Source organism: Streptomyces sp. PL-29 (assembly GCF_058344425.1).
Genome location: NZ_CP136996.1, coordinates 2,428,364 through 2,485,101, shown reverse-complemented (window position 1 = coordinate 2,485,101; position 56,738 = coordinate 2,428,364). Strand labels below are relative to the sequence as shown.

Below are 56,738 nucleotides of genomic sequence, written 5' to 3'. Positions count from 1 at the left end.
GCGCGCCCAGCTCGCCCCGTACGGAACGGCCCAGGGCCGTCACCTCGCCGGCGGCGCGGGCCCGCTCCCGGCAGTGGAACGCCAGCTCGCAGGCGGCCAGGCACTCGGGCGCGTAGGCGGCGTCCACCGCCGACACCGCCTCGGCCAGCTCCTCGGCGGGCCGCTCCGGGTCGAAACTGAGCCCCTCGGGCAGTGCGGCGGCCAGCTCGTCGACCCGGGTCAGCCGGTCCAGCTGGCGGCGGGTCACGGAGCGCTCGCGGCGGATGTCGACGGGAGCGGCGGTGGGCAGGTTGGAGAAGTCCTTCGGGCAGACCAGCAGCACGCTGTGGCCGACCTCGGCACCGGCCAGCTTCCCGGCGATCCGCTCCAGGGCCAGGACGTAGACGGCGGCCTGGCGGGCCGCCGCGCCCACCTTCGCGGTGTCCGCGGCCGCGTCGATCATCGGGAACGACTTGATCTCCACCACGGTCCAGCGGCCGTCGGGGTGCACCACGACGGCGTCCGGCTCCAGGTACGCCGGGGTGCCGGCCACCTCCAGGGCCAGCATCGGGTGGTCCAGCAGGGTCCAGTCCTTCGCCGAGGTGGCCTCGCGCAGGGCCAGGGCGGTCCGGGCGGCGCGGCCCTCGGGCCCGGCGGCCGTCAGGTCGGGGACGAGGGCGCCGGCGCCGGGAGGCTCGGCGGACGCGTCCAGGTGCGCGTGCACCAGCCGCAGCAGCTCGGCCCCGCCGTCCCCCTTGACCTTCGCCTCGAAGGAGTTGCCGCGGATGATGGCGAACTGCGACTGGCCGAAGGCGGCGGGCGAGCCCAGGGCCGTGGCGAGGGCGTTCTTGTCCACGCCGGCGCCGTCGAGCAGGGCGCGTCTGCCGCAGCCGGGGTTGGCGGCGAGGGCCGCGAGCGCCCGGGCGTCGAGCGGGCGGGGTGGTACGGCGGGGCCTCGCAGGCCGGCGAGCCGCTGCCGCAGCGTGGTCGGCTGCGCGGGGCTGCTGGGCGGGTAGGAGCTCACCGCGGAAGTCTCCCATCCGCCACTGACAATCGTGTGCGGAGCCGGGAAAAGGGCCGGTGGGAGAGCAGGTCGGGGGCGTGATGGATGATGGACGGACGAGGAAACGCACCGACCGGGAGATTCTCATGGCCCCCCGCATCCTGCTGGCCCGGCACGGCCAGACGGCGTGGTCCCAGCTCGGCAAGCACACCGGGCGCACGGACGTGCCGCTGCTGGAGGAGGGCAGGCAGGGCGCGAAGCTGCTCGGCGAACGCCTGGCCCGCGACCCGTGGCGGGGCCTGCCCGGCCTGCAGGTGCGCACCAGCCCGCTGGTCCGCGCGAGCGAGAGCTGCGACCTGGCGGGCTTCGGCGCGCGGGCCGAGCCGTGGGACGCGCTGCTGGAGTGGGACTACGGCGACTACGAGGGCATGACGCCGTCGGAGATACAGGCGGTCCGGCCGGGCTGGCTGATCTGGCGCGACGGCGTCCCCGGCGGCGAGTCCGTCGCGGACGTCTCGGCGCGCGCGGACGAGGTCGTGGCGTGGGCGCGCTCGGCGGAGCGGGACGTTCTCGTCTTCGCCCACGGGCACATCCTGCGCACCCTGGCCGCGCGCTGGCTGGGCTTCGACGCCTCCTTCGGCGCCCGGATCCGCCTTGAGCCGACGTCCCTGTCGGTCCTCGGCTGGGCCTACGGCGCGCCCGCGCTGGAACGCTGGAACGACACGGGCCACCTGGACGTCTAGCACCGGCTCCGCGGACCGGGCCGGCCTACGCGGAAGCGTGGCGGGCCAGGAACGCGCCCACGCGGGGGGAGCGTTGGTGGGGGACCAGGGCCGTGGCCGTCCGCGCCAGCATCGAGCGGACCCGCGTCGACTGGACCTCGGCGAGGAGGTCCAGCACCCGGCCGCCCGCCCACGCGGCCTCGTCGGGGGCGTCCGCCCGCGCCAGGTCGCCGGTCAGCTCGGCGGTGTAGAGGGCGACGTTCCGGGCGAAGTGCGGATCCTGGAGGTCGGCCGCCCGCCGCGCGTGCCGCGCCGCGCGGGCGTGTTCCCCGAGTGCCGACCAGCACCGCGCCTCCAGCGACTCCAGTTCCGCCTCACCGAAGAAGGACATCCACTCGGGGTCGGCCTCCGCGGGCCCCCGGGAGAACTCCCGGTGCGCCCGCGCCAGCGACTCCTCGCAGGCCCTGCGGTCGTCGAGTCCCGCCCATCCGCCCGCCTCCCGCAGCGCGAGCAGCGACAGCAGCCGGGGCGAGCCGAGGCCGGACGCGGCCCGCCGGCCCGCCTGGGCCGCCCGTACCGCCTCGCGCGCGCGGCCGGTGTCCCGGGCCAGGAAGGACATGTTGCTGAAGGCGTGCGCCTCCAGGCCCGCGTCCCGCGCCACCCGGGCCGTGGCCAGGGCCTCCGCGTAGTGCGAGCGGGCGTCGTCGAAGCGGCCCGAGTCATGGGCCAGCCAGCCGACCGAGACGGCCAGTTCACCGGCGCCCGCGTGCAGCCTGTCCTCGGTGGACTGCCGCGTCGCCCCGGCGTCGAGGAGGGCGTAGGCGGTGCGCAGCGGCTCGGACGCCTTGCGGTACAGGGCGTCCGCCCCGTGCCGGTCGTCCAACAGTCGGATCCGGCGTACGGCGTCCTCGACGGCGGCGGCCTCGGACTCGCCGGCGCGGGCGGGCGGCCGGCGGGAGTCGCCGAGCAGGGTGATGCCGAGCGTCGCGGCCGCCACGGTCGCGGAGCCGCCCGCCATGAACGCGCGACGCAGCACGTCGCTCTCCTTGGCACTGGAAGGGGAAGGGGAAGGGGAAGGGGAAGGGGGGATGGGGACGGGGACCGGGTGGGGGCCGCGGTGCGCAGAGCGCCCGCGGACGCTCTCGCGGGGGGAGAAGCCCAGGTCGGCCAGGGTCCGGCCGGGGTACATGTGGAGGAAGACCCGCTCGTAGGCGTAGTTGGGACAGCGGATCTCGCCGGACTCGACCCGGCCGATGTAGCGCGCGTCGCAGGAAACCGTTTCTCCGATCTCCTTCGCCGCCCGCCGTACCAGGGCCGCGAACTCGGCAGGGGAGTGCTGCCGCGCAGCCGCCGGAACGTGGAGTTGGGTGAGTGGGGGAACGCCGCCATGGACGTGACCTCTCTGGCAAGGAACGCAGCGCCGGTGCGGTGGCTGGTGCCGTGGGGCCCGGCGCGCTTGAACGTACCGCCAGTGACGGGGTGTTCACACGATGTTTAGCTACAAAACGGATATCTCACCCGTGATCTGCCATGAACTGCCATCCTTTGCAGCGTCTTGGTGCCGCACCCGTTGACGTTCCCGCGCGTTGAACCCATGCGGATGCGGATCGAGGAGGGGTTCCCCTTGGTGGAGGCCGGCATGGAGAGCACTGGAACGAACACCGCGCCCGGGCCTGTGGGGGTCCCGGACCTGGACCTGGTGACCGTGCCCACGCGGCAAGGCCTGGAGGCGGTGGACATCATCCGCCGGTCCGCCGGCCGCTCCGGCCCGGTGGGACCCGTCCTGCACGACGGGTCCGGCAACACCCTCGGCTTCCTCGTCCCGCCCGGCACCGCCGACGCCTGGGACCTGCCGGGCAGCGCCTGTACGCAGTCCGACGGGCGGGGGATGCGTTTCGGCGACGCCGTCTCGCCCACCGCGGGCGCCACGGGCTGGCTGCTCCCGCCGGAGGCGGTCGGGCCGGTCACCGACCCCGAGGTGTTGCGCGCGGCGCTCGGCGAGGCGGCCCGGCTGATCGAGGCCGCGGACAACTGCCGCTGACCCCTCTCGCCGGGCCGCCGCGCACAATGGGGTGGTGGCAGGCAAGGACAGGAACAAGGGCAGGCAGCGGGGGCGCGGCGGCGCCGAGACGGTCGTCGGGCAGGTGGACGGCGGCCGGGCGGAGCTGGAGCCGGACCGGGAGCGCACAGCCGCCTGGACCCTGCTGATCGACGGTGCCCCGCAGTCGCACGTCGATCTGGACGATCCCGGGTACCTGGACTTCTCCTACCAGCGGCGGATCGGCCACCTCATCGACCTCGCCGCGCCCGCCCGCCGGCCGCTGAACGTCGTGCACCTGGGCGGCGGCGCCTTCACCCTCGCCCGCTACACCGCGGCGTCCCGCCCCCGCTCCGCCCAGCAGGTCGTGGAGATCGACTCCGCCCTGGTGGCCTTCGTACGGGAGCACCTGCCACTGGATCCGCAGGCGCGGGTCCGGGTCCGGGCGGTGGACGCCCGGGCCGGCCTGGCGAAGGTGCCGGACGGCTGGGCGGACCTGGTGATCGCGGACGTGTTCAGCGGGGCGCGCACCCCGGCGCATCTGACGAGCGCCGAGTTCCTGGACGACGTACGCCGGGCCCTGGCGCCCACCGGGTGGTACGTGGCGAACCTCGCGGACGGGCCGCCGCTGACCCACCTGCGCGGCCAGATCGCGACGGCGGCGTCCCGGTTCACCGAGCTGGCGCTGGCCGCGGACCCGGTGGTGTGGCGGGGGAAGCGCTTCGGCAACGCCGTGCTGGTGGCTGCCGACCGGGAGCTGCCCGTCGCGGAGTTCACCCGGCGCGTCGCGGGCGACCCGCATCCGGGCCGGGTCGAGTACGGCCGGGCACTGGCGGACTTCGCCGGCGGCGCGGCCCCGGTCGGGGACGCCTCCGCGGTGGCCTCCCCGCAGCCTCCGCCCTCCGTCTTCCGCTAGGGAAGAGGGCAACCCCCTTGTGCGGGCGGGACTCCTGGAAGAGGATCAGGTTCAGTTCCCGTTCCGGATCCAGCTTCAGTTTCCCTTCCCTTCCCTTTCCGCCTCACCTTTCCGCTTCCCCTTCCCCTTCCCCTTCCGGCGGTCGTTCGCACGGCGCGGCCTGTGAACACCATCCGGTCTGTCCTCCATGTGACGCGCTCAGGAAACGGCCGACGATGCCCGATCTCCCCGCTTCATCCGGTGCTCCGACCCCGAGCACGCCCAGTACCGCAAGCTCCGACTACACGCGCAGACTCGCCCGTCTGGAGCGGTCCGGGCTCAAGCGGCTGCTGCCCACGCAGGCCCCCTACCGGTGGCACCTCCAGCGGCTCCGGCTGGGCCGGGTGCTCGACGTCGGCTGCGGGCTGGGGCGCAACCTGCTCAACTGCGGACCCGACAGCGTCGGCGTGGACCACAACCCGCACTCGGTGCGGACCTGCCGTGAGCGCGGGCTGAACGCCTACACCCCGGACGGCCTGGCCGAGGCCCCCGACTGCGGTCCCGGGTCCTTCGACAGCCTGCTGGTCGCGCACGTGCTGGAGCACGTCGAGGAGGGGACGGCGGCGAGCCTGCTGGAGCAGTACCTCCCGCTGGTCAGGCCGGGCGGCTCGGCCGTCATGATCACCCCGCAGGAGGTCGGCTTCCGCTCCGATGCCACCCACATCCGCTGGGTGGGCTTCGAGGAGCTGCGCAGCCACGCCGCGAAGGCCGGGGTGGCGGTCCGACGGACGTACTCCTTCCCCTTCCCCCGCCTGATGGGCAAGGTCTTCCCGTACAACGAGTTCGTGCTGGTGGGTACGGTCCCCGCCTGATCCTCGCAAAGGGCCGGCCCCTGCCGGTCCGGCCCTGCGCGCCGTCCACCGGCGCCCCGGCTCAGGGGTCGACGATCTCCACCATCGGCGGGTGGTCGTGCCAGGTGCAGAAGACCGACACCTCCCGGCCGTCCCGGGTGAAGGTGACCCGGATCCAGAAGTCCTGCTTCCACACCTGCATGCGCCAGCCGGCCGCCGGTGTCGCCGAGACCAGCTCGGCCGAGGAGGCGCCCAGGGAGAAGGTGACCCGGCCGCCGGAGACCGGATAGGCCCGCACCTCCCCCGCGCTCCGGCCGCCCTCCTGCTGCCCTCCGCCCGGGGAGGCCGCGGGCTTCTGCGACGGCTTGTCGGCGGAGGAACCGGCGGACGGCGACGCGGTCGGGCCGGGCGACTGGGACGGCGCGCCGGACGGGGTCCCCGACGGGGACTCCTCGGGCTGTGCCCGCCGGGTCGAGGAGGACAGCGGCTGCCCGGTCAGCGGCACCGCGAGCGGCCGGTCGTAGGCCGTGCCCGACATGACGGTGTGGACGCCCCACCAGCACAGCGTCACCGCCGCCCCGGTCGCGAGCATCCATGCCGCGGCATGCACAAGTCCTCTTCGCATCAGTGCACATACTGCACCACGTGCCACAAGAGCGGCCCGACACCCCGTGCAGTCGTCCGGATGGACTACGGTGCGGCCCATGGCAAGTGTGCTCGTGGTCGAGGACGACCAGTTCGTACGTTCCGCCCTCATCCGACACCTGACCGAGGCCTCGCACACCGTGCGGAGCGTCGGCACGGCCCTGGAGGCGCTGCGCGAGGTCGCCCACCACCGCTTCGACGTGGTCATCCTCGACCTCGGCCTGCCCGACCTGGACGGGTCGGAGGCGCTGAAGATGCTGCGCGGCATCACCGACGTGCCCGTGATCATCGCCACCGCGCGCGACGACGAGGCCGAGATCGTCCGGCTGCTCAACGACGGCGCCGACGACTACCTGACCAAACCCTTCTCCGTCGAACACCTCTCCGCCCGGATGGCCGCGGTCCTGCGCCGGGCGCGGGCCGCCGCCGGGACCGAGCCGCCCTCGCGGGTCCTACGCGTCGGAGGCCTCGCCATCGACCCGCTGCGCCGCCAGGCCGAACTCGACGGGGCGGTACTGGACCTCACCCGCCGGGAGTTCGACCTGCTGGCCTTCCTCGCCGGGCGGCCCGGAGTGGTCGTGGCCCGGCGTGAACTGCTCGCCGAGGTCTGGCAGCAGTCCTACGGGGACGACCAGACCATCGACGTCCACCTGTCCTGGCTGCGCCGCAAACTCGGCGAGACCGCGGCCCGGCCGCGCTACCTGCACACCCTGCGCGGGGTCGGCGTGAAGCTGGAGCCACCGCAGTGATGCCGCGATGAGATGGGCCCTGGTCAAGGTGTGCCTCGCGGTCACCGCGATGGTGGTCGTGGCCTTCGCCGTACCGCTCGGGCTCGTCGTCCAGGAGATGGCGAGCGACCGGGCCTTCTCCAACGCCGAGCGGCAGGCCGCCACCATCGGCCCCACGCTGTCGATCACCACCGACCCGGCGCAGCTGAGCAAGGCCGTGGAGTCCACGCAGATGGGCGCGGCCCGACGGATGGCCGTCCACGTGCCCGCGATCGGCGACAGCCCGCCGGTGAGTATCGGCAAGGGCCGGGCCGGGGAGCGCGCGGTCGCGGAGACCCGGCGGATGGGGCGGGCCACGACGGCCACGGTGCCCGGCGGCGGCTCCGCGCTCCTCCAGCCGACCGCGCTCGGGTCCGGGGACATCGCTGTGGTGGAGGTCTTCGTACCGGAGAGCGAGGTCAGCAATGGCGTCGCCACCGCCTGGCTGGTGCTGGCGGGCGTCGGACTGGCCCTGATCGTGGGTTCGGTCGCGGTCGCCGACCGGCTGGGCGCCCGGCTGGTCCGGCCGGCCGAACGGCTCGCGGACGCCGCGCACCAGCTGGGCGAGGGGCGGCTCGGGACGCGTGTGCCCGAGGCCGGGCCGAAGGAACTGCGCTCCGCCGCCGTCGCGTTCAACGCGATGGCGGACCAGGTGGTGGAGCTCCTCGCCAACGAGCGGGAACTGGCCGCGGACCTGTCGCACCGGCTGCGCACCCCGCTGACGGTGCTCCGGCTCAACACCGCCTCGCTCGGGGACGGTCCGGCCGCGGACCAGACCCGGGCGGCCGTGGAACAGCTGGAGCGCGAGGTCGACACGATCATCCGGACTGCCCGGGAACAGCGCCCGGCCACCGGCCTGGTCGGGGCGGGAGCGGGCTGCGACGCCTCCGAGGTGATCCGCGACCGCATGGGCTTCTGGTCGGCGCTCGCGGAGGACGAGGGCCGCGAGGTGCGGCTCGCCGGGGTGGACCGTGCGGTACGGATCCCCGTGGCCCGGCCCGAACTCGCCGCCGCCCTCGACGCCATGCTCGGCAACGTCTTCCGGCACACCCCCGAGGGCACCCCCTTCGCGGTCGACGTCCACGACGCGGGCGACGCCGTGATCGTGCTCGTCTCGGACGCGGGACCCGGCATCTCCGACCCGGACGCCGCCCTGCGCCGCGGCAACGACGGCGCCCGGGACGGGTCCACCGGCCTCGGGCTGGACATCGTGCGCCGGGTCGCGGAATCGACCGGCGGCGACGTGCGGCTGGGCCGCTCGGTGCTCGGCGGCACCGAGGTCCGCGTGTGGATCGGCCTGGACGGGCGGAGCACGGGCGGCCCGGGCGCGGGGCGGCCCGGCCGCGGCCGACGCGGCAACCGACGTAACCGGGGGCGCGCCACGCCGTGACCGGGGGCGCGCCTAGCAGGCAGGATGTCCTGATCTCGGTACGGTCCGCGGCATGGACACCCTCATCTTCGGCGGGCTCCTCGCCACGCTGGTCGCCATGTACCGGGAGACGTCCCGGATGGTCGTGCTCGGGGCGTGGTGGGCCGTGCTCGTCGCCGTCACCCTGCTGATGGCACACCACATCACCGGCAGCCTGGCCCTGACACTGAGCTGGTGACCATGGCGACGATCGAGACCCTCGTCCCGGAGACCGCGCCCGAGAGCCCGCCGCTGGGCAAGGTCCAGTACTGGTTCGCCTGCCTCTTCGCCGTCGGCTGGACGGGCGTGGTGGGCGCCGGCCTCGTGCACCAGTTCGTGCAGGGGGAGCACCCGTGCCCACTCTGCGTGGTGCAGCGCATGTTCATGTTGCTGGCGGCGCTGGGAGCGGCGTACATCATTCGCACGGCGCTGCACCGCGGCTCGGTGACGGGCCGGCACTACATGACGGGCTGGGGCCTGACCCTGATCGCGCTCGTCGGAGGCTCCGTCGCGGCCTGGCGACAGACGACGCTCCACATCCTGCCGGGCGACAAGGGGTACGGGGGCGAGGTGTTCGGCCTCCACCTGTACGTGTGGGCGCTGATCCTCTTCCAGGCCTCCGCGCTCGTCGTCGGCATCGCCCTGGCGACCGCGCACACGACGGCGGATCGCGGCGTCCCGGCGACCGGGCCGGGCCCGCTGCGCACGGCGGGGCTGTTCGCGCTGTGGTTCCTGGGCGTGGTCATCGCCGTGAACCTGCTGGTCGTCTTCGCGGAGGAGGGCTACCACTGGTTCCTGCCGGACGATCCGAACGGGTACCGGTTCTTCTCCGACCTCGGGATGTCGGACTAGGGCACGACCCGGAAGACCGGAAGGGACGCGCGCCGCGGCGCCCCCCCCCACCGAACGGAAGGAAGCGACAGATGCGCTACGCAGTCCTCGGCACCGGCATCGTCGGCCGCACCGTGGCCGCCCGGCTCGCATCCCTGGGCCACCAGGTGGTCATCGGAACCCGGGACCCCGGGGCGACCCTCGGCCGGGCCGAGTACGCGGACTGGCAGGAGGCACACCCCGGCGTGGGGCTGGCCGGCTTCGCCGAGGCGGCCCGGGACCGCGAGGTGCTGGTCAACGCCACGAGCGGGCGGGGCAGCGTCGCCGCACTGACGGCGGCGGACGCCGCCCGCCCGGCGGGCAGGGTCCTGATCGACATCGCGAATCCGCTGGACTTCTCGGGCGGCTTCCCGCCGGTCCTGGACCCGGTGAACGACGACAGCCTCGGCGAGCTGATCCAACGGACCTTCCCCGGGCTGCGCGTGGTCAAGACGCTGAACACGATGAACTGCCGGATCATGGTGGACCCGGCGCGGGTCGCCGGAGAGCACCACGTCTTCGTCTCCGGCGAGGACGCGGACGCCAAGGCGACGGTGCGCGAGCTGCTCCACTCCTTCGGCTGGCCGGAGGCGAGCGTCCTGGACCTCGGCGGCATCGAGACGGCCCGGGGCACGGAGATGCTGCTGCCGGTCTGGCTCCGGCTGATGGGCGCACTCGGCCACACGGACTTCAACTTCCACATCCAGGGCGCCTGACGGGGCGGCGGGACGAGGCCGGTCCGCCGGCCGGCCGCGCCGGGACCGGCCACCGGGGGGTGCGTCCGGACCGGACACCCCCGGTGGGCCGTGGAACCCGCCGGCTACATGACCCCCTTGCGGGCCAGCCGGGCGTACCAGTGGGCGCTGGAGCGCGGTGTGCGGACCTGGGTGTCGTAGTCGACGTGCACGATGCCGAAGCGCTTGCTGTATCCGTAGGACCACTCGAAGTTGTCCAGCAGCGACCAGAGGAAGTAGCCCTCCACCGGGGCCCCGTCCGACAGCGCGCGGTGGACGGCGGCGAGGTGGGCCTCCAGGTAGGCGATGCGCTGCGGGTCGTCCAGGTCCGGGGCGTAGGCCGCACCGTTCTCCGTGACCATCAACGGCAGGCCGGGTGCCTCGCGGGTGAACCGCATCAGCAGGTCGTAGAGGCCGGTCGGGTCGATCGACCAGCCCATGTCGGTCTGGTCGCCCGGGGGCTGGTGGAAGGCCACCGCGTCCGCGCCGGGCCACGGGGAGTGGGACGCGGCGCCGTGGCCGTCGGCGCGCGGGCCGCCCCCGTCCGGGGCGGCGGACACCACCGCCGGCGTGTAGTAGTTCACGCCGAGGAAGTCCGGCGGTCGGTGGATCAGCGCCTCGTCGCCGGTGCGGACGAACGACCAGTCCGTCAGGGAGGCGGTGTCCGTGAGCAGGTCCTGGGGGTAGGCGCCGTGCAGCAGCGGCCCGGTGAAGATCCGGTTGGCCAGTGCGTCGATGCGGCGGGCGGCGTCCAGATCGGCCGCCGAGCCGGTCAGCGGCCTTACCGCGCTGGGGTTGAGGGCGATGCCGACCCGGGTCCGGCCCGGGAGGGCCGCCGCGGCCATGCCGTGGGCCAGGTTGAGGTGGTGGGCGGCGCGCAGCGAGTCGGCGGCGGAGGTGCGGCCGGGGGCGTGCACTCCGGAGGCGTAGCCGAGGAAGGCGCTGCACCAGGGCTCGTTGAGGGTGGTCCAGAGCTCCACGCGGTCGGCGAGCGCGTCGGAGACCTGCTCCGCGTACCGGGCGAAGGCGTAGGCCGTCTCGCGCTCGGGCCAGCCGCCGGCATCCTCCAGCTCCTGCGGGAGGTCCCAGTGGTAGAGGGTCACGCACGGCCGGATGCCGTGGGTGAGGAGCTCGTCGACGAGCCTGTCGTAGAAGCCGGTGCCGCCGGCCAGGACGCGCGGCCAGGACACCGAGAACCGGTAGGAGCCCAGGCCCAGTTCGGCCATGAGGGCGACGTCCTCGCGCCACAGCCGGTGGTGGTCGACCGCGACGTCGCCGGTGTGGCCGCCGTACACCTTGCCCGGAGTGCGGCAGAAGGTGTCCCAGATGGAGGGCCCGCGCAGTGCGGCCGCGCCCTCGATCTGGAAGGCGGCCGTGGCCGTGCCCCACAAGAACCCGTCGGGGAAGCGGAGCTGCTCCCCGCCCGGATCCGTTGCGTTCGACGTGCGGTCCGTGCGGTCCGTGTGCGCCGGGGTGTCAGTCATCCCTTTACCGCTCCCTGCATGATGCCGCCGACGATCTGGCGGCCGAAGACGAGGAACACCACAAGCAGCGGGAGCGTGCCGAGCAGCGCACCCGCCATGATCACGGACTGATCGGGGATGTATCCCCGGCCGAGTCCGGTCAGGGCCACCTGTACCGTCGGGCTGCCGTTCTGGGTCAGTGCGACGATGGGCCAGAAGAAGTCGTTCCAGGCCATGACGAAGGTCAGCATCCCCAGCACCGCCATGGCCGGGCGGGCCGCGGGGAAGACCACGTGCCACACGACCCGGAGGGAACTGGCACCGTCCGTGCGGGCCGCTTCCACCAGCTCCGTCGGCAGCGCGTGCACCAGGTACTGGCGCATGAAGAACACGCCGAAGGCGCACACCAGGGAGGGCAGGACCACCGCCTGGAGCCGGTCGGTCCACGACAGCTTCGCGATCAGCATGTACAGCGGCACCACGCTCAGCTGCGGCGGGACCAGCATCGTCCCCACCACCAGCGCCATCAGCATCCGGCGTCCGCGGAAGTGCAGCTTGGCGAAGGCGAAGCCCGCCAGGGTGGAGAAGAGGACCGTCCCGATGGTGACGGTGCCCGCCACGATGACCGTGTTCAGCAGGGCGGTGCCCATGTTCGCGTCGGTCCAGGCGATCTGCAGGTTGCGTCCCAGGTTTCCGCCGAACCAGAACGGCGGCGGGGTCTGGGCCAGACGCGTGTTGGTGCGGGAGGCCGCGATCGCCGTCCACACCAGGGGGAAGAGTGAACCGGCGGTGAAGAGGCCGAGCACCCCGTAGGTGAGCCGGCCCGCGCGCAGTGATCTCATCGCGCGTCCCCCCGTCCGCGCAGCAGCCGCGCCGCCCCGGCGATCAGCAGCAGGAGCAGGAACATCGCCCAGGCGATCGCCGAGGCCCGCCCCAGGTGCAGGTTCACCCAGCCCTGCTCGTACAGGTACAGACCGAGCGTCTGGAACTGGTGGTCCGAGCCGCCCGTCGCGCCCGCGCCGCCGTTGAACAGCAGCGGCTCGCCGAACAGCTGGGTCGCCCCGATCGTCGACACCACACCGGTGAACAGGATCGTCGGCCGCAGCGAGGGCACCGTGACGTGCAGGAACTGCTGCCAGCGCGAGGCCCCGTCCAGCGCGGCCGACTCGTACAGCTCGCCCGGCACCGCCTGCATGGCCGCCAGGTAGATCAGCGCGTTGTAGCCGGTCCACCGCCAGATCACGATGGTGGAGACCGCCAACTGCGAGGCGAAGGTGCCGTTCTGCCAGTCCACCGGGCCGACGCCGGCCGCCGAGAGCGCCCAGTTGATCATCCCGTAGTCCCGGCCGAAGAGCAGGACGAAGACGAGCGTGGCCGCCGCCACCGAGGTGGCGTACGGGGTGAGCACGGCGACCCGGAAGAAGGCGGAGCCGCGCAGCCGGTAGTTGAGCAGATGGGCCACGCCCAGCGCGATCGCCAGCTGCGGGACCGTGGAGAGCAGCCCGATGGTGACCGTGTTGCGCAGCGCGTTCCAGAAGAACTCGTCGTCCCACAACCGGGTGAAGTTGCGCAGGCCTACCCACGTCATGCTGTCAGGGTCGGTCAGCTCCACCTGGTGCAGTGCCGCCCAGCCCGTGTAGAGCAGCGGGAACAGCCCGAAGGCGGCGAAGAACAGGAAGAAGGGCGCCACGAAGGCGTACGGGCTCCAGCGCAGGTCCCAGCGGTAGCGGCGCGAGCGCCACACCTGGCCCGGCCTGCCCCGGCCGCCCCCGTCTGCCGCCGCCCGCTCCGGGGCGGCGGCAGACGGGGACAGGACAGCCGTCTCGTCCGTCACCGGCGCCTCACTGGTCCAGGGCGTTGTCGATGGCCTTCACCGCGGCCTCCCAGCCCTCCTGCGCGCTGCGGCCCTTCTGGTCGACCTGGAGCATTCCGATGTCGGCCAGGTTCTGCGCGATGACCAGGTCCTTGGGGCCCACCACCGTCACCGGCACGCCCTGCGCCGCCTTCGAGAAGATCTCACCGATCGGCGCACCGCCGAAGTACTCGTGCCTCGCCCCCGATACCGCCGGCAGCGTGTAGGCGGCGCTCGCGCTCGGGAAGCTGCCCCGCTTCTCGAAGAGCTTCGCCTGCTGTTCCGGCGCCGTCAGCCAGGCCGCCAGCTTGGCCGCCTCCTCGGCGTGCTTGCCGGCCTTCGGGACCACCAGGAAGGAACCGCCCCAGTTGCTGGGCTTCGGCGCCTGCGCCACGTCCCACTTGTCCTTGCCCGACGGGCCCGCCTTGTCCTGGATGTAGCCGAGCATCCACGCCGGGCAGGAGACCGTCGCGAAGGCTCCGTTGGCGAAGCCCTGGTCCCAGCCCGGGGTGAACTGCTGCAGCTTGGCGCTGAGGCCCTCGGTGGCGAAGGACGCCGCCAGGTCGAAGGCTCCGCGGACCGCCGGGTTGGTCTTGTAGACGACCTTGCCCTGGGCGTCGTAGAACCGCTCGGCGCTGCTGCCCGTCACCGCGGCCATGACCCCCGATGCCGAGTCCACGAAGGCCTTGCCGTCGCCCGCCTTCGCCTTGTACGCCTTGCCCGCCTCCAGGTACTTGCCCCAGTCGCCCGCCCACAGCGCGCCGACCGCCTCCCGGTCCGAGGGCAGCCCGGCCGCCTCGAAGAGGTCCTTGCGGTAGCAGATCCCCTGCGGCCCGATGTCGGTGCCGAGACCGACCGTGGCCCCGCCCTTGGCGGCGGGCGCCGTGCCCTGGGCCCACTTCCACGGCAGGTACGCGGCCTTGTCCACACCGGGCACCTTGCCCAGGTCCACCAGTTTGTCGGCCTGGGTGGCGGTGATCTCGGCGATGTTGTTGACCTCGACCGCCTGGATGTCGGCGAGGCCGCTGCCGGTGCCCAGGTGCGTCAGCAGTTGGGGGTAGTAGTTCTCGTTGCGCTCGATGGAGGTCTGCTCGATGCGGACGCCCGGGTTCTGTGCCATGTACGCGTCGTAGAGCCCGGCCTCCTGGAGACCGAAGGCCCCGAAGACTCCCACGGTCAGGGTGGTCCGGCCGGTGCCGCCGGCCGACGGACCCGCCTTCGGGTCCGTCTCGGGATCCTGCGCGCACCCCGCGAGCAGCAGCGCGGCGGCGCCCATCGAGGCGACCGCCGTGACGAGGGTTCTTCGGGCTCGTGCTCGGGACGGGGACTGGGCTCGCATGGTTCCTCCCTGAAGGGTGGGCGACAACGTGGGGGTGTCGTGTGACACAGTGTGGGAGCGCTCCCACAGTAGTCAAGGGGTAGATTCACGACCGGGAGGAAGCCATGAACGGGAACGGGCGCAGCGGGGGACGGCCGACCCTGGAAGAGGTCGCGGTGCGCGCCGGAGTCGGGCGCGGCACCGTGTCCCGGGTGATCAACGGGTCCTCCAGGGTCAGCGAGCAGACCAGGGCCGCCGTCGAGGCGGCCGTGACCGAGCTGGGGTACGTGCCGAACCGCGCGGCCCGCGCCCTCGCGGCCAACCGCAACGACGCGATCGCCCTCGTCATCCCCGAGCCCGAGGCCCGGTTCTTCGCCGAGCCGTACTTCTCCGAAGTGGTCCGCGGGGTCGGGGCGGCCCTCGCGGAGACCGACATCCAGCTCGTCCTCACCCTGGCCGGCAGCGACCGCGAGCGCCGCCGCCTCGCGCAGTACCTCTCCGGACACCGGGTCGACGGCGTGCTGCTGGTCTCCGTCCACGCCGGGGACCCGCTCCCGGAGCTGCTGGTGGAGCTGGGCATCCCGACGGTGATCAGCGGCCGGCGTTCCGCGGCGGAGACGCTGCCCTGTGTGGACTCCGACAACCTGGCGGGAGCCGCCGAGGCCGTGCGCCACCTGCTCGACCGGGGCCGCCGTACGATCGCCACGATCACCGGCCCGCTGGACGTGTACGGAGCCCGCTGCCGGCTCGACGGCTACCGCCAGGCCCTGGCCGCCGCCGGCCGCCCCGTGGACGAGCGGTTGGTGGCGGTCGCCGACTTCACCGAGGAGGGCGGCCGCCGGGCCATGCGCGAGTTGTTGGAGCGCAGCCCCTCGCTCGACGCGGTCTTCGCCTCCTCGGACGTCATGGCGGCGGGCGCCCGGCGGGAACTGCGTGCGGCCGGGCGCCGGATCCCGCACGACGTGGCCCTGGTCGGCTTCGACGACTCGGTGGTGGCCCGGCACATGGATCCGCCGCTGACCAGCGTCCGGCAGCCCATCGAGGAGATGGGCCGGACCATGGCGAGCATGCTGCTGGACCGCGTCTCGGGACGAGGGGGGAGTGCCGTGGCCGCGGGCGGGCCGGCGGTCGTCCTGCCGAACAGGCTGGTGGTGCGGGAGTCGTCCTGACCCTCACCGGGGCGCCTTGGCCCCGGAGTCCCGGAGCCCCGGGACATGCAGAAGGCCCCGGTCCGCTTCCGCGTACCGGGGCCTTCCCGCAGGGTGAGTGACGGGACTTGAACCCGCGGCCACCTGGACCACAACCAGGTGCTCTACCAGCTGAGCTACACCCACCATGTCCGGTCGGAAAACCGACCGGCCGAAGAAAAGGGTACAGGGTCCGGGAGGGTGCTCGCTCCACCCTTGTGCGCCCCCTCTCCGGAAGGGGCCCGGCAGGAACCTATGCGCCCGGCGCCGTGTGCTTGGCGGCGATGCTGCGGGCGGTGTCGGAGTCGGGCCCGGGCTGTGGCACGAAGACCGCCTCGCGGTAGTAGCGCAGCTCGGTGATGGAGTCCCTGATGTCCGCCAGCGCCCGGTGGTTGCCGTTCTTCGGGGGGCTGTTGAAGTACGCCCGCGGGTACCAGCGGCGCGCCAGCTCCTTGACCGAGGACACGTCCACGATCCGGTAGTGCAGGTAGCCCTCCAGCGCGGCCATGTCGCGCAGCAGGAAGCCGCGGTCGGTGCCGACCGAGTTCCCGCAGAGCGGTGCCTTGCGCGGCTCCTTCACGTGCTCCCGCACGTACGCCAGGACCTGCGCCTCGGCGTCCGCGAGGGTGGTGCCACCGGCCAGCTCGTCGAGCAGGCCGGAGGCGGTGTGCATCTCGCGGACCACGTCGGGCATGGTCTCCAGGGCGCGGTCCGGCGGGCGGATCACGATGTCCACGCCCTCGCCGAGCACGTTGAGCTCCGAGTCGGTGACCAGCGCGGCCACCTCGATAAGTGCGTCGTCCGTCAACGAGAGCCCGGTCATCTCGCAGTCGATCCACACCATGCGATCGTTCATGTGTCCCACCTTATGCGGTCCCCCGCGGAGCGGACCGCATATCGCGGAGCGGAGCGGACCGCACATGCGGAAGGTCCCCCATCGGCGGTGACCGATGGGGGACCTTCGCCGTCGTACCCGTCGTGGGGGTTACGCGTGTTCCCGCAGGACCCGGTTCGGGGCGTACAGCTCCGTCACCGTGGAACCCGTCGCGGCCAGGGCAGCCGCCGCCCGGTGGGGCTGCGGGGTGCGCTGGTGCGGCACCGGTCCCGTGGAGATCTCCGCCACCTGCGCGACGTCGGCCTGCGGCCGGCGTGCCCGGTAGGCGGAGCGGTACGCAGCCGGGGAGGACCCCAGCTGCCGCCGGAAGTGCCCGCGCAGGGCGACCGGCGAGCGGAACCCGCAGCGTCCGGCGACCTCGTCGACCGAGTAGTCGGAGGTCTCCAGCAGCCGCTGGGCCTGGAGCACCCGCTGGGTGATCAACCACTGGAGCGGCGCGCTGCCGGTGAGCGAGCGGAACCGCCGGTCGAAGGTGCGCCTGCTCATGTAGGCGCGGGCGGCGAGGGTCTCCACGTCGAACTGCTCGTGGAGGTGTTCCAGTGCCCAGGCGACGACCTCGGCCAGCGGGTCGGCGCCGATCTCCTCCGGAAGCGACCGGTCGAGGTAGCGCTCCTGCCCGCCGGTGCGACGCGGCGGCACGACGAGCCTGCGGGCCAGGGCCCCGGCCGCCTCGCTGCCGTGGTCGGTGCGCACGATGTGCAGGCAGAGGTCGATTCCGGCCGCCGTGCCCGCGGACGTGAGCACGTCGCCGTCGTCGACGAAGAGTTCGCGCGGATCGACGTGCACGGACGGGTAGCGCTTGGCCAGCGTCGGCGCGTACATCCAGTGCGTCGTCGCGGGCCGGCCGTCCAGCAGACCGGCGGCCGCGAGCACGAAGGCCCCGGTGCACAGTCCGACGATCCGGGCCCCTTCCTCGTGCGCCAGACGCAGGGCGTCGAGCGCCTCCGGAGGCGGCGGTGAAGTGATGGAGCGCCAGGCGGGAACGACGACGGTGCCTGCCCGGGCGATCGCCTCCAACCCGTACGGCGCGGTCAGTTCGAGTCCGCCGGTGGTCCTGAGCGGACCGTCCTCACCGGCGCACACGAGCAGTCGGTAGCGTGGAACTCCCGCGTCCTGCCGGTCAATGCCGAACACGGATAGTGGAATGGAACTCTCGAAGATCGGTCCGCCGCTGAAGAGCAGCACCGCGACGATCTCCCTGCGGCGACGCCCCGCGAGCTTCCTGCCGGCGTCCGCGACGACGGCGGTGGAATCCTGGCTCATGGCGCTAAGCCCCCCTTGGGTGTCGCGACTCCTTGGTCTGGTCGCACCTGCACGTTTCCCCTCGGCCTTGCACGTGGATCCCCCGCCGTAAATACATGATCGAATCTACTGCGTCCCGTGGTGTCGGCGTGACAAGTTCAGCACGCAGCGCTATGTCGACTTCTCAACTTGGCGAAAAGCATTCGATCAGGAAGGGTTCCACTCCGCTACCCGGGTGGGAAGCGCACATCAGGGCTGTGGCCAGTACCAGTAGGGCCAAATCGTCCCCTGAGGAATGTCGTCGCTGGTGGTAAGCGCGTCGACGGGACATTCCGGCAAGGAGGGCACCCTGCCGGGAAGTTGGCTGAAAACGTGCGGGTGTGGGTGTGCGAATGAGTCAGTCATGCGGGGACGGCGAGTCGCAGGCCCAGCAGCCCCGGCGGCCCGCGGGCCCGCCGCGCGAGTGCCGTCGGCGGTGCGCCGACGGAGGGTGCTCCTCCGCCCGGACGCGGGCCGCGGTCCGCTCCGAGTGTCGCAGCAGGACCAGGCAGGCGGCCGTGACGACGAGCAGGCCGAGGGTGGCGACCGCCGCCCCGCCGAAGGAGGTTCCGTAGACGACGAGGACCACCGGGACGAGCAGGCAGCTGAAGACCGCCCAGCGCACCACGTCACCCGCGGGGTCGTCATGGGGATGCCCGGAGGACCGCACGGACGGGTGAAGCGGCCGCCGGGGAGGGCCGGCGAGGTGCGGGCCCGGGTCGGGGAAGCGGGCGGACTGGGTCGGCTGAGCTGGCTGGTCGGGGTGAACCGGATGGCCGGACACGGCGTACTCCCTGCGGGCTCTTCCTGGACGGTCGGACGCATGTCCAACGTCGCCCGGAGGGGCTCGGTCACTGCGCGCACGGGTGGCAACGCGCCGTCTCGTCACTGGCTGTAGGGGACAGCGGACATTGCCAAGGCGCGCTCGCTCCGGCATGCTCCCTGGGACGCTCTCCAAGTGCGGCAAGCCCTGGGCAGGACAGGAGTGTCGCCGTACCCTGGTGGGTATGGGCTTGGGAAGATGCTTCCCGGACAGAGCTCCGTCACACTGCGTCGCCGATTTCGCCCCTGTTGCTTCCTCCAAGGACCTCTTCGCCGAGACACCCATGGCCGGTCACGAACTCCCCGAACCCGCGGACCGCAAGCGCAAACGGCTCGCCGACCCCGCGTCGGCCGCCGAGCTGCGTGCGGTGGAACAGACACGCTCCCCCTGCGACCCGGCCTTCCGGCACGGTGTCGTTGTGGGATTCGACGGATCGACGTCGAGCGAGCGTGCGCTCGCCTACGCGATCGGTATGGCCCGCCGCTCCGGATCGGGTCTGATCATCGTCCACGTGGCCAACCGACTGCCCACCACCGTGTGGGCGGGCTGTGAGCCCCCCGTCTTCGTGGACGTGCCGGACCACCGCACCGAGGTGTTGGGGCTGGAGCTGGCCTGCGCCGACTATCTGGCCGAAGTGCCATGGATTCTGGTCGAGCGCGGCGGTGACATCTGCCATGAGCTGGAGGAGGTGGGCCGGGAGTATTCGGCCGACGCCATCGTGGTCGGCTCCACGCACGGGATCGTGGGCCGGATCTTCGGCTCGGTGGCCGGGCGACTCGCCAAGCGCGCACAGCGACCGGTCGTTGTCATTCCGTGACCGCTTGTTAAGTCGATTGTGCGGTTGTGCCCTCGTGTAAAGGGTAGATAAATGCTGCTGGGACGCAGCACACAACTGCAGATCGAAGGGAGCCCGCCGTGGACAATGGTGTCTCTGCGGGAAGCACGGCCTCGACTTCGACCCTGGGGAACATCGCCCTGGGTCTCACCCTTCTCGCATTCGGTATCGGCCACACCGGCGTCATCGACGGCGTGTCCGCTGCCAGCTCCTTGCCGCTCGCGATGTACGTCGGCGGCGCCGCCCTCTTCCTCCTGGGCCTCCTGGAGTACCGCGGTGGCAACGGATTCAACGGCACCGCGTTCGCGGGCCTCGGCGTCTTCTGGTTCACCTGGGCCAAGGCGGCGGGCGGATCCGCCTCCGACGAGGCCGCCGGAACGTTTCTCGTCCTCTTCGCGATGCTCGCGCTGACCCTCACGGTGGCCGCCGCGAGCGGAGTGTTCAGCCAGGGCGTCCACGCCCTCCTGACCCTCTCCCTGGTCCTGCTCGCCGTGGCCTCGTTCATGGACAGCGGCGCTCTGGCCAAGGCGGGCGGCTGGGTCGCCGCCGTCTCCGGGCTGCTGGCCTGGTACGGGGCCACCGCAGCCCTGGCGCACTGGCCGATGGCCTTCGGCAGGGCCGGGCGCAGCGGCGCGGTCGCGGCGGGCTGAGCACGGCGCGCAGGAACGCGCGGGAACGCAGAGGAACGCGCGGGAATCGCAGGGACACACGGGAGCCTCCGTGCGCACAGCGCACGGAGGCTCCCGCATGGATGGTGTCCGGTGGTGGCCCGGGGCCGCTACTCGACGGTGACCGACTTCGCCAGGTTGCGCGGCTTGTCGATGTCCCGGCCCATGGCCAGGGCCGTGTGGTACGCCAGCAGCTGGAGCGGGATGCCCATGAGGATCGGGTCCAGCTCGTCCTCGTTCTTCGGGACCACGATGGTGTGGTCCGCCTTCTCCTGCTCGCGGTGGGCGACTGCGAGGATTCGACCGCTGCGGGCCTTGATCTCCTCCAGCGCCGCGCGGTTCTTCTCCAGCAGGTCGTCGTCCGGGACGATCGCGACCGTCGGCAGCGAGGGCTCGATCAGGGCCAGCGGGCCGTGCTTGAGCTCGGAGGCGGGGTAGGCCTCGGCGTGGATGTAGGAGATCTCCTTCAGCTTGAGGGAGGCCTCCAGGGCCACGGGGTAGCCGCGGACCCGGCCGATGAACATCATCGACTTGGCCTCGGCGAACTCGGCCGCGAGCTTCTTGATGTCCTCTTCGCCGTCGAGGATCTCCTGGATCTGCGCCGGCAGCCTGCGCAGGCCCTCGATGATCCGCTTGCCGTCGGTGACCGAGAGGTCCCGGATGCGGCCGAGGTGCACGGCGAGCAGCGCGAAGGCCACGACCGTGTTGGTGAAGCACTTGGTGGAGACGACGCACACCTCGGGGCCGGCGTGCACGTAGACGCCGCCGTCGGCCTCGCGGGCGATCGCGGAGCCGACCACGTTGACGACGCCCAGGACGCGGGCGCCCTTGCGCTTGAGCTCCTGCACGGCCGCGAGCACGTCGTAGGTCTCACCCGACTGCGAGACCGCGATGTAGAGGGTGTCGGGGTCCACGACCGGGTTGCGGTAGCGGAACTCCGACGCCGGCTCGGCGTCCGCGGGGATGCGGGCCATGCCCTCGATGAGGCCGGCGCCGATCAGGCCCGCGTGGTACGAGGTGCCGCAGCCCAGGATCTTGACCCGGCGGATGCCGCGCGCCTCGCGCGGATCCAGGTTCAGCCCGCCCAGGTGGACTGTGCTGAAGCGGTCGTCGATCCGGCCGCGCAGCACGCGGTCGACCGCGTCGGGCTGCTCGGAGATCTCCTTGTGCATGTAGGTGTCGTGACCGCCCATGTCGTAGGAGGCGGCCTCCCACTCCACGGTCTCCGGGGTGGCGTTCGTCGTCGTTCCGCCCGTGGTGTAGGTGCGGAAGTCGTCGGCCTTGAGGGTGGCCATCTCGCCGTCGTTCAGGGTGACGACCTGGCGGGTGTGGGCGATCAGCGCGGCGACGTCGGAGGCGACGAGCATCTCCTTCTCGCCGATGCCGAGGATGACCGGCGAGCCGTTGCGGGCCACCACGATGCGGTCGGTGAAGTCGGCGTGCATCACGGCGATGCCGTACGTGCCCTCGATCACCTTCAGGGCCTCGCGGACCTTCTCCTCCAGGCTGTCGGCCTGGGAGCGGGCGATCAGGTGGGTGATGACCTCGGTGTCGGTCTCGGAGGCGAAGACGACGCCGTCGGCCTCCAGCTTGGCCCGGAGCTCGGCGGCGTTGTCGACGATGCCGTTGTGGACGACGGCGACCTTGTTCTCCGGGTCGAGGTGCGGGTGGGAGTTGACGTCGCTCGGGGCGCCGTGCGTGGCCCAGCGGGTGTGGGCGATGCCCGTGGTGCCGGCGAAGCGCTTGGGGACCCGGGCCTCCAGATCGCGGACGCGGCCCTTGGCCTTGACCATCTTGAGCGCGCCGGCCTTCGGGCTGTTCACGACGATGCCCGCGGAGTCGTAGCCGCGGTACTCCAGCCGTGCCAGGCCCTCCAGCAGCAGCGGTGCCACGTCACGCTTTCCGATGTAACCGACGATTCCGCACATACGGTCCTGCCCCTCCTGAAGTTCGGTTCCTTGCCCGTCGTCCGCCCGCGGCCGCTCCGGCGGCGGCCGGTCAGCCGTAGACCATGCGGCGCAGCTGCCGGAGCGAGAGCTCCGGGGGCGCCACGGCGCGGTGCGGCAGCTCGGCCGCGATCCGCTCGAAGATCTCCGCGTTCACGGCTCCGCCGGCCTGTAGTTCGCGGTGGCGGCGGCGGACGAAGTCCTCCGTCGTCTCGTCGAAGTAGGCGAGCACGTCGAGGATCACCCGGGCCGCTTCGCCCCGCTGTAGCGAGGTGCTGCGCACCAGGTGTTCGACGAGATCGTCATAGGACGGGCGGCGGTCGAGCACCCGTAGATATTGACGCTTCCGGCCGCCCAACGCAAAGATCCTGCCCGATTCCGGGCAGGATCTCTCTGGTCTGGACCAGTGGAATGGATGCATCCGGTCAGAATCTACGCAAAACCGCCTGCTTCGCTGCGGCGAACTCGTCGGCCGTGAGGACTCCCGTCTGGTGCAGCTCCCCCAGCTCCCGCAGCCGCCGCAGCAGGGCGTCGTGGTCCTCCGCGACGCCGCCGGCCGGCGCGGCGAGCTCCTTCGGCGGGGCGTCCTCGACGGCCCGGTCCTGGACCGGCGCGGCCGGGTGCGGCAGCCGCAGTGCCACCGCCGCGGCGACCAGCGCCATCAGCGGGTCCTTCTTGAAACCGAACAGCTCGACCGTGTACGGGTCGTACTTGGGCGCGGCCGACTGCGCCGCGCCGGCCAGGACGAAGCGGAGCCAGCCGTTCTCCAGTCCCTTCGCCGGAGCCCACTCCACCGTCCGCAGATCCGTGACCCGGAACTCCCGCGGCCCGCCGGAGCGCTTGGCCTCCTCGGTCGTCCAGTTCCACTCCAGCGCGACCCGGTCACCGTCGAAGGTGACGGTCCCGTCACCCGCGCCCACCGCTATCGGCACGGTGGGACCGGGCAGCAGATAGCTCTCCGAGGGGCCCGGATCCACCTGCTCCAGCAGCAGGGCGTTGCGCACCGCGTCCACGAAGTACTCCGCGACCCCCGTCCGCTCCGGCTCCACGCTCAGCCGGAACGGGTCGGAGGACTCCGGCAGGCGCCCGCCCGTCACCTGGGTCAGCGGGTCGGCCCCCTCGCGCAGCCGCAGCCGGATCCGCCCCGCCTTGCGGCCCGGCTCGTAACTGATCCCCGCGAGTGCGCGCAACGGCACCACCACTTCGCCCAGGGTCTGCCGCAGCAACCCCACCCCCTTGTCGCGGCCGGGCACGATGCGCACCGCGTCGCCGTCGAACGTCCAGGTTCCGTCCTTCTGGATGATTTCCGCCATTCGGCGATTCTCCCACCGTGCGCGGCAGGCCAGTTGGCCTATACCTGGGCACATGAGAGTCCTGCGACGCGCGCTCGGCACCCTCCTCGTCCTCGGTGCCGTCTCCTGCACCGCCGCCCACGGCGACGACGCGAACGCCGGTGACGACCCGCCCGCGGCCCCCGCCCCCTTCGAACGGCTCCTGCCGGCACCGGTCTCCGCGCGCGCCGGGGGCCCCGGCTACCCCTTCGGGCCGGGCACGGTCGTGCGTACGGGGCCGGGCGCGGACGAGGAGGTCCGCCGGGTGGGCCGGCTCCTCGCGGAGCAGCTGCGCGGGCCGAGCGGGCTGCCGCTGCCGGTGATCGACGGGGTGCGCGGGAACGGCATCCGGCTCAGGATCGACGCGGAGGCCGAGGGGGTCGGCCGGGAGGGGTACCGGCTGACGTCCGGGCCGACCGGGGTCGACCTCGTGGCGCGGACCCCGGCCGGACTCTTCCGGGCGGGCCAGACCCTGCGCCAGCTGGTGCCGGTGGCCGGGCCCGGGACGGTACCGGGCGGCACCGTCACCGACCGGCCGCGCTTCGCCTACCGGGGGGCCATGGTCGACATCGCACGTCACTTCTTCACCGTGGAACAGGTGAAGCGGTACGTGGACCAGCTCGCCCAGTACAAGATCAATGCACTCCACGTGCACCTCACCGACGACCAGGGGTGGCGCCTGGCGATCGACTCCTGGCCCCGGCTGGCGCAGTACGGGGGCGCCGGCGAGGTCGGCGGCGGGCCCGGCGGCCACTGGACGAAGGCCGAGTACCGCGAGCTGGTGGCGTACGCGGGCGAGCGGTACGTGGACGTGGTCCCCGAGATCGACATGCCCGGGCACACCAACGCGGCGCTGGCCTCCTACGCCGAGCTGAACTGCGACGGGAAGGCACCGCCCCGGTACACCGGGACCAAGGTCGGCTTCAGCTCGCTGTGCGTGGCGCAGGAGCGGACGTACACCTTCGTCGACGAGGTGCTCGGCGAACTGGCGGAGCTCACTCCGGGCCGCTACCTGCACATCGGCGGCGATGAGGCGCACGCCACGCCGGCGGCGGACTACGCGGCCTTCATGGACCGGGCGCAGGAGGTGGTGGGCCGCCACGGCAAGACGGTGGTGGCCTGGCACCAACTGGCCTCGGCACGCCCGGCGGCGGGCGCGGTCCTGCAGTACTGGGGCCACGACAGGACCCCGGCGGCGGACCGGTCGGCGGTGGCGGCGGCCGCGAGGGCCGGGCACCCGCTGATCCTGTCACCGGCCGACCGGGTGTACCTGGACATGAAGTACGGGGCGCAAACGGGGCCGGGGCTGGCCTGGGCGGGCCACGTCCCGGTGGCGCGGTCGTACTCCTGGGACCCGGGGGCCTATCTGGCCGGGGTGCCGGAGTCGGCGGTGCTCGGGGTGGAGGCCCCGCTGTGGACGGAGAACGTCGCGACGCGGGCCGAGTGGGAGCTGATGGCGTTCCCGCGGGTGCTGGGCCTGGCGGAGCTGGGCTGGTCCCCGGCGGCCGCCCTGGACTGGACGGCGTACAGCCGCCGCCTCGCCGCCCAGGCCCCCCGCCTGGACGCCCAGGACATCGGGTACTTCCGGGCCCCGGACGTGCCCTGGACACGGTGACGGGCGGGGCCTCCGCCCGGACGCGGCGAGGACGTGACGGCGAAGAGGGCCGACCGGCCACGCGATTGCGCCGCTACGCCGCCGGCGCGGGGGAGGTGTCGAGGGACCGTATCGGCACCTCCCCCGCCCCGTGTGTCACCGCCGGGCGAAGGCCGCGACGGGGTTCTTGAGGTTGCCGACCAGCTGGAGCGCGGCGGACGGGTCGGAGAGGTCGACCATCTGCGCGTTGTTGCGCAGCTGGAGGCGGTTGAGGCAGGACAGCTGGAACTCCTCCGCGAAGAAGTCGTAGCGCCGGAACTTCTCCGCCAGACCCGGCATGGAGTCCTGGTAGTCGTGGGCGCAGTCGGCAACGGCCTTCCAGAACGTGTCCTCGGTGCAGATGCCCTCCGTGACGAGGATCGAGGACAGGAAGCGGAAGAAGCAGTCGAAGACGTCCGTGAAGATCGACAGCAGCTTCATGTCCTCCGGGACGTCCGCCCGGATCCGCTCGACGGCGGGCGGCAGCACCGCGTCCGCGTCCATGATGACGATCTCCTCGGCGATGTCCTTGAAGATCGCACGCTGCACGACGCCGTCCTTGATGACCAGGATGGTGTTCTCGCCGTGCGGCATGTACGCGAGGTCGTACCGGTAGAAGCAGTGCACCAGCGGCAGCAGGTAGGCGCGCAGGTAGGGCTTCAGCCACTCGGCCGGGGTGAGGCCGGACTCCTCGATCAGGGCGCCGACGAACGAGGCGCCCTCGGCGTCCACGTGGAGGAGCGAGGCCATGGTGGCCAGCCGCTCGCCGTCCCCGAGGGAGTTCACCGGGGACTCGCGCCACAGGGCCGCCAGCATCTTGCGGTACGGCGAGTAGCGGTCGGTGGCGCGCTCGTACTGCAGGTGCCGGTAGCCGATGGCCGCCCGCTCACGGATGATCGAGAAGCCGACGGAGCGCAGGACCTCGTCGGACTCGATCAGCTGGTGCAGCCAGTCGTTGATGGCGGGGGTGGCCTCCATGTAGGCGGCCGACAGGCCCCGCATGAAGCCCATGTTCAGGACGGAGATGGCCGTCTTGACGTAGTGCTTGGTCGGGGTGGTGGTGTTGAAGAAGGTGCGGATCGACTGCTGCGGGAGGTAGGCGTCCTCGCCCTCGCCCAGCAGCACCAGCCGCCTGCTGGCGATCTCCGCGGCGAAGGTGACCGTGGTCTTGTTCCACCACTGCCAGGGGTGGACCGGGAAGAGCAGGTAGTGCGCCGGGTCCAGGTCCAGGGAGCGCAGTTTCGCGGCGAACAGCTCGACCGCCGCGTCGCCCAGCTCGGCGCGCAGGAAGCTGTCGTGCTCCAGGCCGGCGCCCGCGGTGAAGGTGGCGACGTCCTTGTGCGCGGCCGCCCAGATCAGGTGGACGGGGCTCGCGGCCTCCGGGGCGTACGCGTGGTACTCGTGCACGCCGAAGCCGAGCCGGCCGTTGTTGGCGACGAAGCAGGGGTGGCCCTCGGTCATGCCGGTCTCGATGTCCTGGAAGGAGGACTTGGCCAGCACGGCCGCGGCGATCTGCGGCTTCGTGTATTTGAACGCCGCGCCCGCCAGGGTTGAGGAGATCTCCTCCAAGTAGACCGGTAGGACGTCCGCGCTCAACCCCAGGGTCTGCCGGAACTCGATGTGGAAGTCGAGGGCGTCCAGCGGCTGCGGCAGCCCGTCCCGCAGCCGGGTGATGGTGGCCTCGTCGACGGCCCAGTGGTCCAGGACCTGCCGGGCGGCGTCGAAGCGGTACTCCACGGCGCCGTCGTCGGAGACGACCGCGTAGCGGTCGCCGCCGAGGGACACCGGGGTCAGCAGGCGCTCGTGCGCGAACTCGGCGAGGGCCTTGCGGACCAGGGCGCGGTTGGCGCGGTCCCACAGCTCGGGGGAGAGGTGGGAGACGGCGTCGGAGAGGCTCATGCGGACACCTCCCGGGTGATGCCGGTGGCGGCCTCGAACTGCTCGCGGGTGCAGAAGCTCAGCAGCGCCTCCTTCTCCGGCTTGGTGACCCGGCGCTCCGGCACGAAGCCGACGGCCTCGTTCAGGGCGTGCACGGCGGTGTTGGCGACGTCCGGCTCGACGACGACGCGGCGGGTGGCCGGGTCGGCGAAGAGCGCGGCCATGACGGTGGTGATCACCGCGCGGGTGAACCCGTGCAGCGGCCGGTCCGCGGGTGCGACCAGGAAGTGCATGCCGACGTCGCCGGGCCGTGCCTCGTACAGGCCGACCAGCTCCAACCGGCTCGGGTCGTAGGTCTCCATCAGGAAGGCCGGGCGGCCCTCGTGCAGGCCTATGAAGGCCTGGTGGTGCTCGTGCGCAGTGATGCGCACGTACTCGCGCTCCACGTCCGGCAGCGAGGCGTCCTGCATCATCCAGAACGAGGCCTTGGGGTGGGTGACCCAGCCGTGCAGCAGCTCCGCGTCGGCGAAGGGGTCCAGCGGGCGGATCGCGAAGTCCCCGAGGACCGGGTCGGTCCGGGAGTAGAGAGTGTCGGTGGTGCTCATGCGTGGGTGCCTTCCGGGGCGGCGAACTGCTGGAACGCGATGGACTTCTCGACCTTGTAGTACGCGCGGCCGAGCAGCTCACCGACGATGTACGCGTTGCGGTACGCGGCCATGCCCAGGTCGGGGGAGGTCAAGGAGTGGTTGTGGGTGGTGCCGTTCTGGAGGTACACCTCGTGGCCGGTGGTGTCGACGCTGTAGTTGCGGGCGGCGTCGAGGCGGCCGCGGCCGTCGAAGTTGAGGCGGCCTCGAACCGGGTTCAGGAAGTCGGGGGTGCGGTAGGTGTAGCCGGTGGCCAGGACCAGGCCCTCGGTGGCGAGGGAGAAGTCCCGCTCCTGCTCCTCCTGGCGCAGCCCCAGCGTGTAGGCGCCCGTGGTGGTGTCGTACGCGGTGCTGTTCAGCGAGGTGTTCGTCAGCAGGGTCGTCGGCACCGCCCCCGGCATGGTGACCTTCTTCTGGTAGAGCAGGTCGAAGATGGCGTTGACCAGGTCGCCGTCGATGCCCTTGAAGAGGTTCTTCTGCTGGGTCTCCAGCCGGTAGCGGGTGTCCTCCGGGAGGGCGTGGAAATAGTCCACGTACTCGGGGGAGGTCATCTCCAGGGTCAGTTTGGTGTACTCCAGCGGGAAGAAGCGCGGTGATCGCGTGACCCAGTTCAGCTGGTAGCCGTACACGTCGATCTCGGTGAGGAGGTCGTAGTAGATCTCCGCGGCGCTCTGGCCGGAGCCGATCAGGGTGATGGACTTCTTCTTCTGCAGCTCCGCCTTGTTCGGCATGTAGGCGGCGTTGTGCAGGAAGTCGCCGCCGAGGCCGGCGCAGGCCTGCGGGACGTGCGGCGAGGTGCCGGTGCCGAGGACCAGGCGGCGGGCGCGGTGGGTCTCGCCCCGGTCGGTGTGGACCTCGTAGAGGCCGGTGCGCTCGTCGTGGGTGACCTCGGTGACGGAGGTCGAGTACCGGACGTTGTCGAGGCGGTCGGCGGCCCAGCGGCAGTAGTCGTTGTACTCGGTGCGCAGCGGGTAGAAGTTCTCCCGGATGTAGAAGGAGTACAGCCGGTCCTGGTCCTTGAGGTAGTTCAGGAAGGAGAACGGCGACGTCGGGTCGGCGAGGGTGACCAGGTCCGACATGAAGGGCGTCTGCAGGTGCGCGCCGTCCAGGAACATCCCCGCATGCCACTCGAAGTGCGGCTTCGACTCGATGAACAGGCCGCTCAGCTCGTCGATCGGCGCGGTCAGGCAGGCCAGTCCCAGGTTGAAGGGACCGAGGCCGATGCCGATGAAGTCGTACGGCTCAGTGGTGGACGGCAAGGGATTCTCCCAGGAACTGCTCGGCGTGTGCGGCGAGGAGGTCGAGAACGGCTGCGATGTCGGCCGTCGTGGTCTGCGGGTTGAGGAGGGTGAACTTCAGGTACTGCCTCCCGTCCACCTTGGTGCCGGCGACGACGGCCTCGCCGGAGGCGAAGAGCGCCTTGCGGGCGTGGAGCTGGGCCTCGTCGAGGAGTTCCGCGGGAACGCCGTCGCCGGGCAGGAAGCGGAAGACGAGGGTGGAGATCTGCGGCTCGACGACGACCTCGAAGCGCGGGTCGGCCGCGATGACGTCGTAGCCGGCGGCGGCGAGGTCGATGACTTCGTCGAAGAGCGAGCCGACGCCGTCGGCGCCCATGATGCGCAGCGTCATCCAGAGCTTGAGGGCGTCGAACCGGCGCGTGGTCTGGATGGACTTGTCGACCTGGTTCGGGATCCGCTCCTCGGCCATGCGCCGCGGGTTGAGGTAGTCGGCGTGGTACGTGGCGTGCTTGAGGGTGTCGCGGTCGCGGACCAGCATCGCGCTGGAGCTGACGGGCTGGAAGAACGACTTGTGGTAGTCGACCGTGACCGAGTCGGCGTGCTCGATGCCGTCGAGGAGGTGCCGGCGGGTGGGCGAGACCAGCAGTCCGCAGCCGTAGGCGGCGTCCACGTGCATCCACGCGGAGTGCTCGGCGGTCAGGCGGGCGATCTCGGGGAGCGGGTCGATGGACCCGAAGTCGGTGGTGCCGGCGGTGGCGACGACGGCCATGGGGAAGAGGCCTTCGGCGGCACACTCCTCCAGCTCCAGCGCGAGGACGGAGGTGTCCATGCGACGGTTGCGGTCGACGGGCACGGAGATGACGGCCTCGTAGCCCAGGCCGAGCATGGCGGCCGACTTCTGCACGCTGAAGTGGCTGGCTTCGGAGGTGAAGATGCGAAGCTTCGGGAGCAGTTCGGCCTTGGTCAGGCCGATACCGGCTTCCTTGGCGCGCTTCATGACGGTGCGGCAGGCCTCATCGCGGGCCAGCAGCAGGGCGTGGAAGTTGGACTGGCTGCCGCCGGAGGTGAAGATGCCGTCCGCCTTCTCCCCGAGGCCGATGCGGCCGGTGGTCCAGTCGATGAGGCGGCGCTCGATGAGCGTGCCGCCGATGGACTGGTCCCAGGTGTCGAGGGAGGAGTTGACGGCGGCCATCACGGCCTCCGCGACCACCGCGGGGATGACGACCGGGCAGTTGAGGTGTCCCAGGTAGCGCGGGTGGTGGAAGTAGACGGCGTCGCGCAGGTAGACGTCCTCCAGCTCGGCGAGCGCGGCGGAGGAGTCCCCGAGCGGGGTGTCGAGGTCGATCCCGTCGATGACCGGGGCGAGCTCGTCGACGGATATACCGGTGTGCGGCCGTTCGGTGGTGGCGAGTTTGGCGGCGACACGGTCGACGCCCTCGGTGACGGAACGGCGGTAGATGTCCGCGGTCGTCTCGTTCAGCAGATGCCGGCGCATCAACTTTCCTCCGGACAGGGGGGAGAGGGGGAGGGTGGGGCGGGTAATGTTTAGGTTAGCCTAACCTAAGTAGAATGACCAAATGAGGATGGGCCCCGGCCGAAGCCGGAGCCCATCGCGAACTGCCGTGAAAATCCCGGGAGCTGACTACAACTCAGAACCGGGGTCCTCGCTGGGAGCCTTGCCCGCGTACGCCTCCGCGAGGAGCTGCTCCTCGCTCGCGCCGAGCCGCCAGTAGCCGGTGAAGCGCACCGAGCGACGGTCGACGAATCGTTCCTGCACGAAGTGGCGGCGCACCGCGCGAACGGTGCCCGCCTCGCCGGCCAGCCACACGTACGGGGCTTCCACACCCTGCGTCTGCGCCTGTGCCTGTGCCTGTTCCTGCGCCTGTGCCTGCGCGGAGCGGAGCGCGTCCAGCACCCGCCCGGTCCGCTCCCGGTCGTCGCCCCCGCGCACGATCCACGTGATGTCCGCGTCGGCGGGCGCGGCGAGTGCGAGCCGGTCGTCCTCGTGCGGAACCTCGAACCAGGCCCGGACCCGGGTATCGGCCGGCAGCCGTTCCAGGATCCCGGCCGCGGCCGGCAGAGCGGTCTCGTCGGCGTACATCCAGACGGCGCCGGCGTCGGCCGGGGCCTGGAAGCGCACGGACTTGTTCTCGGCGACGGCCGGGCCGATCGCCAGGATCCGGCGGCCGGCGCTCGCCCGCCCGGCCCAGCGGGAGGCGGGGGAGGAGTCCCCGTGCAGCACGAAGTCGATGTCGACCTCGACCGCACCCGTCCCGTCGCGGCGTTGCTCGCGCACGGTGTAGGAGCGCATCACCGGCCGCTCCTCGTCCGGCATGCCGCGCCAGGCGGTGAACCAGGTGTCCTCGTCCGTGGACGGGAGCACGGTGTGCTCCGCGCCGGAGGGCGGCAGGAAGAGCGACAGGCTCTGGTCGAAGCCGCCGGAGCGGAAGTCCGCGAGGGACTCGCCGCCGAAGGTGACCCGCAGGAACGAGTGGCCCAGGCGGCGCGTACGGAGCACTTCGAGCGTGAAGAAGCGGAAGTGCGCCACAGCCGGGGCGCCGGACGCGGTGGCGGTCATGCGGGTGGTCCCCCTGGAAGTCGGTACGGCCTGCAGACGAGTCCAGGGCGTGCCCGCGCGGACCCGCCCTGGGAGCGGGCGCCCGGGGTCACCGGGCGCCGCGCGTGGGTCAGGCGACCTTCTTGGCGTTCTGGAGGGCCTTGGCGAGGTCCTCCAGGATCTGCGCGCACTTGTCGTACGAGTAGATCGGCTCGGTGGTGCGCGGGGCGACCTGGCCGGCCTTCACGGAGGGCAGCTCGGCCCAGGTGGCCTTGGCCTTCAGCTCCTCCGGCTGCAGGGTGCCGGTGCGGTTGTCGAGCAGGATGAGGTCGGCCTTGTACTTGCCGGCGTTCTCCCAGCTCAGGCTCTCGAAGAAGCCGCCCTCGTCCAGCTTGTCCGGGGTGATGAACTCCACGCCCAGGGTCTTGAAGTACTTCAGGTCGGCCGAGGTGTCCGGGGTGGAGGCGTAGAACAGGTCGGCGGAGCCGGAGCCGGCCAGGACCTTGATGCCCGGGTTGGCCTTGGTGGCCTCGCGGACCTTGGCGGCGGCGGCCTCGAAACGGGCCTTGCCGTCGGCGGCGGTCTTGGCGTTCATGTCGGCACCCAGGGACTTGGCGAGGTCCGCCGTGCGCTCCAGGGCCTTGTCCATCGAGACGTCGCCGCCGACGCCGATCGCGGCGTGCGGGGCCAGCTTCAGGATCTTGTCCTTGGAGGCCTCGGGCACGTACCAGTACGAGCCGTCCCAGGTGTTGGTGACGAGCAGGTCGGGCTTGAGGGCCGCGTACTTCTCGACGTTGAACTCGTCGTAGACGTTGCCGAGGATCTCGACCTTGGAGATGTCCATCGAGCCGGCCTGGACGTCGGGCTTGCCGTCGGCGGTCTTGGTCGGGCCGAAGACGCCCTTGACCTGGACGCCGTAGTCGTACAGCGCGGCGGCGGTGCCGGTGAAGGCGACGATGTTCTTCGGCGTGGACGTGGCGCTGACGTCCTTGCCGAGGTCGTCCTTGAAGCTCCAGGCGCCGGAGGACGCGGTGGCGGTGCTGCCCTTGTCGCCGTCGCCCTTCGCCGAGTCGGTGCCGCCGCACGCGGCGAGCGCGGCGACCAGCCCGAGGGCGCCGCCCGCGGCGACGAGGCCGCGACGGGTGAGGGAGTTGCTGCGGGACTTGGGCATAATCGATGTCCGTTTTCGTGCGTACCGGGGCGGCCACCAGCGTGCCGTTCGTGGGGAAGGTTAGCCTAACCTTGGCCGGAAACGGTAAGGGGGCCCTAAGTTTTTTCGGGCCCCCTCGCGCCGCCCGCGCCCGCACGGGCCGTCGAACTAGCCGGCGAAGCCCAACTCGCGTGCAATCAGCATGCGCTGGACCTCGCTGGTGCCCTCGCCGATCTCCAGGATCTTGGAGTCGCGCCACATGCGGGCCACCGGGTACTCGTTCATGAAGCCGTAGCCGCCGTGAATCTGCGTGGCGTCACGGGCGTTGTCCACGGCCACCGTGGAGGAGTACAGCTTCGCGATCGCCGCCTCCTTCTTGAACGGCTCGCCGGACACCAGCCGGGAGGCCGCGTCGCGCCAGCCGATGCGGGCCATGTGGGCGCGCATCTCCATGTCGGCCAGCTTGAACTGGATGGCCTGGTTGTCCCCGATCGCCCTGCCGAAGGCGTGCCGCTCCCTGGCGTACTTCACCGACTCGTCCACACAACCCTGCGCGAGGCCCGTGGCGAGCGCGGAGATGGCGATCCGCCCCTCGTCGAGGATCCGCAGGAACTGGGCGTAGCCGCGGCCCTCCTCGCCCACCAGATTGGCCAGGGGGACCCGTACGCCGTCGAAGGACAGCTCACGGGTGTCCGAGGAGTTCCAGCCCACCTTGGAGTAGGGGGCGGCCACCGTGAAGCCCGGCGTGCCGGACGGGACGATGATCGAGGAGATCTCCGGACGGCCGTCCGCCTTGCGGCCCGTCACGGCCGTGACGGTGACCAGGCCGGTGATGTCCGTACCCGAGTTGGTGATGAAGCACTTCGACCCGTTGATGACCCACTCGCCGCCGTCCTTGACGGCGGTCGTACGGGTACCGCCGGCGTCCGATCCCGCCCCGGGCTCGGTGAGGCCGAAGGCGCCCAGCACCTCGCCCGAGCACAGCTTCGGCAGCCACTGGCGCTTCTGCTCCTCGGTGCCGAAGAGGTACAGGGGCATGGCGCCGAGGGAGACGCCCGCCTCCAGGGTGATGGCGACGGAGGAGTCGACGCGGGCCAGCTCCTCCAGGGCGATGCCGAGGGCGAGGTAGTCCCCGCCCATGCCGCCGTACTCCTCCGGGAAGGGCAGACCGAACAGGCCCATGCGGCCCATCTCGGCGACGATCTCGTAGGGGAACTCGTGCCGCTCGTACAGGTCGCCGATCTTCGGGGCGACGACGTCGTGGGCGAACGCCTCGACGGTGCGGCGGAGTTCCTCGTGCTCAGGGGTGAGCCGGTGGTCGAGGGACATGGTGTGACTACTCCTTGTGGGAGAGGGCGCGGACGGTACGGGAGGGGCTGGGGCGTCCCAGCCGTTCGGCCATCCACACGCTCGTGGCGGTGAGGGCGGCCAGATCGACCCCGGTCTCGATGCCGAGACCGTCGAGCATCCACACCAGGTCCTCGGTCGCGAGGTTGCCGGTGGCGCTCTTGGCGTACGGGCAGCCGCCGAGGCCGCCCGCGGAGGCGTCGACGGTGGTCACCCCGTGCTGGAGCGCGGCGAGGGTGTTGGACAGGGCCTGGCCGTAGGTGTCGTGGAAGTGCACGCCGATCCGGTCGGTGGTGACACCGGCCTCGTTCAGCGCGGAGAGCAGGGCCTGGACGTGGCCCGGGGTGGCGACCCCGATGGTGTCGCCGAGGCTCAGCTCGTCACAGCCGAGGTCGAGCAGGGCCTTGGCCACGGAGACGACCTGGTGGACCGGGACGGCACCCTCCCAGGGGTCGCCGAAGCACATGGACAGATAGCCGCGCACGTGCGCCCCGCCCTGCCGGGCACGGGCCACGACGGGCTCGAACATCGCGAGGGACTCGGCGACGGTCCGGTTGAGGTTGCGGGAGGCGAAGGTCTCCGTGGCCGATCCGAACACCGCGATACGGGTGGCCCCGAGCGCGAGCGCGCGGTCCAGGCCGCGCTCGTTCGGCACCAGGACGGGCAGCGCGGCGTCCACGTCGGCGAGCAGCGGGAAGAGCTGCTCGGCGTCCGCCAGCTGGGGCACCCACTTGGGGTGCACGAAGCTGGTCGCCTCGATCGTGGTCAGGCCGGCGGCGGCGAGGCGGCGCACGAACTCCGCCTTGACCTCGGTGGGGACGGTCGTCTGCTCGTTCTGCAGGCCGTCGCGGGCGCCGACCTCGTGGATGCGGACCCGGGCCGGCAGACCGGTGGCCGGGACGGTCATGGGCAGCCCGATCATGCGCCCTCCTCCTCGTCCGGCGTGACGACGGCCAGGACCTGGTCCATGGCGACGGTGGTGCCGGGCGAGACGTCCAGCTCGGTGACCGTGCCGGCGTGCGGTGCGGACATGACGTGCTCCATCTTCATCGCCTCGACCACCAGCAGGCTCTGACCTGCCGTCACCCGGTCGCCGACGGCCACCTTGACGACGGTGACGGTGCCGGGCATGGGGGCCGCGAGGGTGTCCGCCCCGGCACCGGCCGCGCCGTGGGCGGACACCGGGTCGTGGCGCTGGACGTGCCAGGAGTCGCCGTCGCGGCCGAGCCAGGTCCCCTCCGGGGAGGCGGCGTGGCTGAAGCGGTGGGTGACGCCGTCGAGTTCGACGGTGACGGCGTCACGGGTGAGGGCGACGATCCGGCCGCGGGCCGGTGCGCCGCCACCGACCGCGTCCAGCAGGATCTCCTGCTCGGCGCCCAGTTGCCGGGTACGGACCTCCACCGGGTCCTGGCCGGGGAGGCGGAAGTGGTGGGCCGTCCAGGCGGGGGTGCCGCCCAGGCGCCAGCCGCTCGCGGCGTCGAAGGGGTCGACCCATCCCGCCGCCGGCGGCTCCGGCGCGGTGCCCGCCAGCAGCGCGGCCGCCGCGTACACCTCGTCCGGCACCCCCTCCGGGAGCAGGGCCGGCAGGTCCCGTTCGACCAGACCCGTGTCCAGCTCCCCGGACACCACATCGGGGTGGGCCAGCAGCCGCCGCAGGAAGCCGGCGTTCGTCTGGACGCCCAGGATCACCGTGTCGGCCAGGGCCCCCCGCAGCATGCGCAGCGCGGTGGCCCGGTCCGGCCCGTGGACGATGACCTTGGACAGCATCGGGTCGTACGTCGAGCCCACCGGCACGCCCGCGGTCAGCCCGGAGTCGGTGCGGACCGCACCGCCCGACGGCTCCGACAGTGCCAGGACCGTGCCGCCGGACGGCAGGAAGCCGCGCGCCGGGTCCTCGGCGCAGACCCGGGCCTCGATGGCGTGCCCGGTCAGCGTCACCTCGGACTGGGTGAGGTCGAGGGGCGCGCCCGCGGCGACGCGCAGCTGCTGCTCCACCAGGTCCAGGCCGGTGATCAGCTCCGTTACCGGGTGCTCGACCTGGAGGCGGGTGTTCATCTCCATGAAGTAGTAGGAGGACGGGTCGCCGCCCGGGACGATGAACTCCACCGTGCCCGCGCCGACGTAGCCGCAGGAGCGGGCCGCGTCGACCGCCGCCGCGCCCATGGCCGCGCGGGTCTTCTCGTCGAGCAGGACCGAGGGGGCCTCCTCGATGACCTTCTGGTGCCGGCGCTGGAGCGAGCACTCGCGCTCGCCCAGGTGGACCACATTGCCGTGGGCGTCCGCCAGGACCTGGATCTCGATGTGCCGGGGCCGGTCCACCCACCGCTCGACCAGCAGCGTGTCGTCGCCGAAGGACGAACGCGCCTCGCGGCGGGCCGCCGCGATCTCCTCGGCCAGCACCGCCTCGTCGCGTACGAGCCGCATGCCCTTGCCACCGCCGCCCGCCGAGGGCTTCAGCAGGACCGGCATGCCGATCTCCGAGGCGGCCGCGACCAGTTCGGCGTCGGTCAGTCCGCTGCCCGAGGAGCCGGGCACCACGGGCACGCCCGCCGCCTTCACGGTCTCCTTCGCGCGGATCTTGTCGCCCATGAGGGAGATGGCGGAGGCGGGCGGGCCGATGAAGGCCAGCCCGGCGTCCGTGCAGGCCTGCGCGAAGGCGGCGTTCTCGGCGAGGAAGCCGTAGCCGGGGTGGACAGCCTCGGCGCCCGTCCGCCGCGCGGCATCCAACAGCCGCTCCACCGACAGATAGCTTTCCGCGGCCGCCGCCGGGCCGATCCGGACGGCCGTGTCGGCCTCCCGTACGTGGCGGGCGTCGGCGTCCGCGTCGCTGAAGACGGCCACGGAGCGGATGCCGAGCTCCCGCAGGGTGCGGATGACCCGGACCGCGATCTCGCCGCGGTTCGCGACCAGAACAGTGCTGAACATCAGTGAGGTCCTCACGTCACATCACGTCACATACGGAAGATGCCGAAGCCGCGATCACCCAACGGGGCGTTCGCGCACGCGGTCAGGGCCAGTCCCAGCACCTGCCGGGTCTCCAGGGGGTCGATGACCCCGTCGTCCCACAGCCGCGCCGTGGCGTAGTAGGCGTTGCCCTGCTCCTCGTACTGGGCGCGGACCGGGGCCTTGAAGGCCTCCTCGTCCTCGGTCGGCCACTCCTGGCCGGCGCCCTCGATCTGGTCGCGCTTGACCGTGGCCAGGACGGACGCGGCCTGCTCGCCCCCCATGACGGAGATCTTGGCGTTGGGCCACATCCACAGGAAGCGGGGCGAGTAGGCCCGGCCGCACATCGAGTAGTTGCCGGCGCCGTACGAGCCGCCGACCACCACCGTCAGCTTCGGGACGCGGGCGCAGGCCACGGCCGTCACCATCTTGGCGCCGTGCTTGGCGATGCCGCCCGCCTCGTAGTCGCGGCCGACCATGAAGCCGGAGATGTTCTGGAGGAAGAGCAGCGGGATGCCGCGCTGGTCGCACAGCTCGATGAAGTGCGCGCCCTTCTGGGCGGACTCGGCGAACAGGATGCCGTTGTTGGCGATGATCCCGACCGGGTGCCCGTGGATCCGGGCGAAGCCGGTGACCAGCGTCTGGCCGAACTCGGACTTGAACTCCTGGAAGCGGGAACCGTCCACGACCCGCGCGATGATCTCGCGGGCGTCGTAGGGGGTGCGCGAGTCGACGGGCACCGCGCCGTACAGCCCGGCCGGGTCCACCTTCGGCTCCTCGGGGGCCTCGACCGACCAGGGCAGGGCCCCGCGCCCGGGCAGGGTCGCCACGATGTTGCGGACGATCCGCAGCGCGTGCGCGTCGTCCTCCGCGAGGTGGTCGGTCACGCCGGAGACGCGGGAGTGGACCTCGCCGCCGCCGAGCTCCTCGGCCGTGACCACCTCACCGGTGGCCGCCTTCACCAGCGGCGGGCCGCCGAGGAAGATCGTGCCCTGGTTGCGGACGATGACGGCCTCGTCGCTCATGGCCGGCACGTACGCCCCGCCCGCGGTGCAGGAGCCGAGGACGGCGGCGATCTGCGGGATGCCGGCGCCCGACATGCGCGCCTGGTTGTAGAAGATGCGACCGAAGTGCTCCCGGTCGGGGAAGACCTCGTCCTGCATCGGCAGGAAGGCGCCGCCGGAGTCGACCAGGTAGAGGCAGGGGAGACGATTCTCCAGGGCCACCTCCTGGGCGCGCAGGTGCTTCTTGACGGTCATCGGGTAGTACGTGCCGCCCTTGACGGTGGCGTCGTTCGCGACGACCACGCACTCGCGGCCGCTCACCCGGCCGATGCCCGCGATGACCCCGGCGGCGGGGGCGGCGCCCCCGTACATGCCCTCCGCGGCCAGCGGCGCCAGCTCCAGGAAGGGCGAGCCCGGGTCGAGGAGGGCGTCCACGCGGTCGCGCGGGAGGAGCTTCCCGCGGGCGGTGTGGCGGGCGCGGGCCTTCTCGCCGCCGCCGAGCCGGGCCGCATCGAGCCGGGCGCGCAGGCCCTCGGTCAGCTCGCGGTGGGCGGCCTCGTTGGTCCGCCAGGCCTCGGACGCCGGGTCCGCGGCGCTCGTCAGCACTGGTGCCTGCTGCATCGGTCGAGCTCCCTTGCTCGTTCCAGGCGGTTAATGAGCGTTAACGCTCGTGAGCTCAGGTTAACGACCGCTAACGGCCCTGTCTAGAATGGTTTCCCATGAGCACCAGAGCGGCCGCCCCGACCCGACGCGAGCAGATCCTCAGCGAGGCCGCCCGCCTCTTCGCCGCGCGCGGGTTCCACGGCGTCGGCGTGGACGAGATAGGGGCCGCCGTGGGCATCAGCGGCCCCGGCCTGTACCGGCACTTCGCGGGCAAGGACGCCATGCTCGCCGAGCTCCTCGTCGGCATCAGCGAACGCCTCCTCACCGGCGGCCGCCACCGGGTCGCGGAGGCGGCGGGGGACCCGGCCCGGGTCCTGTCCTCCCTCATCGACGGCCACATCGACTTCGCCCTCGACGACCGGGCGCTGATCACCCTGCACGACCGGGAGCTCGACCGGCTGCGGGAGGAGGACCGCAAGCTCGTACGGCAGCTCCAGCGCCAGTACGTGGAGCTGTGGGTGGAGGTCGTACGGGAACTGCACCCCGAGACGGGCGAGGCCGAGGTACGCGTCGCCGTGCACGCGGTCTTCGGCCTGCTCAACTCCACCCCGCACCTCGCGGCCCTCGGTCGGGAGGCGACGGAGTCGCTGCTGCGCAGGCTCGCGCACGGGGCGTTCGGGGCGCTGTCGGCGTGACCCGGGGCGTCCGCCGACCGGAATGGACGCGCCGCCTCCGGCCCGGCGGCGGCAGAATGGCCCGTATGCCGAAGCCGATAGAGACGCCCGACCGATCCGTGGGAACGCCGAGCCGCGCCGAACTCGTCGACCATCTGGTCCGCACGCGGATCGCAGGGCAGGTCGCGACGCCGCGCGAGAACAACCTCTCCCACTACCGCAAGCTCGCCAACGGCGACCGGCACTACTGGCTCGGCCTGGAACTGGGCGACCGCTGGACCGACGAGCAGGACGTCCTCGCCGTGATGGCCGAGCGCTGCGGCGTCGTGGACGACCCGGCGTTCCGCTTCGGCCAGGACACCATCGACCCCGAGCTGACGGTGGCCGGCCTGGACCGGCTGGCGGCCCGGCTGCGCAAGGCGGCGGCCGACCGGCAGAGCGTGCTGCTCGCCACCGGTCACCCGGGCGGCCTGCTGGACGTCCACCGGGCGACGGCGGCGGCCCTGCGGGCCGCGGGCTGCGAGATCGTGGTGATCCCGCAGGGCCTGATGGCGGACGAGGGCTCGGTGTGGCAGTTCGCGGACGTCGCCGTGCTGGAGCGGGGCGCGACCCTGTGGCACACCCACTCGCCGGAGCCGATGGCCGCCATCCTGGACGGGCTGACGGCGCAGAACCGGCCGCAGCCGGACCTCGTCGTCGCCGACCACGGCTGGGCGGGCTGCGCGGCCCAGCGCGGCCTGGACGCGGTGGGCTACGCCGACTGCAACGACCCGGCCCTCTTCCTCGGCGAGGCCGAAGGCACCCTCCAGGTCGCGGTCCCGCTCGACGACCACGTCCGCGACCCGCGCTTCTACGACCCGATGGTGGCGTACCTGCTCGACGCGGCAGGCCTGAGCTGACGGCGGGCCCGGGCGGGCGGCGAGAAGGCCCCGGCCGCGATTCCCGGCCGGTGTCCGGCACGCCGTCGGCGGCCGGGGTCGCGGTCGTCGCACGGCGAAGCCTCTGAAGCGGCGCGATCCGCTCTCCGTCCAGGCCGATGACGCTCAAGGGCGTGCCGCGGGGTCGGACTTGCCGCCGGGCGGGGTCGTCCGCAGGCCCGGGCGGCACCCGCGGGGGAATGTCCCCGAGCCGTTGGCGAGGGTGTCCGGCGTGGCTGCGCACCCCGCGCGCCGCACCCCGGAAGGCACGGCCGCCGAGTGGCGGACGGTGCCGTCGCAGGACCGCCCGGGGGCGCAACGCCGTTGGCGGAATGGCGAGCTCGCGCCGGAGCGGGTGTCCGGCCCCGATGGCCGCCACGTCGAGCCGGTGCTGCGAGAGTTCTGGAGCGGGGCGGCGGTCCCGGACTCCGGTCCGCCGCGCTGTCAGGTCCGCGGGACGCGGACCACGCCCTCCTGGATGACCGTGATCGCCAGGCGGCCGTCCTGGGTGTAGATGCGGGCCTGGCCCAGGCCGCGGCCGCCGTGGGCCGAGGGGGACTCCTGGTCGTACAGCAGCCATTCGTCCGCGCGGAAGGGCCGGTGGAACCACATCGCGTGGTCGAGCGAGGCGCCGACCACGTCGCCCACCGCCCAGCCGCCGCGCCCGTGCGCGAGCAGGACCGCGTCGAGCAGGGTCATGTCGGAGACGTAGGTGGCCAGGCAGGTGTGCAGCAGCGGGTCGTCGGCCAGCTTGCCCTGCGTGCGGAACCAGACCTGCGAGCGCGGTTCCAGCGGTTCGCCGACGGTGCCCCAGGGCGGGGTGGTCGCGTACCGCAGGTCCACCGCGCCGCGCGCCTCCAGCAGCCGCTCGACGGTGCCCGGGTCGCGGAAGGTCTCGCGGTACCGCGGCAGCGCCTCGGCGGCCGTCGGCAGGGACTCGGGGTCCGGTGCGGACGGCATCGGGACCTGGTGCTCCAGCCCTTCCTCGTACGTCTGGAAGGACGCGGAGAGGTGGAAGATCGGCTGCCCGTGCTGGACGGCGACCACGCGCCGGGTGGTGAAGGACCGCCCGTCGCGGATCCGGTCCACGGAGTAGACGATCGGGGCGCCGGAGTCGCCGGTGCGCAGGAAATAGGAGTGCAGCGAGTGCGGCAGACGGTCCGCGGGCACCGTGCGCCCGGCCGCGACCAGGGCCTGCGCGGCCACCTGGCCGCCGAACACGCGCGGCACCAGGGAGGTACGGCTGGTGCCGCGGAAGATGTTCTCCTCGATCTGCTCCAGGTCGAGCAGATCGAGGAGATCCGTCAGTGCCTCGTTCAAGGGGACTTACAGACCCATCGACTTGGCGATGATCGACTTCATGATCTCGCTGGTGCCGCCGTAGATGCGGTTGACGCGGTTGTCGGCGTACAGGCGGGCGATCGGGTACTCGTTCATGTAGCCGTAGCCGCCGTGCAGCTGGAGGCAGCGGTCGATGACGCGGTGCGCGACCTCGGTGCAGAACAGCTTCGCGGAGGCGGCCTCGGCCGGGGTCAGCTCGCCGGCGTCCAGGGCCTCCAGGGCGCGGTCGGCGACGGCCTGGGCGGCGTCCACCTCGGCCTGGCAGGCGGCCAGTTCGAACTTGGTGTTCTGGAAGTGCGCGACGGGCTTGCCGAAGACGGTGCGCTCAGTGACGTACTGCTGGGCGAACCGGACGGCCGCGGCGGCCTGGGCGTACGCACCGAAGGCGATGCCCCAGCGCTCGGAGGCGAGGTTGTGGCCGAGGTAGTAGAAGCCCTTGCCCTCCTCGCCCAGCAGGTCCTCGACCGGGACCTTCACGTCGACGAACGCCAGCTCGGCGGTGTCGGAGGTCTTCAGGCCCAGCTTGTCGAGCTTGCGGCCGATGGAGTAGCCCTCGGACTTGGTGTCCACGGCGAACAGGGAGATGCCGAAGCGGCGGTCGTCCTCGCTCGGGGCGGAGGTGCGGGCGCAGACGATCACGCGGTCGGCGTGCACGCCGCCGGTGATGAAGGTCTTGGCGCCGTTCAGGACGTAGTGGGTGCCGTCCTCGGAGAGCTTGGCAGTGGTCTTCATGCCCGCGACGTCGGAGCCGGTGCCCGGCTCGGTCATGGCCAGCGCCCACATCTCCTCGCCGGAGACGAACTTCGGCAGGAAGCGCTTCTTCTGCTCGTCGTCGGCGAGCATCTTGATGTAGGGCAGGGCGAGCAGCACGTGCACGCCGGAGCCGCCGAAGTTCACGCCCGCGCGGGAGGTCTCCTCGTAGAGGACGGCCTCGAACTTGTGGGTGTCCAGGCCGGCGCCGCCGAACTCCTCGGGCACGTTGATGCCGAAGACGCCCAGCTCGCCGAGCTTGTAGTAGAAGTCGCGCGGCGCCTGGCCGGCGGCGAACCACTCGTCGTAGACGGGGACGACCTCGGCCTCGACGAAGGCGCGGATGGTCTCGCGGAACGCCTCGTGGTCCTCGTTGAAAACGGTGCGGCGCACGGCCGGCTCCCTTCGGTCGCGGCGGTCCGCCGCCTATGGCTAAGCGCTTGCTCAGACTAAGTTACCGGTCGGTCACTCTGGCTGTCCAGAGCGGAGCCGCCACGGGTGGAGTGGGGTGGCTCACCCGCGTGGCCGACGGCGGTCGACGTGCCGCCTCCGTCCGGTCGCACCGCCCTGCCGCCCGCACGGCCGGGGTGCCGCGCGGCGTCCGTCCCACCGCCCGACGCCGCCCCGCCGGATGAGCCTGCGCCGCCGCTCGGCTCCAGGGTGCGCGGCTCCGGGGTGCGCAGCGCGAACCACAGCTCCATCCGGACGTCCGGGTCGTCCGTGTCCCGGTCCAGGAGTGCCGCGGCGCGGGCGATCCGCTGGCGCACGGTGTTGCGGTGCACCCCCAGGGCGGCTGCCGCGCGGTCCCAGCTGCCGTGGTGCGCCAGCCAGGCCCGCAGCGTCTCGCGCAGCGCGGGGGAGAGCGGGCCGAGCAGGGCCTCGGCGTGGGCGCGGGCCTCGGCCTCCCCGACCAGGCCCGCGAAGCCGGTATCGGTGTGCCGGGCCAGCGGGGTGCGGGCCGCCTCCGCGCGCCGGAGGGCCCGCTCGGCCTGGGCGCCGGCGGCCGGCAGCGCGTCCGGCGCCGCCGGGGCGCTCACGCCCAGCCGCCAGCCGGGCTGCGCGCCGGGCTCCCGCTCGGTCAGCAGGCGTACGCCGCCCTCGTGCGGGTCCAGCAGTACGGCGCCCAGCGCGGCCGCCAGGGCCCGCGGGTCCCCGGTGCCGCGGGCGTGCACGGCGTACCACGGCCCGGCCGCCAGGGCGGCGGCCGGATCCCCGTCGAGCAGCAGCCGGGTCAGGGCCGCGGCCTCGACCCCGGCGGGCCGCTCGGCGGTGAGCAGGGTCAGCAGTACGGCGGCCACCGAGGCCACGGTGTGGTCGCCGGGCGTGCGGGCCGGGGTCGCGGTGCCCAGTGCGGCCCGCCCGGCCAGGGTGTAGGCGGCCAGGTGGTGTCCGCCCGCCCGGTCCGTCGCCGTGGCGGGACCGTCCTCGCGGCCGACCCGGGCCAGCAGCGCGGAGAGCGCCTCCCGGGCGAGGGGCGGCAGCTCCGGGCCCGCCGTCCGGCCGCCCGGCCACAGGGCGACCGAGCCGCCCAGGCTCGCGGCGAGCCGGGCCAGCACCGCCGGGACCGGATCGGGCCGGGCCGCGGCCGCCGCCAGGGCCTGCTGGGCCTCGGTGGTCCGGCGCAGCTCCCGGGTCCGGGCCTCCGCGGTCAGCCGCCCCACCGCGCGGGCGACTGCCGAGAACGGGGTCCGCGGGGGAACCTCCAGCAGCGGCAGCCCGTGCCGGGCGCAGGCTTCGACCAGTGCGGCCGGGACCTCCTCGTGCACCGGGGCCACGCCGAAGCCGAGGGCGGCCGCCCCCGCCCCGGCCAGCCGGGCCACGTACCCGTCGGGGTCCTCGGCCGGGCCCGCCCCGGCGGTCAGCAGCAGCTCGCCGCCGAGCAGGTAGGGGGAGGGGTCGGGCATCTCGGAGGCGTGCACGCCGTGCACCCCGGCGGCGGCCGGTCCGGCCAGGTGGCGCAGGCCGAGCTCCCGGTCGGCGAGCAGCGAGGTGAGGGACACCGGCGGGGTGAACGGCTCACCTGCCGGTCCGTTGCCGTACTCCGGATCACGAGCAGCGGCAGCCATGGATACTCCGTACACATCAGCAGGGCCAGATGGATGAAACGTACACTCCCCACCCGCGTGTGGCGCACTTACGCTCGAAGGACCGCACACGTCAGGCCAGAGAAAGAGGCACAGCCATGAGCACGCAGCCGCGCGGACCCGTCGACTCCTCCCGCATCCCGCGCTACGCGGGCCCGGCGACCTTCGCCCGGCTGCCCCGCCTCGACGAGGTCGGCTCCGCCGACGTCGCCGTCGTCGGCGTGCCCTTCGACTCCGGCGTCTCCTACCGCCCCGGCGCCCGCTTCGGCGGCAACGCCATCCGCGAGGCCTCCCGCCTGCTGCGCCCCTACAACCCGGCGCAGGACGCCTCCCCCTTCGCCCTCGCGCAGGTCGCGGACGCCGGTGACATCGCGGTGAACCCCTTCAACATCAACGAGGCCGTCGAGACGGTGGAGGCCGCTGCCGACGAGCTCCTCGCGGGCGGCTCCCGCCTGATGACCCTCGGCGGCGACCACACCATCGCCCTTCCGCTGCTCCGCTCCGTCGCCAAGAAGCACGGTCCGGTCGCCCTGCTGCACTTCGACGCGCACCTGGACACCTGGGACACCTACTTCGGCGCCGAGTACACCCACGGCACGCCGTTCCGCCGCGCCGTCGAGGAAGGCATCCTCGACACCGAGGCCCTCTCCCACGTCGGCACCCGCGGCCCGCTGTACGGCAAGCAGGACCTCGACGACGACGCGAAGATGGGCTTCGGCATCGTCACCTCGGCGGACGTCTACCGCCGCGGCGCCGACGAGGTCGCCGACCAGCTGCGCCAGCGCATCGGCGACCGCCCGCTCTACATCTCCATCGACATCGACGTCCTGGACCCGGCGCACGCGCCCGGCACCGGCACCCCCGAGGCGGGCGGCATGACCTCCCGCGAGCTGCTGGAGATCATCCGCGGATTGTCCTCCTGCAACCTCGTTTCCGCCGACGTGGTCGAGGTCGCCCCGGCGTACGATCACGCGGAGATCACCTCGGTCGCGGCCTCGCACACCGCGTACGAGCTCACCACCATCATGAGCCGCCAGATCGCGGCGTCGAAGGCGAAGTAGGCCGAAGGCGAAGCAAGGCGAGGCGAAGCAAGAAGGGCACCGCACCCCGTGACGCACGACCACGACCTGGTACTCCGTCCCACCGCGGCCCAGACGGCCGCCGCGCTCGCGCCGCCGCCGGGGCGCACGGGCGGAGACCTGGTCGTGGAGACGCTGCGCTCGCTGGGCGCCACCACCGTGTTCGGACTGCCGGGGCAGCACGCCCTCGGCCTCTTCGACGCGGTGGGGCGCTCCGACCTGCGGCTGGTCACCCTGCGGGTGGAGAACAACGCCGGATTCGCGGCGGACGCGTACGGCCGGATCACCGGCGAGGCGGCACCCCTCCTGCTGTCCACCGGCCCCGGCGCGCTCACCGCCCTGCCGGCCCTGGCGGAGGCGGCGGCGGCCTCCGCGCCGGTGCTCGCCATCTCCTCCCAGGTGCCGGTCGCAGGCCTCGGCGGCGGGCGGCGCGGCCACCTGCACGAGCTGCGCGACCAGTCCGCGTCCTTCCGCGACGTGGTCAAGTCGGTCCACGAGGCGCGCACCGCCTCCCAGATCCCCTCGGTCGTCGCCGAGGCCTGGGAGTCAGCGCTCACGGCCCCGCACGGCCCGGTCTGGGTGGAGATCCCGGAGGACGTCCTGCAGTCGGAGACGATCGTCCCGCAGGTCACGGGCATGGACGCGACCCCGCACGAGCTCGCGCCCCGCCCGGAGCTGACCGCGGTGGCGGCCCACTGGCTGTCGCGGGCCTCCCGCCCGGTGATCATCGCGGGCGGCGGGGTCGTCCGCTCGGACGCCTCCGGCAAGCTCAGGCAGCTGGCGGAGCGGCTGGGCGCACCCGTGGTCACCACCTTCGGCGGCAAGGGCGCCTTCCCCTGGACGCACCCGCTGTCCCTCCAGTCCTGGCTGGAGGACCGCCACATGACGGACTTCCTGGAGGACGCCGACGTGCTCCTCGTCGTCGGCTCGGGCCTGGGCGAGCTGTCCTCGAACTACCACACCTTCTTCCCCACGGGCCGGGTCGTCCAGATCGACGCGGACCTCGGCAAGCTGGAGTCCAACCACCCGGCCCTGGGCATCCACGCCGACGCCCGCCTCGCCCTCCAGGCGCTGCTGGAGACCGTGGACGAGCGGCAGGACGACCACGCCCCCGAGCGGGTCCGCATGGTCCTGGAGGACATCGCGGCCCGCCTCGCGGACCAGGACCTGGCCCTGGAGCAGTCCCTCCTGGCCTCGATCCGGACCGCGCTGCCGGCCCGCTCGCCGTCCTTCTGGGACATGACGATCCTGTCCTACTGGGCGTGGTCGGCCTTCGACGCCAGGCACCCCAACACCATGCACTCGGCCCAGGGCGCGGGCGGCCTCGGCTACGCCTTCCCGGCGGCCCTCGGCGCCTGCGTCGCGGAGCCGGGCACCCCGGTGCTCGCCGTCTCGGGGGACGGCGGCGCGATGTACTCGCTCGCGGAGCTGGCGACGGCCCGGCAGCACGATCTGGACGTCACCTGGCTGATCGTGGACGACGGCGGCTACGGCATTCTGCGCGCGTACATGACCGACGCCTTCGAAGGCCGCACCACGGGCACGGACCTCACCCGCCCGGACTTCGCCGCCCTGGCGCGGTCCTTCGGCGTCCCGGCGGCCACGACCACCCCGGAGTCGCTGACGGGTGACCTCAGGAAGGCCCTCGCCACCCCGGGCCCCTCGGTCCTGGTCCTCCCGGCCACCCTCAGGATGTTCGCCCCCACCCACCTCTGAACCCGTACCCGTCTGAACCCGTACCCGCGCGAAGCGGCCCCGCGACCCGGACGGACCACGAACCGGGGCTCCCCGGGTGCGCCGGAGGCGCCCGGAGTACACGTTCGAATGGTTGCGGCGGGATGAAATCCGCCGGTCGGGGCGTTCCCGCTTCCGGCAGGACAGGACCGAACGGGGAGGCCTACGTGGCGGCGGCACAGACAGCGGCGGGGGAGAAACGGGGCTGGGTCAGGCGGCTGGCCGCCCACACCTGGCGGTACAGGGCGAACGTGCTGCTCGCTCTCGGCTCCTCGCTGGCGGGGATGGCCGTCATGGCGCTCGTGCCACTGGTCACCAAGGTGATCATCGACGACGTCATCGGGGACCGCTCCAAGCCCATGGGTCCCTGGGCGGGGATGCTCGTGGCCGCGGCCCTGCTCGTGTACGTGCTCACCTACATACGCCGGTACTACGGCGGACGCCTCGCCCTCGACGTGCAGCACGACCTGCGCACCGAGATGTACGACACCATCTCCCGCCTCGACGGGCGGCGCCAGGACGAGCTGTCCACCGGGCAGGTCGTCGGGCGCGCCACCACGGACCTGCAGCTGATCCAGGGCCTGCTCTTCATGCTCCCGATGACCATCGGGAACTTCCTGCTCTTCGGGATGTCCCTCGGGATCATGCTGTGGCTGTCGCCGCTGCTGACCGTCGTCGCGCTGCTGATGGCGCCCGCGCTCTGGTTCATCGCCAAGCGCAGCCGCAGGAAGCTCTTCCCCGCCACCTGGTACGCGCAGAGCCAGGCGGCCGCGGTCGCGAGCGTGGTCGACGGGGCCGTGACCGGCGTACGCGTCGTCAAGGGCTTCGGCCAGGAGGAGCAGGAGACCGGCAAGCTCCGCGAGGCCGGGCGCCGGCTGTTCGCCGGGCGGATGCGGGCCATCCGCCTCAACTCGCGCTACACCCCCGCCCTCCAGGCCGTGCCCGCGCTCGCCCAGGTCGCCATGCTGGCCCTCGGCGGCTGGATGGCCACCGAAGGGCAGGTCACCCTCGGCACCTTCGTCGCCTTCTCCACCTACCTCGCGCAGCTCGTCGGCCCCGTCCGCATGCTCGCCATGGTCCTCACCGTCGCCCAGCAGGCCCGGGCCGGCGCGGAGCGGGTCTTCGAGCTCATCGACACCGAGCCCGCGATCCGGGAGGGCGTACACGAACTGCCCGCCGACGCGCCCGCCACCGTCGAGTTCGAGGACGTCCGCTTCGGCTACGACCCCGAGCGGCCCGTCCTCGACGGCTTCTCGCTGTCGGTGGCGGAGGGCGAGACCGTCGCCGTCGTCGGCGCCTCGGGCAGCGGAAAGTCCACCGTCTCCCTCCTCATGCCGCGCTTCTACGACGCCGACCGCGGCACCGTCCGCATCGGCGGTCACGACGTCCGCGAGCTGACCTACACGTCCCTGCGCGGCGCGATCGGCCTCGTCCCCGAGGACTCCTTCCTCTTCTCCGACACCATCCGGGCGAACATCGCCTACGGGCATCCCGACGCCACCGACGAGCAGATCCAGGCCGCCGCCCGCGCCGCCCAGGCCGACGGATTCGTCCGGGCGCTGCCCGCCGGGTACGACACCAAGGTCGGCGAGCAGGGCCTGACCCTCTCCGGCGGCCAGCGCCAGCGCATCGCCCTGGCCCGCGCCATCCTCACCGACCCCCGGCTGCTGCTCCTCGACGACGCCACCTCCGCCGTGGACGCCCGCGTCGAGCACGAGATCCACGAGGCCCTGCGCGCCGTCATGGCCGGCCGGACCACCCTGCTGATCGCCCACCGCCGCTCCACGCTCGCGCTGGCCGACCGGATCGCCGTGCTGGACCGCGGGCGGCTCGCCGAGATCGGGACGCACGAAGAGCTCCAGAAGCGCTCGCCGCTCTACCGCAGGCTGCTGACCGACCCCGACGCGCTCGGCGCCGGTTCGCCGCGGACCCCGGACGCCCTCGCGATGGCCGAGTTCGAGAGCGAGCTCGACCGCGACCTCGAACGCGACATCGAGCTGGAAGCCGAGATCGACTCCGAGCCCGTCAACGCCAAGCGCAGGGTCCCCGCCGGGATCACCCCCGAGCTGTGGCGCCGACGTGAGGAGCCGGACGCGGCGACCGGCCCCGGCACGGCCCCCGCCGCCGGTGTGGGCGTGCCCGGAGCCGGCCACTCGATGGCCGGTGCGGTGGCCGGGACGCCCGCCACTCCCGAACTGCTCGCCCAGGTGGCCGCGCTGCCGCCCGCCGACGACCGGCCCGACGTGGACGAGACCCGCGCGGCCGCCGCCGAGGACAGCTATGGGCTGCGCCGCCTGCTCAGGGGGTTCTGGGCACCGCTCGCCATCAGCCTCGCCCTCGTGGCCGTGGACGCGGGATCCGGACTGCTCCTGCCGATCCTGATCCGCCACGGCATCGACCAGGGCGTGGAAGCGGCCGTGCTCGGCGCCGTCTGGGTGGCCGCCGGGCTCGCCCTCGCCGTCGTCGTAGCCCAGTGGGCCGCACAGTTCGCCGAGACCCGGATGACGGGCCGCACCGGCGAGCGCGTCCTGTACTCCCTCCGCGTCAAGATCTTCGCCCAGCTCCAGCGGCTGGGGCTCGACTACTACGAGCGCGAGCTGACCGGCAAGATCATGACCCGGATGACCACGGACGTGGACTCGCTGTCCACGTTCCTCCAGACCGGGCTGGTCACGGCCGTCGTCTCCGTCTTCACCTTCTTCGGGATCCTGATCGCCCTGCTCGTCCTGGACGTCGAGCTCGCGCTGATCGTCTTCGCGACCCTCCCCGTCCTGGTCGTCGGGACGATCGTGTTCCGCCGCAGGTCGGTCGCCGCCTACGAGCTCGCCCGCGACCGGGTCAGCCTGGTCAACGCCGACCTCCAGGAGTCCGTCTCCGGCCTGCGCATCGTGCAGGCCTTCCGCCGCGAGGGCTCCGGCGCCACCCGCTTCGCCGAGCGCAGCGACTCCTACCGGCAGGCCCGGGTCCGCGGCCAGTGGCTGATATCGGTCTACTTCCCGTTCGTCCAGCTCCTGTCCTCGGCCGCCGCGGCCGCCGTGCTCATCGTCGGCGCGGGCCGGGTGGAGGCCGGGACGCTCACCACCGGCGCCCTCGTCGCGTACCTGCTCTACATCGACCTCTTCTTCGCCCCGGTCCAGCAGCTCTCCCAGGTCTTCGACGGTTACCAGCAGGCCACCGTCTCCCTCGGCCGCATCCAGGGGCTGCTGCGGGAGCCCACCACCACCCCGCGGCCCGCCGCCCCGCGTGAACTGCCGGAGCTGCGCGGCGAGATCGCCTTCGAGAACGTCCGCTTCCAGTACGGGACGGCCGCCGAACGCGGCGAGAAGGGCGACGCCCTGGCCGGGATCAGCCTGCGCATACCCGCCGGGCAGACCGTGGCCTTCGTCGGCGAGACCGGGGCGGGGAAGTCCACGCTGGTGAAGATGGTGGCCCGGTTCTACGACCCGACCTCCGGGCGGATCACCGCCGACGGCACCGACCTGCGGGAGCTCGACCTGACGGAGTACCGCCACCGGCTGGGCGTCGTCCCCCAGGAGTCGTACCTCTTCCCGGGGACGGTTCGCGACGCCATCGCCTACGGTCGGCCGGACGCGAGCGACGCCGAGGTGGAGGCCGCCGCCCGCGCGGTCGGCGCCCACGCCATGATCGCCACCCTGGACGGCGGCTACCTGCACACCGTCGCCGAACGCGGCCGCAACCTCTCCGCAGGCCAGCGCCAGCTGATCGCGCTGGCCCGCGCCGAGCTGGTCGACCCGGACGTGCTGCTGCTGGACGAGGCCACCGCCGCCCTCGACCTGGCCACCGAGGCCCAGGTCAACCGGGCGACGGACCGGCTGGCGGGCCGGCGCACCACCCTGGTCGTGGCGCACCGGCTGACCACCGCCGCGCGCGCCGACCGGGTCGTCGTGATGGACCGGGGCCGCGTCGTCGAGGACGGCCCGCACGCCGACCTCCTCGCGCTCGGCGGGCGGTACGCGGAGCTGTGGCGCACCTTCGTCGGGGAGGACGAGCACGCGGCGGCCTGAAAGGCCGGGCCCCCGGGTCAGAACTCGCCGAACAGCAGGTTCCCCGGGGCGTCCTCGTCCTCGCCGGTGTAGTAGTCCCGTACCGCGCCGAGGAGTTCGTCCACGGTCAGGGTGCCGTCCCCGTCCGCGTCGATCCGCCGGAACAGCGCCTCGGTGTGGGCGGGGCTCAGGTTCGTGTCGAAGGCCTCCTGCGCCCGGTGGAACTCCTCCGGGCTGATGCGCCCGTCGCCGTCGGTGTCCACGATCGTGAGGAGCGCCCGCATCATCGGGCGGAAGGAGCGGTCGTAGGCCGGCCCGCCCTGCGCGTACAGCCGGGTCATGCCCAGCTTGTACTCCTCGGGCGTGACCTTGCCGTCGCGGTCCAGGTCCAGCTCGGTGAAGAGGTCCTGCCAGAAGTCGGCCAGCCCGCCCATCACGAGGGCGGCCCTCGGCGAGTCGGCCGGCTCCGCGAGGGCGGTCAGCAGCCGGGAGCCGAGCGCGATGATGTCGTCGGCGTCGATCACCCCGCTCCGGTCGGCGTCCAGGTGCGTGAAGGCGCGCTCCAGCTTGCGGTCGAGCAGGTCGTTCGTCATGTGAGTGCCTTTCACGGCTCCGTCCGCCCCCGGCTCTGCGGACACGTTGTGCGGGCTTGCGGTCACCTAGCGTAATGTCCCGGTGGGTTGCGAACTCCCCCGTTCCCGCCGGGGAGTTGCGGATGCACCCGTACGAGCGAGGGGCGGACCGGGGCGGGACGGGTCCGGTCCTTGGGGGCGGCAACCTTTCGCGGCGTCCGGGCGTCGTACGTGCGTGCGCGCGTGCGTCGTGCGTACGACCGATCGGGGGACTGGATGGTGAACGGGCTGAGCGGGCGGGGCCGTCGGGCCGCGTCGTTGGGAGCGCTCACAGCGGCCCTGTGGCTCTGCGTCGGCGGGCTGTTCGCCGGGGCGCCCGTCCGGGCCGCCGGCGGCGGGTGTGCGGGCCGGCTGGTCCGGACGGTGCCCTTCGATGCGGGCGAGCTGCGCGTCTACAAGAGCCGCAGCCGGGCCTGTGCGATGGCCGTGGCCCGGACCGCCGGAGAGCGGCGGCGGATGGCGGTGAGCATCCAGCCGCGCGGCGGCGCACCCGTGCGCGACGGCGGACGGTTCACCCGGCATGCCGGGCCCGTCACCGTGGGGGCGATCAGCCGCTGTGTGTACGTCAAGGGGAACGTGGGAGCCGGCTCGGCCGACTCCGGCTGGATCCTTTGCTGACGGACAGTCCCAACTGAGTCTGTTCAGAAGCGTGTTGGCCCCGCTAGGTTCACGGCGACCGAAGTGAACCCAAGGGGAGGGCGAATGCGCAAGACGCTCGGATGGCTGCTGTCGCTCGTGGTGCTCATCGGCACCATGGGTGCGGCCGGCTCCACGGCTCAGGCGGCCACCGCCGCGGGGCCAGCGGCCGCCGCGGACATCAAGGACCAGATCCTCGGCATTCCCGGGATGAGCCTGATCGAGGAGAAGCCGTACCCCGGCTACCGATTCTTCGTGCTGAACTACGAGCAGCCGGTCGACCACCGGCAGCCGTGGAAGGGCACCTTCACCCAGCGCCTGACCCTGCTGCACAAGGACGTCTCGCGTCCTTCGGTGTTCTTCACCTCCGGCTACAACGTCAGCACCAACCCGCGCCGCAGCGAGCCGACGGCCATCATCGACGGCAACCAGGTGTCCATGGAGTATCGGTTCTTCACGCCCTCCCGGCCCGCCCCGGCCGACTGGGCCAACCTCGACATCTGGCAGGCCGCCAGTGACCAGCACCGCATCTTCACCGCCCTGAAGAAGATCTACAAGAAGAACTGGCTGGCCACGGGCGGCAGCAAGGGCGGCATGACGGCGACGTACTACGAGCGCTTCTACCCGCACGACATGGACGGTGTGGTCGCGTACGTCGCGCCCAACGACGTCGTCGACCAGCAGGACTCGGCCTATGACCGGTTCTTCGCCAAGGTCGGCACCAAGGAGTGCCGCGACAGGCTGAACGCCCTCCAGCGCGAGGCCCTCGTGCGCCGCGAGCCGCTGGAGGCCAGGTACGCGGCGGCCGCCGCCGAGAACGGCTGGACCTTCACCACCGTCGGCAGCCTGGACCGGGCCTACGAGGCCGTCGTGCTCGACTACGTGTGGGCCTTCTGGCAGTACAGCCTGCTGGCCGACTGCGGCTCGATCCCGGCCGCGGCCACCGCCACCGACCAGCAGATCTGGGACTCGATCGACGCGATCTCCGGCTTCTCCGCCTACACCGACCAGGGCCTGGAGACGTACACGCCGTACTACTACCAGGCGGGCACCCAGCTCGGCTCCCCGAACATCAAGCAGCCGCACCTGGGCAACCTGAGCCGCTACGGCTACCAGCCGCCGCGCAACTTCGTGCCCCGCGACATCCCCATGACCTTCCAGCCGGGAGCCATGGCGGACATCGACCGGTGGGTGCGCGACAACGCCCACCAGATGCTGTTCGTGTACGGGCAGAACGACCCGTGGGGCGCCGAGCCGTTCCGCATCGGGTACACGGCGCACGACAGCTACGTGATGATCGCCCCGGGCGCCAACCACGGCGCGAACGTCGCCAAGCTCATGGACGGCGAGAAGGCCCTGGCCACCGCCAAGATCCTCCAGTGGGCCGGGGTCGCCCCGGCCGCCGCGCTCGCCGATCCGGGCCGGGCGGCACCGCTGGCCGCCCCGGACGCCGAGCTCGACCTGCGCGACCTGGAGCGTGAGCCCCAGCTGCGCCCGTAGCCCCGGCCGGTGGGCGGCGAGGGCGTGTCCGCATCCCGCGGGCACGCCCTCCGCCGTGTCGGACCTCGGACACCGGATGCCCCGTCTCGGGTCCGCGTCTCAGGTGTCGAGCGTCAACCCGTGGCCCAGTGGGTAGCGGCCCGGTACCGGAACGGGCAGGCGGCCCTCGGGCCGGGCCGCCCCGGTGAGGACCCGGGCCGCCGCGCGCATCTCCGCGTCCCCCCAGGAGTACGTGGCCAGCTCCGCCGCGCAGGCCGGCAGGCGGGCCGAGTCGTAGGGATTGCGGAGCGCCACCAGAATCACCGGGACACCGGTGGCGAGCAGGTCGGCCACCAGGGTGCGCTGCGTCCCGCCCTCCTCCGGGACGTTGTACGTGCACACCAGCACCGCCGCGTGCCCCGGCGCCGCGGCGGCCGCGCGCGCCGGCGCCACCGCCGCGGCCCGACAGCCCAGCGCGGTCAACTCCCGGGCCAGCACGACCGTGGGCGGTCCGGTGCCGGCGGTGGGGGAGACCGGATCCGTCCCGGTGACCAGCAGTCGGGGCGCGGCCCCGGCGTCGAGCGGCACCAGCCCGCCGGGGTTCGCCAGCAGGGTCGTCGTGGCGGCCGCGATCCGGTCGGCGGCGTCGAGGTGCCCGCGCACGCCGACGGTCGCCTCCACCGCCTGGGCCGAGGGACGGACCTCGTCGAACAGGCCCCGACGGGCCTTCAGCTCCAGGATCCGCAGCACGGACTCCTCGACGCGGCTCTCGGCCAGCTCGCCCGACGCGACGGCCGCCATCACGCTGCGGTGGGCCAGCGGCAGGTCCGGCGGGTTCAGCAGCTGGTCACAGCCCGCCAGGAGAGCCAGTACGGGCACGCGATCGTCGCCGTACTTCTGGCGGACCCCGGCCATGTCCAGGGCGTCGGTGACCACCACCCCCCGGAAGCCCAGGCGTTCGCGCAGGATGCCGGTGACGATCGGCCGGGAGAGGGTCGCCGGGTCACCCGAGGGATCCAGCGCGGGGAAGACGATGTGCGCCGTCATGACCGCGTCGACGCCGGCCTCCACCGCGGTCCGGAAGGGCGGCTCGTCCAGCTCCTCCCAGGCGGCGCGGGTGTGCCGCATGACCGGCAGCCCGACATGGCTGTCGGTCTCGGTGTCGCCGTGACCGGGGAAGTGCTTGGCGGTGGCGGCCACGCCGGCGCCCTGGTAGCCGCGCACCTGGGCCGCCACCAGCTCCGCCACGGCCTGCGGGTCGGAGCCGAAGGAGCGTACGCCGATGACCGGATTGGCCGGGTTGACGTTGACGTCGGCCACGGGTGCGTAGTCCTGCCGGATGCCCATGGCGGCGAGTTCGGCACCCGCGATGCGGGCGGCGCGCCGGGCGTCGGCGGCGGAACCGGAGGCGCCGAGGGCCATCGCCCCCGGGAACAGGGTCGCGGGCTTGCCGATACGGGCGACGGCACCGTGCTCCTGGTCGGTGGAGAGCAGCAGCGGGATCCGGGAGCCGGTGGTGAGGGCGGCCTGCTGGAGGCCAGCCGAGAGCGCCGCGATCTGCTGCGGGGTCCGGGTGTTGTGGGCCCAGGCGAAGTAGACGATCCCGCCCAGGTGGTAGCGGGACACCAGCTCGGCGGCGGTGCGCACGCCGAACTGCGCCCGGTTCTCCTCGGCGTCGGCCGGGTCGGGATCGGTCGCGGAATGCCCGTAGGCCCGGCAGACGAAGAGCTGGCCGACCTTCTCGGCGAGGCTCATGCGGTCGACGGCGTGTCGCAGCCGGGCCAGGTCGGGCCGGCGGCCCGCGGGTTCCTCGGGGTTGCGGGCGTCTACGGCGGTGGTCCGGGCGGGCCCCGAGGTGGCGGCGACAGCCCCCACGGCCGTGGCGGCGGCCGCGGCGGCCGCGGCGAGCAGGTTCCGGCGGGAGGCGTGGTTCGGCACGGGCCGGACCCTACCCCTGCCGTCCGGGCGGGGCCGGGCGTGTCGGGGCGTGTCGCCCCGCCGGTGCGGGCGGTCCGCCGGCCGGGGGACCGCCCGCACGGGGGGCCGACGCGGCCCAGTGCTCCTGGAGGGTGCGGACCGTCTCGGTAATGGCCGGGCGGCGGGCGGCGCCGGTCCGCCAGAGGGCGTACAGCCTGCGGACGGGCCCCGGCTCCAGCGCGACGGCCACGGCCCCCGGAGGCAGCACGCCGGTGCCCAGCCGGGGGACGACCGCCACCCCGAGACCGGCCGCGACCAGGGCGACGATGGTGTGGTTCTCCTCGGCGACGTGCACGATGTCCGGCTCGAAGCCGGCGGTGCGCAGCGTCCGCATCAGCCAGTCGTGGCAGACCCTTCCGGGCGGCTGGCACACCCAGCGCTGACCGCCGAGGTCGGAGCGCCGGACGGTTTCCCGGGCGGTGAAGGCATGCCCGGCCGGCACCACCAGGTCGCAGCGGTCGTCCCCGATCAGGGCCTGCTCCACCCCCTCGGGAGCGGGCAGCGGGGCGATGTCCCAGTCGTGGGCCACGGCCAGATCGGTGACGCCGCGGGCCACGAGGTCGACGGACAGGTGCGGGTCGACCTCGGTCAGGCGCACGTCCAGGGCCGGGTGACGGCGGGCCAGATCGGCCAGCACCCCCGGCAGCAGGCCGCGCGCGGCCGAGGCGAACGCGGCGACCGTGAGCAGCCCGCTCGGCCGGCCGCGCCGCTCCTCCAAAGTGGTCTCGGCGCGCTCCACGATCGCCAGCAACTCCCGTGCGGTGTCCGCCAGGTGGCGGGCCTCCTCGGTGAGGGCGACCCCGCGTCCGCGCCGCTCCAGCAGGGTGGTGCGGGTCTCCCGTTCCAGCTTGGCGATCTGCTGCGAGACGGCGGAGGGGGTGTAGCCGAGGGCGGCCGCCGCGCCCGCGACCGAGCCGTGGACG

General features: G+C 72.6%; 48 protein-coding genes, 1 tRNA gene and 1 pseudogene (2 of these 50 running past the window's edge). 20 read left to right on the top strand and 30 right to left on the bottom strand.

The genetic code is table 11. The features are described from left to right. Window positions 1-1,003: the 5' portion of a hypothetical protein gene (locus tag R4Z63_RS11335; protein WP_384445978.1), read on the bottom strand. The gene continues 167 nt to the left of window position 1, outside the view; the window shows 1,003 of its 1,170 coding nt (coding positions 1-1,003); the start codon lies at window positions 1,001-1,003; its stop codon lies off the left edge, out of view. 125 nt (window positions 1,004-1,128) lie between these two features. Here R4Z63_RS11335 and R4Z63_RS11330 point away from each other — a divergent pair, with 125 nt between their 5' ends. Further along, window positions 1,129-1,725 (top strand): histidine phosphatase family protein, encoded by a 597-nt coding sequence (locus R4Z63_RS11330; protein WP_037923460.1) that lies wholly within the window; start codon window positions 1,129-1,131, stop codon window positions 1,723-1,725. 25 nt (window positions 1,726-1,750) lie between these two features. Here the strand turns inward: R4Z63_RS11330 and R4Z63_RS11325 are convergent, their stop codons facing one another. Further along, complete coding sequence (locus R4Z63_RS11325; protein WP_491522630.1) at window positions 1,751-3,016, bottom strand: NsdA family TPR-like regulatory protein; 1,266 nt, start codon at window positions 3,014-3,016, stop codon at window positions 1,751-1,753. 327 nt (window positions 3,017-3,343) lie between these two features. Here R4Z63_RS11325 and R4Z63_RS11320 point away from each other — a divergent pair, with 327 nt between their 5' ends. The 3 genes from R4Z63_RS11320 (at window position 3,344) to R4Z63_RS11310 (ending at window position 5,509) form a co-directional block, all read left to right on the top strand. Continuing rightward, a complete protein-coding gene (locus tag R4Z63_RS11320) occupies window positions 3,344-3,745 on the top strand; it encodes a hypothetical protein (protein ID WP_384445976.1) in 402 nt (133 codons plus the stop codon). A gap of 34 nt (window positions 3,746-3,779) precedes the next feature. Further along, a complete protein-coding gene (locus R4Z63_RS11315; RefSeq protein ID WP_384445975.1) occupies window positions 3,780-4,658 on the top strand; it encodes a spermidine synthase in 879 nt (292 codons plus the stop codon). A gap of 215 nt (window positions 4,659-4,873) precedes the next feature. Then, the gene (locus R4Z63_RS11310; protein WP_037923465.1) at window positions 4,874-5,509 is read left to right on the top strand and encodes a class I SAM-dependent methyltransferase; all 636 of its coding nucleotides are present in this window, start codon (window positions 4,874-4,876) and stop codon (window positions 5,507-5,509) included. A 61-nt stretch (window positions 5,510-5,570) separates the two neighbouring features. Here the strand turns inward: R4Z63_RS11310 and R4Z63_RS11305 are convergent, their stop codons facing one another. After that, complete coding sequence (locus R4Z63_RS11305; RefSeq protein ID WP_384445974.1) at window positions 5,571-6,113, bottom strand: hypothetical protein; 543 nt, start codon at window positions 6,111-6,113, stop codon at window positions 5,571-5,573. Between the two features lie 79 nt (window positions 6,114-6,192). On the opposite strand from R4Z63_RS11305, the gene R4Z63_RS11300 reads away from it, so the two are divergent. From R4Z63_RS11300 to R4Z63_RS11280, 5 genes are all read left to right on the top strand, one after another. Beyond that, entirely contained in the window at window positions 6,193-6,882 is a 690-nt protein-coding gene (locus R4Z63_RS11300; RefSeq protein WP_384445973.1) for a response regulator transcription factor, read from the top strand. A 7-nt stretch (window positions 6,883-6,889) separates the two neighbouring features. Beyond that, complete coding sequence (locus tag R4Z63_RS11295; RefSeq protein ID WP_384445972.1) at window positions 6,890-8,290, top strand: sensor histidine kinase; 1,401 nt, start codon at window positions 6,890-6,892, stop codon at window positions 8,288-8,290. A gap of 52 nt (window positions 8,291-8,342) precedes the next feature. Next, window positions 8,343-8,507 (top strand): DUF5993 family protein, encoded by a 165-nt coding sequence (locus R4Z63_RS11290; protein ID WP_172671346.1) that lies wholly within the window; start codon window positions 8,343-8,345, stop codon window positions 8,505-8,507. A 2-nt stretch (window positions 8,508-8,509) separates the two neighbouring features. After that, window positions 8,510-9,160 carry a disulfide bond formation protein B gene (locus R4Z63_RS11285; protein ID WP_384445988.1) on the top strand — a complete coding sequence of 217 codons (651 nt, stop codon included), beginning with the start codon at window positions 8,510-8,512 and terminating at the stop codon, window positions 9,158-9,160. Between the two features lie 71 nt (window positions 9,161-9,231). Further along, window positions 9,232-9,894: an NADPH-dependent F420 reductase gene (locus R4Z63_RS11280; RefSeq protein ID WP_037923473.1), complete on the top strand. Its 663-nt coding sequence runs from the start codon at window positions 9,232-9,234 to the stop codon at window positions 9,892-9,894. A gap of 104 nt (window positions 9,895-9,998) precedes the next feature. Here the strand turns inward: R4Z63_RS11280 and R4Z63_RS11275 are convergent, their stop codons facing one another. From R4Z63_RS11275 to R4Z63_RS11260, 4 genes are read right to left on the bottom strand one after another with little or no spacing between them, the layout of a single operon-like run. Beyond that, window positions 9,999-11,396 carry a GH1 family beta-glucosidase gene (locus R4Z63_RS11275; RefSeq protein WP_384445971.1) on the bottom strand — a complete coding sequence of 466 codons (1,398 nt, stop codon included), beginning with the start codon at window positions 11,394-11,396 and terminating at the stop codon, window positions 9,999-10,001. Beyond that, window positions 11,393-12,217, bottom strand: a complete 825-nt coding sequence (locus R4Z63_RS11270; protein WP_078556642.1) for a carbohydrate ABC transporter permease — start codon at window positions 12,215-12,217, stop codon at window positions 11,393-11,395. The genes R4Z63_RS11275 and R4Z63_RS11270 overlap by 4 nt, the downstream gene beginning before the upstream one ends. Further along, entirely contained in the window at window positions 12,214-13,209 is a 996-nt protein-coding gene (locus R4Z63_RS11265; RefSeq protein ID WP_384445970.1) for a carbohydrate ABC transporter permease, read from the bottom strand. The genes R4Z63_RS11270 and R4Z63_RS11265 overlap by 4 nt, the downstream gene beginning before the upstream one ends. 7 nt (window positions 13,210-13,216) lie before the next feature. Next, window positions 13,217-14,566: an ABC transporter substrate-binding protein gene (locus R4Z63_RS11260; RefSeq protein ID WP_384445969.1), complete on the bottom strand. Its 1,350-nt coding sequence runs from the start codon at window positions 14,564-14,566 to the stop codon at window positions 13,217-13,219. 104 nt (window positions 14,567-14,670) lie between these two features. Between R4Z63_RS11260 and R4Z63_RS11255 the strand changes: the two genes are divergently transcribed. After that, window positions 14,671-15,714: a LacI family DNA-binding transcriptional regulator gene (locus R4Z63_RS11255; protein ID WP_037923482.1), complete on the top strand. Its 1,044-nt coding sequence runs from the start codon at window positions 14,671-14,673 to the stop codon at window positions 15,712-15,714. A gap of 92 nt (window positions 15,715-15,806) precedes the next feature. Here the strand turns inward: R4Z63_RS11255 and R4Z63_RS11250 are convergent. From R4Z63_RS11250 to R4Z63_RS11235, 4 genes are all read right to left on the bottom strand, one after another. Then, window positions 15,807-15,879 (bottom strand) — tRNA-His (locus R4Z63_RS11250). 106 nt (window positions 15,880-15,985) lie between these two features. After that, window positions 15,986-16,588 carry an oligoribonuclease gene (orn, locus tag R4Z63_RS11245; RefSeq protein ID WP_384445968.1) on the bottom strand — a complete coding sequence of 201 codons (603 nt, stop codon included), beginning with the start codon at window positions 16,586-16,588 and terminating at the stop codon, window positions 15,986-15,988. A gap of 129 nt (window positions 16,589-16,717) precedes the next feature. Further along, the gene (locus R4Z63_RS11240; protein ID WP_037923488.1) at window positions 16,718-17,890 is read right to left on the bottom strand and encodes a helix-turn-helix domain-containing protein; all 1,173 of its coding nucleotides are present in this window, start codon (window positions 17,888-17,890) and stop codon (window positions 16,718-16,720) included. 376 nt (window positions 17,891-18,266) lie between these two features. After that, complete coding sequence (locus tag R4Z63_RS11235; RefSeq protein WP_384445967.1) at window positions 18,267-18,692, bottom strand: hypothetical protein; 426 nt, start codon at window positions 18,690-18,692, stop codon at window positions 18,267-18,269. A 322-nt stretch (window positions 18,693-19,014) separates the two neighbouring features. Here R4Z63_RS11235 and R4Z63_RS11230 point away from each other — a divergent pair, with 322 nt between their 5' ends. Both R4Z63_RS11230 and R4Z63_RS11225 read left to right on the top strand, forming a co-directional pair. After that, window positions 19,015-19,548 carry a universal stress protein gene (locus R4Z63_RS11230; RefSeq protein WP_037923491.1) on the top strand — a complete coding sequence of 178 codons (534 nt, stop codon included), beginning with the start codon at window positions 19,015-19,017 and terminating at the stop codon, window positions 19,546-19,548. Between the two features lie 98 nt (window positions 19,549-19,646). Continuing rightward, on the top strand, window positions 19,647-20,216 hold the full coding sequence (locus R4Z63_RS11225) for an acetate uptake transporter (RefSeq protein ID WP_037923494.1): 570 nt from the start codon (window positions 19,647-19,649) through the stop codon (window positions 20,214-20,216). A gap of 128 nt (window positions 20,217-20,344) precedes the next feature. On the opposite strand, the gene glmS is transcribed toward R4Z63_RS11225, so the two are convergent. The 3 genes from glmS to R4Z63_RS11210 all read right to left on the bottom strand — a co-directional run bounded on the left by glmS (window position 20,345) and on the right by R4Z63_RS11210 (window position 23,493). Further along, window positions 20,345-22,162, bottom strand: a complete 1,818-nt coding sequence (gene glmS / locus R4Z63_RS11220; RefSeq protein ID WP_037923497.1) for a glutamine--fructose-6-phosphate transaminase (isomerizing) — start codon at window positions 22,160-22,162, stop codon at window positions 20,345-20,347. Window positions 22,163-22,232: 70 nt separating this feature from the next. Then, a complete protein-coding gene (locus tag R4Z63_RS11215; protein WP_384445966.1) occupies window positions 22,233-22,508 on the bottom strand; it encodes a hypothetical protein in 276 nt (91 codons plus the stop codon). Between the two features lie 97 nt (window positions 22,509-22,605). After that, entirely contained in the window at window positions 22,606-23,493 is an 888-nt protein-coding gene (locus tag R4Z63_RS11210) for a DUF4429 domain-containing protein (protein ID WP_037923501.1), read from the bottom strand. A gap of 52 nt (window positions 23,494-23,545) precedes the next feature. On the opposite strand from R4Z63_RS11210, the gene R4Z63_RS11205 reads away from it, so the two are divergent. Then, window positions 23,546-25,126, top strand: a complete 1,581-nt coding sequence (locus R4Z63_RS11205) for a beta-N-acetylhexosaminidase (RefSeq protein WP_384445965.1) — start codon at window positions 23,546-23,548, stop codon at window positions 25,124-25,126. A 135-nt stretch (window positions 25,127-25,261) separates the two neighbouring features. On the opposite strand, the gene R4Z63_RS11200 is transcribed toward R4Z63_RS11205, so the two are convergent. The 10 genes from R4Z63_RS11200 to R4Z63_RS11155 form a co-directional block, all read right to left on the bottom strand. After that, complete coding sequence (locus R4Z63_RS11200) at window positions 25,262-27,043, bottom strand: IucA/IucC family protein (RefSeq protein ID WP_384445964.1); 1,782 nt, start codon at window positions 27,041-27,043, stop codon at window positions 25,262-25,264. Continuing rightward, the gene (locus R4Z63_RS11195; protein ID WP_384445963.1) at window positions 27,040-27,627 is read right to left on the bottom strand and encodes a GNAT family N-acetyltransferase; all 588 of its coding nucleotides are present in this window, start codon (window positions 27,625-27,627) and stop codon (window positions 27,040-27,042) included. The genes R4Z63_RS11200 and R4Z63_RS11195 overlap by 4 nt, the downstream gene beginning before the upstream one ends. After that, entirely contained in the window at window positions 27,624-28,925 is a 1,302-nt protein-coding gene (locus R4Z63_RS11190) for a lysine N(6)-hydroxylase/L-ornithine N(5)-oxygenase family protein (RefSeq protein WP_384445962.1), read from the bottom strand. Before R4Z63_RS11190 ends, R4Z63_RS11195 begins: the two co-directional genes overlap by 4 nt. Beyond that, entirely contained in the window at window positions 28,909-30,399 is a 1,491-nt protein-coding gene (locus R4Z63_RS11185) for a pyridoxal phosphate-dependent decarboxylase family protein (RefSeq protein WP_037923514.1), read from the bottom strand. The genes R4Z63_RS11190 and R4Z63_RS11185 overlap by 17 nt, the downstream gene beginning before the upstream one ends. 147 nt (window positions 30,400-30,546) lie before the next feature. Continuing rightward, window positions 30,547-31,482: a siderophore-interacting protein gene (locus R4Z63_RS11180; protein WP_384445961.1), complete on the bottom strand. Its 936-nt coding sequence runs from the start codon at window positions 31,480-31,482 to the stop codon at window positions 30,547-30,549. Between the two features lie 109 nt (window positions 31,483-31,591). Further along, entirely contained in the window at window positions 31,592-32,632 is a 1,041-nt protein-coding gene (locus tag R4Z63_RS11175; protein WP_384445960.1) for an ABC transporter substrate-binding protein, read from the bottom strand. A 147-nt stretch (window positions 32,633-32,779) separates the two neighbouring features. Then, the gene (locus R4Z63_RS11170; protein ID WP_037923521.1) at window positions 32,780-33,940 is read right to left on the bottom strand and encodes an acyl-CoA dehydrogenase family protein; all 1,161 of its coding nucleotides are present in this window, start codon (window positions 33,938-33,940) and stop codon (window positions 32,780-32,782) included. A 7-nt stretch (window positions 33,941-33,947) separates the two neighbouring features. Next, window positions 33,948-34,880 carry a hydroxymethylglutaryl-CoA lyase gene (locus R4Z63_RS11165; protein WP_384445959.1) on the bottom strand — a complete coding sequence of 311 codons (933 nt, stop codon included), beginning with the start codon at window positions 34,878-34,880 and terminating at the stop codon, window positions 33,948-33,950. Beyond that, on the bottom strand, window positions 34,877-36,883 hold the full coding sequence (locus R4Z63_RS11160) for an acetyl/propionyl/methylcrotonyl-CoA carboxylase subunit alpha (RefSeq protein ID WP_384445958.1): 2,007 nt from the start codon (window positions 36,881-36,883) through the stop codon (window positions 34,877-34,879). The genes R4Z63_RS11165 and R4Z63_RS11160 overlap by 4 nt, the downstream gene beginning before the upstream one ends. Before the next feature lie 26 nt (window positions 36,884-36,909). After that, the gene (locus tag R4Z63_RS11155; protein WP_384445957.1) at window positions 36,910-38,526 is read right to left on the bottom strand and encodes a carboxyl transferase domain-containing protein; all 1,617 of its coding nucleotides are present in this window, start codon (window positions 38,524-38,526) and stop codon (window positions 36,910-36,912) included. Window positions 38,527-38,624: 98 nt separating this feature from the next. On the opposite strand from R4Z63_RS11155, the gene R4Z63_RS11150 reads away from it, so the two are divergent. Further along, complete coding sequence (locus R4Z63_RS11150) at window positions 38,625-39,203, top strand: SACE_7040 family transcriptional regulator (RefSeq protein WP_384445956.1); 579 nt, start codon at window positions 38,625-38,627, stop codon at window positions 39,201-39,203. A 56-nt stretch (window positions 39,204-39,259) separates the two neighbouring features. After that, entirely contained in the window at window positions 39,260-40,081 is an 822-nt protein-coding gene (locus tag R4Z63_RS11145; RefSeq protein WP_384445955.1) for a phosphatase, read from the top strand. A gap of 462 nt (window positions 40,082-40,543) precedes the next feature. Here the strand turns inward: R4Z63_RS11145 and tesB are convergent, their stop codons facing one another. From tesB to R4Z63_RS11130, 3 genes and pseudogenes are all read right to left on the bottom strand, one after another. Further along, window positions 40,544-41,419, bottom strand: a complete 876-nt coding sequence (tesB, locus tag R4Z63_RS11140; RefSeq protein WP_037923538.1) for an acyl-CoA thioesterase II — start codon at window positions 41,417-41,419, stop codon at window positions 40,544-40,546. 6 nt (window positions 41,420-41,425) lie between these two features. Then, complete coding sequence (locus R4Z63_RS11135; protein WP_384445954.1) at window positions 41,426-42,583, bottom strand: acyl-CoA dehydrogenase family protein; 1,158 nt, start codon at window positions 42,581-42,583, stop codon at window positions 41,426-41,428. A gap of 284 nt (window positions 42,584-42,867) precedes the next feature. Continuing rightward, window positions 42,868-44,256, bottom strand: a pseudogene (locus R4Z63_RS11130) (PucR family transcriptional regulator); the annotation flags it as partial. A gap of 116 nt (window positions 44,257-44,372) precedes the next feature. On the opposite strand from R4Z63_RS11130, the gene speB reads away from it, so the two are divergent. The 3 genes from speB (at window position 44,373) to R4Z63_RS11115 (ending at window position 51,112) form a co-directional block, all read left to right on the top strand. Continuing rightward, entirely contained in the window at window positions 44,373-45,335 is a 963-nt protein-coding gene (speB, locus tag R4Z63_RS11125) for an agmatinase (protein WP_030840481.1), read from the top strand. A gap of 48 nt (window positions 45,336-45,383) precedes the next feature. Further along, window positions 45,384-47,069: a thiamine pyrophosphate-binding protein gene (locus R4Z63_RS11120; RefSeq protein WP_384445953.1), complete on the top strand. Its 1,686-nt coding sequence runs from the start codon at window positions 45,384-45,386 to the stop codon at window positions 47,067-47,069. Between the two features lie 185 nt (window positions 47,070-47,254). Beyond that, the gene (locus R4Z63_RS11115) at window positions 47,255-51,112 is read left to right on the top strand and encodes an ABC transporter ATP-binding protein (protein ID WP_384445952.1); all 3,858 of its coding nucleotides are present in this window, start codon (window positions 47,255-47,257) and stop codon (window positions 51,110-51,112) included. A 17-nt stretch (window positions 51,113-51,129) separates the two neighbouring features. On the opposite strand, the gene R4Z63_RS11110 is transcribed toward R4Z63_RS11115, so the two are convergent. Beyond that, a complete protein-coding gene (locus R4Z63_RS11110) occupies window positions 51,130-51,684 on the bottom strand; it encodes an EF-hand domain-containing protein (RefSeq protein ID WP_037923544.1) in 555 nt (184 codons plus the stop codon). Between the two features lie 255 nt (window positions 51,685-51,939). Here R4Z63_RS11110 and R4Z63_RS11105 point away from each other — a divergent pair, with 255 nt between their 5' ends. After that, window positions 51,940-52,341, top strand: a complete 402-nt coding sequence (locus R4Z63_RS11105) for a hypothetical protein (RefSeq protein ID WP_384445951.1) — start codon at window positions 51,940-51,942, stop codon at window positions 52,339-52,341. A gap of 84 nt (window positions 52,342-52,425) precedes the next feature. After that, on the top strand, window positions 52,426-53,859 hold the full coding sequence (locus R4Z63_RS11100; protein ID WP_384445950.1) for a S28 family serine protease: 1,434 nt from the start codon (window positions 52,426-52,428) through the stop codon (window positions 53,857-53,859). 99 nt (window positions 53,860-53,958) lie between these two features. Here R4Z63_RS11100 and R4Z63_RS11095 read toward each other — a convergent pair whose 3' ends face one another. Both R4Z63_RS11095 and R4Z63_RS11090 read right to left on the bottom strand, forming a co-directional pair. After that, window positions 53,959-55,776: a glycoside hydrolase family 3 protein gene (locus R4Z63_RS11095; RefSeq protein ID WP_384445949.1), complete on the bottom strand. Its 1,818-nt coding sequence runs from the start codon at window positions 55,774-55,776 to the stop codon at window positions 53,959-53,961. Window positions 55,777-55,786: 10 nt separating this feature from the next. Next, window positions 55,787-56,738 carry the 3' portion of a LysR family transcriptional regulator gene (locus tag R4Z63_RS11090; RefSeq protein WP_052030847.1) on the bottom strand. The gene runs 41 nt beyond the window's last position, so the window shows 952 of its 993 coding nt (coding positions 42-993); its start codon lies beyond the right edge, outside the window; the stop codon is at window positions 55,787-55,789.

Bases quoted from the DNA above. Each gene is read 5' to 3' on its own strand.
- R4Z63_RS11165 (WP_384445959.1), bottom strand. From the start codon at position 34,880: ATGATCGGGCTGCCCATGACCGTCCCGGCCACCGGTCTGCCGGCCCGG.
- R4Z63_RS11100 (WP_384445950.1), top strand. From the start codon at position 52,426: ATGCGCAAGACGCTCGGATGGCTGCTGTCGCTCGTGGTGCTCATCGGC.
- glmS (WP_037923497.1), bottom strand. From the start codon at position 22,162: ATGTGCGGAATCGTCGGTTACATCGGAAAGCGTGACGTGGCACCGCTG.
- R4Z63_RS11200 (WP_384445964.1), bottom strand. From the start codon at position 27,043: ATGAGCCTCTCCGACGCCGTCTCCCACCTCTCCCCCGAGCTGTGGGAC.
- R4Z63_RS11210 (WP_037923501.1), bottom strand. From the start codon at position 23,493: ATGGCGGAAATCATCCAGAAGGACGGAACCTGGACGTTCGACGGCGAC.
- R4Z63_RS11105 (WP_384445951.1), top strand. From the start codon at position 51,940: ATGGTGAACGGGCTGAGCGGGCGGGGCCGTCGGGCCGCGTCGTTGGGA.
- R4Z63_RS11155 (WP_384445957.1), bottom strand. From the start codon at position 38,526: ATGCAGCAGGCACCAGTGCTGACGAGCGCCGCGGACCCGGCGTCCGAG.
- R4Z63_RS11280 (WP_037923473.1), top strand. From the start codon at position 9,232: ATGCGCTACGCAGTCCTCGGCACCGGCATCGTCGGCCGCACCGTGGCC.
- R4Z63_RS11285 (WP_384445988.1), top strand. From the start codon at position 8,510: ATGGCGACGATCGAGACCCTCGTCCCGGAGACCGCGCCCGAGAGCCCG.
- R4Z63_RS11275 (WP_384445971.1), bottom strand. From the start codon at position 11,396: ATGACTGACACCCCGGCGCACACGGACCGCACGGACCGCACGTCGAAC.
- R4Z63_RS11295 (WP_384445972.1), top strand. From the start codon at position 6,890: ATGAGATGGGCCCTGGTCAAGGTGTGCCTCGCGGTCACCGCGATGGTG.
- R4Z63_RS11230 (WP_037923491.1), top strand. From the start codon at position 19,015: ATGGCCGGTCACGAACTCCCCGAACCCGCGGACCGCAAGCGCAAACGG.
- R4Z63_RS11170 (WP_037923521.1), bottom strand. From the start codon at position 33,940: ATGTCCCTCGACCACCGGCTCACCCCTGAGCACGAGGAACTCCGCCGC.
- R4Z63_RS11145 (WP_384445955.1), top strand. From the start codon at position 39,260: ATGGCCCGTATGCCGAAGCCGATAGAGACGCCCGACCGATCCGTGGGA.
- R4Z63_RS11180 (WP_384445961.1), bottom strand. From the start codon at position 31,482: ATGACCGCCACCGCGTCCGGCGCCCCGGCTGTGGCGCACTTCCGCTTC.
- R4Z63_RS11110 (WP_037923544.1), bottom strand. From the start codon at position 51,684: ATGACGAACGACCTGCTCGACCGCAAGCTGGAGCGCGCCTTCACGCAC.
- R4Z63_RS11205 (WP_384445965.1), top strand. From the start codon at position 23,546: ATGAGAGTCCTGCGACGCGCGCTCGGCACCCTCCTCGTCCTCGGTGCC.
- R4Z63_RS11195 (WP_384445963.1), bottom strand. From the start codon at position 27,627: ATGAGCACCACCGACACTCTCTACTCCCGGACCGACCCGGTCCTCGGG.
- orn (WP_384445968.1), bottom strand. From the start codon at position 16,588: ATGAACGATCGCATGGTGTGGATCGACTGCGAGATGACCGGGCTCTCG.
- R4Z63_RS11300 (WP_384445973.1), top strand. From the start codon at position 6,193: ATGGCAAGTGTGCTCGTGGTCGAGGACGACCAGTTCGTACGTTCCGCC.
- R4Z63_RS11185 (WP_037923514.1), bottom strand. From the start codon at position 30,399: ATGCGCCGGCATCTGCTGAACGAGACGACCGCGGACATCTACCGCCGT.
- R4Z63_RS11320 (WP_384445976.1), top strand. From the start codon at position 3,344: ATGGAGAGCACTGGAACGAACACCGCGCCCGGGCCTGTGGGGGTCCCG.
- R4Z63_RS11160 (WP_384445958.1), bottom strand. From the start codon at position 36,883: ATGTTCAGCACTGTTCTGGTCGCGAACCGCGGCGAGATCGCGGTCCGG.
- R4Z63_RS11330 (WP_037923460.1), top strand. From the start codon at position 1,129: ATGGCCCCCCGCATCCTGCTGGCCCGGCACGGCCAGACGGCGTGGTCC.
- R4Z63_RS11290 (WP_172671346.1), top strand. From the start codon at position 8,343: ATGGACACCCTCATCTTCGGCGGGCTCCTCGCCACGCTGGTCGCCATG.
- R4Z63_RS11175 (WP_384445960.1), bottom strand. From the start codon at position 32,632: ATGCCCAAGTCCCGCAGCAACTCCCTCACCCGTCGCGGCCTCGTCGCC.
- R4Z63_RS11260 (WP_384445969.1), bottom strand. From the start codon at position 14,566: ATGCGAGCCCAGTCCCCGTCCCGAGCACGAGCCCGAAGAACCCTCGTC.
- R4Z63_RS11150 (WP_384445956.1), top strand. From the start codon at position 38,625: ATGAGCACCAGAGCGGCCGCCCCGACCCGACGCGAGCAGATCCTCAGC.
- R4Z63_RS11310 (WP_037923465.1), top strand. From the start codon at position 4,874: ATGCCCGATCTCCCCGCTTCATCCGGTGCTCCGACCCCGAGCACGCCC.
- speB (WP_030840481.1), top strand. From the start codon at position 44,373: ATGAGCACGCAGCCGCGCGGACCCGTCGACTCCTCCCGCATCCCGCGC.
- R4Z63_RS11255 (WP_037923482.1), top strand. From the start codon at position 14,671: ATGAACGGGAACGGGCGCAGCGGGGGACGGCCGACCCTGGAAGAGGTC.
- R4Z63_RS11240 (WP_037923488.1), bottom strand. From the start codon at position 17,890: ATGAGCCAGGATTCCACCGCCGTCGTCGCGGACGCCGGCAGGAAGCTC.
- R4Z63_RS11305 (WP_384445974.1), bottom strand. From the start codon at position 6,113: ATGCGAAGAGGACTTGTGCATGCCGCGGCATGGATGCTCGCGACCGGG.
- R4Z63_RS11270 (WP_078556642.1), bottom strand. From the start codon at position 12,217: ATGAGATCACTGCGCGCGGGCCGGCTCACCTACGGGGTGCTCGGCCTC.